Genomic DNA, 57,671 nt, shown 5'->3' with positions numbered 1-57,671 from the left:
AATAAACTTTTTGGAACAAATAAAGGGAAATAAGCATTTTGATGCCCTGTTTCTTTAAACATTCTATCTAATTCTGCTTGCATTTTTTCCCAAATCGCAAATCCATAAGGTTTTATAACCATACAACCTCTAACTGCAGAGTTTTCTGCAAGATCTGCTTTTACAACTAATTCGTTATACCATTTGGAATAATCTTCTCCTCGTTTTGTTAAATGTTTACTCATATTTCGAAGTTTGGCATAAATATTGTTATCTTTAAAGTGAAATTTTTGTTAAAAAAAACGTAGTATTTTCAAAAACGGTACAAAACTACTACAAAAAGGTTAGAACCTATGTAAGTTTAGCGTTTTTTGTTCAACAAATTTTCTAAAAATTAATGTTTACCATAAAATATATCAATATGAAATTATCTCACTATAAATCCAGCTTACACCGAGTTCTCTTATTTTTTCTATCTAGTATCTTACTGGTTTCCTGTGGTACTTATCAAAGTGTTTATTCTGATGATGGTATTTATGGAGACGAAACCCCTGTTAGAGAAAAGAAAGTAATTGTTGCTAATGAAAGAGAATACAACGATTATAACAATAATTATTTTACAAAAGAACTAGAAAGATTAGAAAGTTTAGATAATTCTGATTTTTTTACAGACATAGATACTTACAATTCTCCTGACACATTGTATTTAGAAGACAATTTAAACTACAACACAAATCCGTCTTGGGGTAACAACCCAAATAACGATGTTGTTGTAAATATAAACTTAATTAACGACCCATACTGGAATGATTTTTATGGAGTTGGCTGGGACACTTGGGGCTGGAATAATTGGGGTTATAACAACTGGGGCTGGAATAATTGGGGCTGGGGTTGGAATAACTGGAGATTTAGAAATAGATGGTATAATGGCTGGAATGCTTGGGGATATAACCCATATTGGCATCCTTACCACAACAACTTAGCTTGGGGTTGGTATGGAGGTTTTTACAACCCATATTTTGGTTATGGTTATGCAACACCTTATAGAAACAATCGTTTTTATAACCATAGAAATTATCGTTATCATAGAAACAGAACTTATGGTAGAAGAACTGCTTACAACAATACATACAGCAGAAGAAGAGGAAGCACAACAAACTCTTCTATAACATCTAGAAGAAGAACGTCTTCTCGAAACCCAAGTTCAACTATTTCAAGAAGAAGGTCTAGTACAATATCTCCAAATAGAAGATCTTCTACGATTAGAAGAAGCTCTACAAACACATCTTCGAGAAGAAGAAGTAGTACTAGTACAAGAAGAAGTTCTTCGAGTACAAGTTCTAGAAGAAGAGGTGGAAATAGCCCTACAGCAAGTAGATTTAATAGTTCTACAAGAAGAAATAGTAGTTCTACGATTAGACGATCTACCACATCTCCTATAAGAAGAAGCAACTCTTCTGCCGTTAGAAGATCTACAACTAGACGATCTACCACAGTTCCTACAAGAAGAAGTAGTTCTTCTACAGCTAGAAGATCGAGCGTTGCAAGAAGAACTTATACTCCACCTGCAAGAACAACAAGTTCAAGATCATCAAGAGCAACAAGTAGTAGAGCAACTTCAAGTTCATCTAGAAGTTCAAGAAGCTCTTCATCTAGAAGATCTTCTTCATCCAGAAGAAGAGGAAATTAAAAAAATCGCCTAATAAAAAAAACAATTAAAATGAAAAAAATAATAACACTTGCGACGTTGTTCGCAGTAACTTTAACGTCTTATGCTCAATCTTTAAATTATCAAGAATTAGCATTGCTTTTCTCGCAAGATGATGCTAACGGAACTGCACGTTTTACGTCTATGGGAGGTGCTTTTGGAGCATTAGGTGGCGATATTTCTTCTATAAATATCAATCCAGCAGGTTTGGCCGTTTTTAATAACAGTTCGTTTGCAGGTACATTAAATAGTAGAAATACAGAAATACAATCTACTTTTTACGGGAACACCGTAAACAATCAAGATCAGTTTTTTAACTTTTCTCAAGCGGGTGCAGTTTTGGTTTTTGAGAGTGCTTACAAATCTGATTGGAATAAATTTGCAATTGGTTTTAACTATAGACTTTCTAAAGATTTTAACGACAATTTTATTATTGAAGGGAATAGTGAAGTACCAACATTTAGAGATTTTCCTTTAGATAATAACAACCCTACAATAGATTATAATGTTTCAGACGAAAATCAAAGATTTATAAACAATTATAAAGGAGGATTGGATGAAATTAATTTGGCATTTTCATCTGTATATCAAAACAGATTGTACGTAGGTGCTGGATTTAATTTTTACAATCTTAATTTTAGTCAGCAATCTAATTTATTAGAGTTTAATAGCGATGGAAATGGAAACACATTAGACGCGAACTTCTATCAAGAAAACTTTACATCAGGTTCTGGAATTTCTTTAAACGCAGGTTTTATCTACAAGGCAAACCAAAATTTTAGATTCGGTTTGTCTTACCAAACGCCAACTTGGTTTACAGAAATTATAGAAGATACTAATATTGTAGATAATGATGGTTTTGAAGGGGATACAGAAATTACCGTTAGTAATGACCCAAATAATATTTACAACAACACTGCTGGAGATAATTTTCTAAACCAAAGTTTAATTTATAGATTAAAAACACCGAGTAAATTAACAGCAAGTGCTGCTGTGGTATTTGGTAAAAGTGGTTTGTTTAGTTTCGATTATATCAATAGAAATTATTCGAATATGAAATTATCAAATGGAGATTTTTCAGGAGAAAATACATTTTTCGAAAATGAATTAAAAAGCACCAATTCTTTTAACATGGGTGCAGAATGGCGATTTGATAAATTAAGTGTTAGAGGAGGTTATAGGTTCGAAGAAAACCCAAATAAAGCAGCATTAGATTCCGACAATATTAGTGGTTATTCTTTTGGAGCTGGTTATAATTTTGGGAACTTTAAAGTAGATTTTGCTTACAGTAACAATAACAGAACCTCTTTTTACGATGTTTACCCACAGTTTGTAGCGCAAATAAATACAGCAGATTTAAGTATAGACAATAGAATTTTTACAGCAACAGTTTCCCTAAGTCTGTAATTAAAAAACACAAATAAATTTCGGCTTCACTTTTAATAGCAAATAAAAAATGTTATTAGAAGTGAAGTCGAAAAAGTTTTATACCGTTAAAAACAATGCTATTTGTCTTTTTTGCCTTAATTTTGCAACTCAATTTTTAGACAATGTCAAACATCAAAATTACCATACAAGAAACAACTAACAATACCATTATAAAATATAACAGTAGCAGTATTTTAATAAATGGAGGCAGTTACGAATTTAACAATATAGACGAAGCTAAAAACTCGCCTTTAGCACAACAATTATTTTATTTACCATTCGTAAAAAAAGTATTTATTACAGCTAATTTTATTGCAATACAACGTTTCGATATTTTAGAGTGGAAAGACGTACAAGAAGAAGTAAAAGAGCAGATAGAAACTTTTTTAAATGCTGGAAACGCAGTGGTAAACGAAGAAAGAACTTCTAAAAAAGAGGCTGTTGAAGTATATGCAGAAGTAACTCCCAACCCATCTGTAATGAAATTTGGCACCAACAAAGCGTTAACACAAACAGATGTTGAGTTTAAAAATATAGACGAGGCAAGCGAATCGTCTCCATTGGCTTTGGCAATTTTTAATTTTCCCTTCGTAAAAGAAGTTTTTATCTCCGACAATTATGTTTCAATTACCAAATACGATATGGTAGAATGGAATGAGGTGTATGGTGAGGTAAGAACGTTTATACGCGAATATTTAGCAGACGGAAAAACAATTATTAAAGAATTACCAAGAGAAGAAATTGTTGCAGAAGGAACAAAAGAATTAATTCCGGAAGTAAAATTAGAAGGTGTTTCTGCCCAAATTGTAAATATTTTAGATGAATACATAAAACCAGCAGTTGCAGGAGATGGAGGTAATATTGCTTTTCGATCTTATGACGAAGAGAATAAAGTAGTAAGTGTAATTTTACAAGGCGCATGTAGTGGTTGCCCATCTTCTACAGCAACTTTAAAAAACGGAATCGAGAATTTACTAAAAGAAATGCTACCAAATCAAATTAACGAGGTTGTAGCTATAAATGGGTAAAAAAGTGCCTTTAATTCCCCCTAAAGGGGAATGTTATAACGGAATATTACATTGTTTCAATAGAAAATTAAAATAACAAAAACACAGTTTACACCCTGTAGTTACCTCTCTTTAGGAGGATTAAGGTGAGCTTATTTATGTCTGCAGAAAAAATAAATCCATATAAAAATTCTAAGTTAGGTAAAAAAGAACAAGTTACCCAAATGTTCGATAACATCTCTAAAAATTACGATGGCTTAAACCGTGTAATTTCTTTAGGGATTGATATAAAATGGCGTAAAAAAGTGGTAGAAATTGTGGGTAAAAACCATCCAAAACAAATTTTAGACATTGCCACAGGTACAGGAGATTTAGCGCTAATGATGGCCGATTTAAAGCCTGATAGAATTGTAGGTTTAGATATTTCTGCAGGAATGCTAGAAGTTGGCAAACAAAAAATAGCCAAAGCAAAACTTTCCAATAAAATAGAAATGATGGTGGGCGATTCCGAAGATATGCCTTTCGAAGATGCAACTTTCGATGCTATTACAGTTTCCTTTGGTGTTCGTAATTTTGCGAATTTAGCTAAAGGAATTAAAGAAATTGCCCGAGTTTTAAAACCAAATGGAGTTTTGGTGATTTTAGAAACGTCAAACCCTACTAAATTTCCTTTTAAACAAGGGTACAAGCTATATACAAACTTATTTTTACCTATCGTTGGAAAACTGTTTTCGAAAGACAAGGTTGCGTATTCTTATCTATCGGAATCTGCGAATTCTTTTCCTTTCGGAGCAGCGTTCAACAATATTTTGCAAAAAAATGGGTTTACACATACAGAAGATAATCCTGTAACCTTTGGTGTTGCAACAATTTACACAGCACGTAAGTAATTATGAGTAAAAGAAACCTACTTTTTTGTTTTTTTCTATTAGTTAGTATTTCGTTTTTTGCACAGAAAGAACGCGTAGAATATTTGCCTTCATTCGATAAACGACCTTTGCATTATGGTTTTTATCTAGGTGTAAATCAAAATGATTTTAAACTAAACTTAAGAGAAAGTACAATTGCGAATGCAAACATAACTGTAGAACCAACTGTAGGTTTTAATGTGGGTTTAATTGCAGATTTACGTTTGCATAAAAACTTAAATTTGCGCTTAGAGCCAGGTTTGGTTAGCAATTCTAAAAAGATTTATTTTAATCATTTACCAACAGAACAAGATAGTGTTAGAGAAGCCAGTTCTACCTATTTACATGTTCCTTTGGTTTTTAAATTTAGTACAGACAGGTATCATAATATTCGACCGTATTTATTAGGAGGCATTTCTTACGACTATAATTTTTCGAGTAACGAAAAAAATCAAGATGATAACTCTGCAGGGCAATTTCGTATGAAAACACATAACTTTATGTACGAAGTAGGTATTGGAGTGGACATTTACCTCTATTTCTTTAAGTTTTCTCCATCAATACGTGGTGTTTTTGCCATTAACAACGAAATTAAATATGATAACGATCCCGAAAGTAGGTGGACAGCACCAATAAACTTTATGGGAACTCGTGGTATTTTCTTAAATTTTGCTTTCGAGTAAATTTTCTCACAAAGGCTTCGAAAAAAAACAAAGCACTCAAATTCTATTAAAAAAATACCTAGTAACCTGAGTTCGATTAAAATTTAGGCATTTTTTTCTAGTAAAAAAGATAGATTTTCAGTAAATTAAAGTATTGAATTTCAATTTATTAATCTAAAAATCTATCTATGATAATCTACTCTAAAATTACTGAAATTTTCTGTCTTGTTGATGAATTTTGTAAAGAATATGACCAAATAGTCAGTAAACACCTTTTAGGCAATCCATCAAAACGTCCCAGTGTTATGTCAAATAGCGAGGTAATTACCATTACCATTTTGTTTCAGCTTAGTGGTTTTAGGACCTTTAAACACTTTTACGTGTATTACTTGCAAAAGCATATGCAAGATGATTTCCCAGCTACAGTTTCATACAATAGATTTACAGAACTCATGCAGCAAAACCTCATGCCAATGACTTTATTTTTAAAGACATGTTGTTTAGGTAATTCTACGGGTATTTCTTTTGTAGATTCTACACCTGTTAGAGTTTGCAGCCCCAAACGAATTAAGAATAATAAAGTATTTAAAGGCATTGCAACCACTGGAAAATCCACTATAGGATGGTTCCATGGCTTTAAATTGCATATCGTTATAAATGATAAAGGTGAAATCCTAAACTTCTGCATAACCCAAGCTAATGTTGATGATAGAACGCCATTAAAAAAGAAGTCTTTTTTAGATAAAATTTATGGTAATACCATTTAAACTTTGAATTCAATATAATATTTACTATCTTTCGGGATAAAATTTATTATCTTTCAATATGCCAAAAAAATTACCTTATCCATTAAAGAAGAATCTGTTGAATTGCGAAAACTATATGAGTCTACTACTACAGAATTACGAAGAGATCGTTTAAAAATGTTATACTACATAAAGTCCGGGAAATACATCTATCGTAATGCGATCGCAAAGAAGCTTGGCAGACGTCCAACCACCATAGGCAATTGGATTAAAGACTATGAAACAGGAGGCCTTTCAAATTTATTAGAAATACATAGCGGAGGTAATAATACCGTTCATATTTCTGATAGAGCAAAAGCCTATATCTCCAAGACATTATCCAATAGCGATACCACCATAACTTCCTATATAGAGTTACAAGCTCATATAGCCGAAGATTTATCAGAGATGATAAATTATGGTGCACTTTATGCACATTGTAGGCGAAAACATAAGTCTAAGCTAAAAGTATCAAGAAAGTCACACTATAAAAAAGACCCGAAAGCCGAAATGGTTTTTAAAAAACCTAGAAAACACTTTTAAATTATTTAGAACAAAACTAAATAAAAATAACTTTGAATCGGTCAATTTATTTTTTCAAGATGAATCTCGTTTTGGATTAATAATCAAACAAAAAAGAGTCATTACAGCTAAAGGCGTTAAACCTATAGCAAAATACAAACATAGTTATCAGAGTAAATGGCTATGGGGAAGTTTTTCACCCATTACCGGTGAGAGTTTCTGCATGCTAACAGATACTGTGTGTAAAGACTTTTTTATTGAGTATTTAACAGACTTAAGTGCCTGTAATCCTTTGGAACTAAAAATTGTAATTATTGACAATGCAGCTTTCCACGCTACTAAAGATGTAAAATTGCCTGATAATATTATTTTATTACCTATCCCTGCATATTGCCCTGAACTAAATCCAGCTGAAAAAGTTTGGCAATACCTTAAAAGTAAAATCGCAATGAAAATTTATGACACTTTAGAGATACTAGAATCCAAAATAGAGCACCTAGTTTATCAAATGGATAATAATACCATTAAGTCTATAACCGGATATGAATTTTATCTAAAATCTTTTTATAACGTTTTTAATGTTTAAATGGTATAAGTTATATGCGGACAAAGGTTATGTTGGAAAAGATTTAATGCAGTTACTTTTTGCTGATGGATTGCATTTAATTACTCATATTAAAAACAATATGAAGAATTCTTTAATGACAATGAGTGATAAAATTTTACTGCGTAAACGCTCTGTTATTGAAACCGTAAATGACGAACTCAAAAATATTTGTCAAATTGAACATTCTAGACATAGAAGTTTTACTAATTTCTTGTCAAACATAATCGCAGGTCTTATTGCATATAGCTTTTTACCAAAAAAACCTGCTATAAAATATCAGACTGTAAAGTCTAATCAGTTGACAATTTATTAATCGAACTCAGGTTAGTAGGTATTAAAAAAAGCTTGCAAATTAGGTTAGAATTTATCTTGGGTATCTATAATAACACAAAAGATAAACTTTGGCATTAATAAGGCTTGTTAAATACGATAAAAAAGTGAGATCCGTTTTTCTTTATCTTGATTTTAATTAGTCTTGAATACCTAACACTTCTAATAACATCAATTTTTGTAAATTCATATAACTGTCCAATTCCTCTTTTTTTTTACAAAAATCAGAAGATTATTTTAATTCACACACAACTTTTGGACTTGATCCCTTGATCCATCTTAACCTGTACTTTGACCTCTGTAAAAAACAAAAACCTTTACATTTCTGTAAAGGTTTTTGTTACTCTGCTCCTCTTCAAGGACTCGAACCTTGGACCCTCTGATTAACAGTCAGATGCTCTAACCAACTGAGCTAAAGAGGAGTTTGCTTCACATTTTGTGATTAGCGAGTGCAAATATATATCTTTTTAATATATCTCCAAATACTTTTTTAAAAAAATTAATTTTTTTTTCAGTTTTTTATATTTGAAATTAATTCTTGATTAATTTCAAATATTGTATTTTTGCTTTAGTAATAAGCTTATACATAAAGCATAAAATATTATATGGACAAATTTTCGTTCTTAAACGCAGCACATACAGGCTTTATAGCCGATTTATACGATCAATATCTAATAAACCCAGATTCTGTTGAACCAAGCTGGAGAAGCTTTTTTCAAGGATACGACTTGGCGAACGAAGATTATTCTTTAAAAGAAGGAGAATCTTCTTTAGAAATTCCTCAAGAAGTAAAGAAAGAGTTTTTGGTGGTGGACTTAATTAATGGATACAGAACACGTGGCCATCTTTTTACCAAAACAAATCCGGTTAGAGAAAGAAGGCAATACAAACCTACATTAGACATCGAAAACTTCGGTCTAACTGAAAACGATCTAGATAAAGAGTTTTCTGCAGGAGACGTCTTAGGACTAGGAAGAGTAAAACTTTCTGAAATAATTAGTCATCTAAAAACCATTTATTGCGATTCTATTGGTGTAGAGTATATGTATATGCGAAACCCAGAAAAACTAAAATGGTGGCAAAAACGTTTAAACGAGAACGACAACCACCCAAGTTATTCTGTAGAATCTAAAAAGTATATTTTAGGAAAACTAAACCAAGCAGTTACTTTCGAAAGTTTTTTGCAAACAAAATACGTAGGGCAAAAACGTTTTTCTCTAGAAGGTGGTGAAGCATTAATTCCAGGAATATCTGTTGCTTTACGAGAAGCTACAGAAACTTTTGGCGTAAAAGAATGTGTGTTAGGAATGGCGCACAGAGGTCGATTAAACACCTTAGTAAATATTTTTAAAAAACCCGTTAGAGATTTATTTAGTGAGTTCGAAGGAAAAGATTTCGAAGATGATGATATCGATGGAGATGTAAAATACCATTTAGGTTTAACATTAAGTAAAACCTATAGAAATGGAAACGAAATTAAAATGAATTTGGTACCAAACCCATCTCATTTAGAAACTGTAGCAGCAGTTGCAGAAGGAATTACAAGAGCAAAGATAGATAGAAAATACGATGGAGACTCAAGTAAAATTCTACCAATAGTTATTCATGGAGATGCCGCAATTGCAGGCCAAGGAATCGCTTACGAAGTCGTTCAAATGGCAAAATTAAATGGTTATAAAACAGGAGGCACCATTCATATTGTGGTAAATAACCAAATTGGTTTTACCACAAATTATTTAGATGCACGTTCAAGTACATATTGTACAGACGTTGCAAAAGTAACTTTATCGCCAGTTTTACACGTAAATGCAGATGATACAGAAGCAGTTTGTCATGCAATGCAAATGGCTTTAGAATTTAGAATGAAATTTAAAACCGATATTTTTATCGACCTTTTAGGCTATAGAAAGTACGGTCATAACGAAGGTGACGAACCTCGTTTTACACAACCAAAATTATACAAAGCAATCTCTAAACACAAGAATGTAAAAGATATTTACGCAGCCAAACTGTTGCAAGAAGGAAGTGTAGATAAAAATTACTTATCTGAAATTACTACAGAATTCAAAGAAATGCTCGAAAGAGAGTTCGACGAATCTAAAAAAGTAGAAACGTCTAAAGTAAAAGAATTTATGCAATCTACCTGGGAAGGTTTCGATCGTGAAGAATTACCTGCGATGCTACAACCTGTAGATACAACTTATAAGGCAGACAATTTAAGAAACATTGCAAAAGTAGTTTCCACAGTACCTGAAGGAGTAAAATTTGTTCGAAAAGCAGAACGCATTTTACAAGGAAGAGCAAAAATGGCCTTCGAAACCAATCAATTAGATTGGGGTATGGCAGAAAATTTAGCTTACGGTTCTTTAATGGAAGAAGGTTTTAATGTACGTATTTCTGGACAAGATGTAGAAAGAGGAACTTTTTCTCATAGACATGCCATTTTACGCGACGAGCTTACGGAAGAAAGAATTAATTTATTAAATAGGAACCCTAATAATAAAGGAAGAATGACGATTTACAATTCGTTATTATCTGAATATGGCGTTCTTGGTTTCGATTACGGGTACGCAATGGGAAACCCAAATACCTTAACCATTTGGGAAGCACAGTTTGGAGATTTTTCTAACGGAGCACAAATCATGTTCGACCAGTATATTTCTGCAGCTGAAGATAAATGGAAACTACAAAACGGAATTGTAGTTTTATTACCTCATGGATATGAAGGGCAAGGTTCCGAACATTCATCAGCAAGAATAGAACGTTATTTGCAATTGTGTGCAGAAGACAACATGACGTTGGCTAATTGTACAACACCTGCAAATTTCTACCACTTATTGCGTCGTCAAATGAAACGCGATTACAGAAAACCATTGGTTGTATTTACCCCAAAAAGTTTATTACGTCACGCTAAAGTAATTTCTTCTATTGAAGATTTAGCAACTGGCGAATTTCAAGAAGTAATAGACGATACCATAAACCCAGAAAAAGTAACAAAGTTGGTTTTTTGTATGGGTAAATTCTATTACGATTTACTAGAAGAAAGAGAAAATTTAGAAAGAGAAGACATTGCTTTGGTAAGAATTGAACAACTATTTCCATTGCATTTAGAAAAATTACAAAAAATAATAGATAAATATCCAAACGTAAAAAATTATATTTGGGCACAAGAAGAACCAAGAAATATGGGCGCTTGGAGTTTTATGTTAGAACGTTTCGATTTGGTAAAATTAAATGTGCGTTCACGTAAATACTACGCAGTTCCTGCAGCAGGTTCTAGCACAAGATTTAAAAAACGTCATAAAGCAGTTATTGATAGTGTTTTTAGTAACGAGTAATCGCGTTAAGGATTGAAACGGCATCCTTTTTATTTGTCTCTTCGAGCGCAGTCGAGAAGTTGTCATATAAAAAGATATAGTGGAAAGCCTGTTAAAACGCCCAAAAAACAAATAATAAAATAATTAAATGCTGAAATAATTTCGGCGCAAGTAAAATAAGAAACCATGAGTGTTTTAGAAATGAAAGTTCCTTCTCCAGGAGAATCAATTACAGAAGTAGAAATTGCAACTTGGTTAGTTGAAGATGGAGATTACGTAGAAAAAGATCAACCCATTGCAGAAGTAGATTCTGACAAAGCAACCTTAGAATTACCAGCCGAAGAAAGTGGAATTATTACTCTAAAAGCAGAAGAAGGTGATGCTGTTGCTGTAGGCGAAGTGGTTTGCTTAATAGACACAAGTGCAGCAAAACCAGATGGAGACGATTCTGAAAAAACAGATTCTACACCTACAAAAGAAGCGCCTACTAAAGAAAAAGCAGATGCTCCAAGTCAAGAAAAGAAAGAAACATATGCTTCAGGAACGGCTTCACCAGCCGCTAAAAAAGTTTTAGCAGAAAAAGGCATTGATGCAAAATCTGTAAACGGAACAGGAAAAGATGGTAGAATAACCAAAGACGATGCTGTAAAAGCAGTACCATCTATGGGAACACAACCTGCAAATGGAACTCGTGGAACAGAGCGTAAGAAAATGTCTATGTTACGTAGAAAAGTAGCAGAACGTTTGGTTGCTGTAAAAAGCGAAACTGCCATGTTAACCACATTTAACGAGGTGAATATGCAACCCATTTTCGATTTACGTAAAGAATATAAAGAAGACTTTAAAGCAAAACATGGAGTTGGTTTAGGTTTTATGTCTTTCTTTACTTTGGCGGTTGTAAGAGCGTTAAAAATGTATCCTGATGTAAATTCTATGATTGATGGAGATTATCAAATAAAACACGATTTTCAAGATATTTCTATTGCAGTTTCTGGTCCAAAAGGTTTAATGGTTCCTGTAATTAGAAATGCGGAAAACTTATCTTTTAGAGGTGTAGAAAGCGAAGTGAAACGTTTGGCTTTACGTGCTAGAGATGGACAAATTACCGTTGATGAAATGACAGGAGGAACTTTTACAATTACCAATGGTGGTGTTTTCGGTTCTATGTTATCTACACCAATAATCAATCCTCCACAAAGTGGAATTTTAGGAATGCACAATATTGTAAACAGACCAATTGCGGTGAATGGAGCAGTTACCATTGCACCAATTATGTATGTTGCATTGTCTTACGATCATAGAATTATTGATGGTCGTGAATCTGTAGGTTTTTTAGTAGCTGTTAAAGAAGCATTAGAAAATCCAGTTGAATTATTAATGGATAACAATCCTACAAAGGCATTAGAAATGTAGTAGTAATTATACATATAAAAATATAAAAATCTCAAGCTATAGCTTGGGGTTTTTTAGGATAAAATCAAAAATTATTACTTTATTAAATTTTTATAAAATGAAAACTATTAAAATATGTGTATTGCTTTTTTCTATATGTATTTTTAAATTAAATGCTCAAGAAAATACTGTAGAAAATAAAAGTCCTTTAAAATTAAAATTTTTATTAGGTGGTGCTTTGGAATTTGGAGGTGATAGCGTCGCAGAAATTTATTTCGAAGACGATAGCAACCAATCTGTAAATGCAGGTCAAGGAGGTACTATTTTTGCAGGAGGAGAATTATTTTTCTCTGAATCACAAAAATTCTCTTTAAGAGCAACAGTTGGTTTTAAATATGTAACCACAAAGGCAACAAACTATAATATTACTTTAACAAGAATTCCATTAGATTTATCTGCAAATTATATGATTGCAAAAGATTTTAGGTTAGGAGCAGGAATTGTTTCTCATCAAAATATTAAATTTAATGCAGATGGTTTAGAGGCTAATGAAACTTTTACAGGAGGCTTTGGACCTAAGTTCGAATTTGCTTGGAAATGGATTGGTATAAGTTACACTATAATGAATTATAAAGATTCACAAAATAATTCGTACAATGCAAATGCAATAGGAATTACTTTAAGTAGCAGCGATTTATTTTAAAAATAAACACAAGTAAACATTATAATCCTGAGCTTTTGCTTGGGATTTTTTGTTAAATATTATCTATAAAAAACCTTAAAAAACAACGAGGAAGTTTTTTAAATTTATATACATTAATAAATAGAAATACTTTTTGATTTTTTATCTTGCATCAAAAAGTAAAAATGCAAACAAACCCTGAATTAGAACTTGCCTTAAACTTTATCGAAAAAACCGATAGAAATCTGTTTATTACAGGAAAAGCAGGTACAGGAAAAACAACTTTTTTACATCAAATTAAAAACGAATCTTTAAAACGTTTGGTTATTGTTGCACCAACAGGAGTTGCAGCCATTAATGCAAAAGGCGTTACCATTCATTCTTTTTTTCAAATGCCTTTTGGTCCTATTTTACCAAATCAGGCTCCAAATAACCAACAACGCAGATTTTCAAAAACAAAAATCGATATTATAAAATCGTTAGACTTAGTAATTATCGATGAAATTTCTATGGTTCGTGCAGATTTATTAGACGGAATAGACCAAGTGATGCGTCGTTACAAAAACCGAAACAAAGTTTTTGGTGGCGCACAAATTTTAATGATTGGCGATTTGCAACAATTAGCGCCAGTAGTAAGACCAAACGAATGGAGTTTACTTCAAAATTACTATAAAACCATTTACTTTTTTAGCTCAAAAGCGTTTCAAGAAGCAAATGTGGTTTCTATTGAATTGAAACATATTTATCGACAAAAAAACGAAAATTTTATTACCATTTTAAATGAAATTCGAAACAATAATTTATCTTCAACATCGGCTAAAATTTTAAACGAACGCTATAATCCGTCTTTTTCTCCAGACGAGGAAGAAGGTTATATTACGTTAACCACCCATAATAACAGAGCAAATTTAATTAACAATTCAAAACTTCATCAAAACAAAAATAAGAGTCACTTTTTTCAAGCTGAGGTTTCTGGGAAATTCAGTGAAAATTCGTACCCTAATGCAGCAAGATTAGAGTTAAAAGTAGGTGCGCAAGTCATGTTTATTAAAAACGATTCATCGCAAGAAAAAAGATATTTCAACGGAAAAATAGGCATTATAACCAGCATTTCTAAAGATTCTGTAAATGTACAATGTTTAAATGAAGCTGATGAAATTGTTACAGGAAGAGAAAAATGGGACAATATTAATTATTCTATTAACGAAGAAACAAAAGAAATAAAAGAAGACGTTACTGGCTCTTTCGAACAGATTCCATTGCGTTTGGCTTGGGCAATTACCATTCATAAAAGCCAAGGGTTAACCTTCGAAAAAGCAATTATAGATGCAGAAGCCTCTTTTGCACACGGACAAACCTATGTGGCCTTAAGTAGATGTACTTCTTTAGAAGGTTTGGTTTTAAAAACGCCAATAACCAGCAACGCAATTATAAACGATACTACTGTAAGTGCTTTTAACCAAAGTGTAGAAGAAAATCACCCCGATGAAAGTATTTTAAACGAATCTGAAAAAGAATTTCAACTCAATTTAATTACAGAATTGTTCGATTATCAACCATTTTTATATCCAGTTTCTAGATTAATTGATATTTTCTATAAAAATCAAACCAGTATCAGAGGAGATGTTATCGAGCATTTACAAACCATAAAAGATCATGGTGTTGTTGCATTGATGAAAGTTTCAAACAAATTTAAAAACCAGTTAAAAACGCTTTCAAAAAACAATATTCTTCCAGAAAACAGTTCCACAATTCAAGAACGATTTACAAAAGCAGTTGCCTATTTTTTAAATCATACTAAGCATAACATCGAAAAACCTTTAGATGCCATTCATTTTTCCACAGATAATAAAGCTGTTAAAAAAGATTTTTCGAAACAATTTAATTCACTTCAAGAAAAGTTAGAAGAAAAATTATTTGCCTTACAAAAAATGACTGATGGTTTTAAAGTAAAAACCTATTTAGAAGTAAGAGCAAAAGCAGTTTTGCAAAAAATGGAACCCAAAAAGAAGAAAAAAGTAGCTTCGAAACGCGACCCTATTTTAGCTTTAAAATTACGAGAATTGCGAGACGAAATTCAAATGGCAGAAAACATTCCTGCCTATCAAATATTTACCCAAGAAGCTTTATATGCCATGTGCGACGAGTTGCCAAGAACCTCAAAAGAATTGTTAAAGGTAAAAGGAATGGGTAAAACTCGAGTGGCAAAATACGGAGAAGAAATTTTAGAAATTATTAATAATTACTGCACAGAAAACGGCATAAACCAATTTAACGAACAAAAAAAAGAAGACAAAAAATCTTCGAAACAAATTTCTTTTGAGTTGTTTAAATCGGGGTTATCTATTAAAGAAATTGCAAAAGAGCGCAGTTTAACAGCTGGCACTATCGAAAATCATTTGACAAATTACATTTCTTCAGGAGACATAGATGTGTTAGAATTAATCGATTTAAAACGCTATAAAAAAATCCGCAATCAAATTGAAGAAGCTGGCGAAATAAAAGGTTTATCTGACCTTAAAGAAAAAGTAGATACAGATATTACGTATATAGAATTGAAAATGGTTTTAATGTCTATAGAAGCTTAGAATTATTTTTTTTAGGAGCTATTTCCTGCTTTCGTTACTCGCTTTTTATCTCTTTTCCAAGAGATAAAAGAGCTCAAACAAGCCACTCAATCAGGGCTAAACTTGTTTGCCAACTTTTTGTTATTTCTTCAATGGAAGTATTTCTAACTAACTTCATTATAGATTTTTGTCTTCACAGGAATAACAAGATAAAAAATATTTTCATAACTTTAAAACCTCAATTAAAAACCAAAAAGTATGAAATTAGGAGCATTTTCAATCAGTTTAGCCGTAAAAGACATTCATAAATCACGCGCATTTTACGAAAAATTAGGTTTTACCGTTTTTGCAGGACAAATCGAAAAGAATTATTTAATTCTTAAAAACGGAAATTCTTTGGTCGGTTTATTTCAAGGAATGTTCGAAAATAACATACTAACCTTTAACCCTGGTTGGGATGAATCTGCCAACAAGTTAGATGAATTTGATGATGTAAGAACCATTCAACAACATTTAAAAAAGGAAGGTATAAAATTAGAAACAGAAGCAGATGAAACCTCTTCTGGCCCCGCAAGTTTTGTAGTTTTAGACCCAGATGGAAATGCTATTTTGATTGATCAGCATGTTTAGAGTTCGTTTGTCATTTCGACCTTGTATAGAAATCCAAAACATAAGTTAGAAAGAGATTTCTCGACTTCACTACGTTTCGCTCGAAATGACAAGATATTATACCCGTTATTGTTTGAAATTACTGAAAAAAAAATGGATGATTTTTTTCTTTATATAAACAAGAAAACGAAAGCAGCCTTAGCTACGGTTTTTTTTATTCTGAAATAGAAAGAAAAAAAGGCGATTTATTACAGGATTTTCAAATGGTAAATGGTAATTTAAAAAATACTGTTTATCAAATAGTCATGGTTTTTTTTTAAAACTGTCATTTCGACCTCATGGAGAAATCTTAGGCTAAAGATAAGATTTCTCAACTACACTGCGTTTCGTTCGAAATGACAAGATATTATACCCGTTATTGTTTGAGATTACTGGAAAAAAAATGGATGATTTTTTTCTTTATATAAACAAGAAAACGAAAGCATAGCCTTAGCTACGGTTTTTTTTATTCTGAAATAGAAAGAAAAAAAGGCGATTTATTACAGTATTTTCAAATGGTAAATGGTAATTTAAAAAATACTGTTTATCAAATAGTCATGGTTTTTTTTTAAAACTGTCATTTCGACCTCATGGAGAAATCTTAGGCTAAAGATAAGATTTCTCAACTACACTGCGTTTCGTTCGAAATGACAATATACTGGTTTTTAAATAGATATTATGTCGAACTCACGTTATTAGGAGTCGTTTTATTAATAAATTCGCGAATTTCTTCGGCTTTGTAAACAATCATATAATCTACCAAAACTTGCAAATCAATTAGAATAAGTTTATAGTTAAGAGTTAAATATTTAAAAACTCTTTTATCTGCTCCAAGACCACTTATTCCATAGATTTTCATAATTCTACTTCAAATCCTTCAATAACAATTGCACAGATTTATAGCCATTCCATTCGTTTTCATCTAAAGCATACACAATATCAAATTCGTCTTGTACAAATTTTATTTTATCACCTAAATTAAAACCAATGGCATTGTAGGTTTTCTGGTTATCTGCTTGAAAAACGTTTAGTTTTAAGTGGGTTTTGTCTGCGCCAACTTGTTTGCCATAACCATTGTCTCTAACACAAGTAGATTTAAAAATAGGCTTCATATTCATTGGACCAAAAGGTGCCATTTGCTTGATAATTCGAAAGAACTTATCTGTAATTTCCGGTAAATCGATTTCTGCATCAATCGAAATTTCTGGAGTTCGCAATTTTTTATCAATCGTATTTTTTACAACTTCTTCGAACTTATTTTTAAACTTCTCGTAATTTTTTGGCAACAACGTTAAGCCAGCAGCGTATTTATGACCGCCAAATTGTTCTATAAATTCGCTACATGCTTCCAAAGCATTATACACGTCGAAACCTTTTACAGAACGTGCAGAAGCTGCTAATTTATCGCCACTTTTGGTAAAAACCAATGTAGGCCTATAGTATTTTTCTATCAATCTAGAAGCTACAATTCCAATGACCCCTTTGTGCCAATTTTCTTTAAAAACAACAGAGGTAAAACGTTCTTCTTCATTATTATCAATAATTTGAATGATTGCTTCGTCAGTAATTTTTTGGTCTAAATCTTTACGATCTGCATTAAAAATTTCGATTGCTGCCGCAAATTCAATGGCAGAGTCTAAATCCATTTCTGTTAACAATTCCACAGCATAATTACCATGTTTCATTCTACCTGCAGCATTAATTCTTGGGGCAATGATAAAAACAACATCTGTAATTGTTAATTCTTTCTTTTTAATTTGATGAATAATGGCTTTAATTCCATTTCTTGGTTGCGAATTAATTACTTGCAATCCAAAATAAGTTAGGGTTCTATTTTCGCCAATCATAGGAACAATATCTGCAGCAATTGCAGTGGCAACCAAATCTAAATAAGGTACAAAGTGTTCTATTGTTTGGTTTCTGGAGACACCCAAAGCCTGAATTAATTTAAAACCAACTCCACAACCACAAAGCTCATCAAAAGGGTAATTACAATCTTCTTGTTTTGCATTTAAAACAGCCACCGCATTTGGAATTTCTTTACCAGGTTTGTGGTGGTCGCAAATAATAAAATCGATGTTTTTTTCTTTTGCATATGCTACTTTTTCGATGGCTTTTATACCACAATCTAAAGCAATAATTAAAGAAAAGTTGTTGTCTTCTGCAAAATCGATTCCTGCATAAGAAACCCCATAACCTTCTGCATACCTATCTGGAATGTAAGTAGCTACATTTGGGGTTATCGTTTTTAAATAAGAAGAAACCAAAGAAACAGCAGTGGTACCATCTACATCATAATCGCCATAAATTAAAATATTTTCGTTGTTAGAAATGGCTTTTTCAATCCTTTGTACAGCCAAATCCATATCTTTCATCAAAAAAGGATTATGAATATCTTTTAAACTTGGGCGAAAATATTTTTTTGCTTCCTCGAAAGTAGTTACATTTCTTTGACAAAGAATTGTGGCAATGGTTTTATCAACCTGTAAATCTTTAGCAAGTTTTATTACGTTTTCTTGGTTAGGTTTCGGTTTTAAACTCCATCTCATAGTTTTTATGCCGGTTTTTTCGGCATCTATTTAATTAATTTTCTATGTTATGTAAAAATATTTCGGTTTTTACCTCTGCAAACTGTCTAAACATTTCCATAACTCCACAGTATTTTGTAACAGATAAATTTACCGCTTTCTGTATTTTTTCTGGCTGTAATGCTGCATCTGTAAAATGATAATCTACTTTTACCTTGTTGTAAAATTTAGGATGTTCGTCTGTTAATTCTGCAGTAACTTCAATTTTAAAATCGGCAACTTCCGCGCGCATTTTTTCTAATAGAGAAACTACATCTAAACCAGAGCAACCTGCTAAAGAAGACAGCATTAACGCTTTGGGTGCAAAACCAACAGTGTCGCCATTGTCTTGAGATTTATCGAACATTGTTAATTTATAACCACTAGGATTGTCGGTTTCGAATTGCGATTTTTCTCTCCAAACAGTGGTAACTATATTTTTAACCATAAAATTATATTTTTTAAAATTGAAGTATTAAATTGGGCTGTCTTACAAAAATAGCAACATTGTTTACAAGTTAAGAGTTAAAATGGAGAAAATTTATCAATTGAAAAAGAATCTATTTCTTTTATATGCCTTATTACAATCCATTTTGTCTTACTCACAAACGGATAGTGCCCCAGTAATTACGGCAAATGGCAACCAAGCGTTTTGTATTGGAAAGGCTATAAATGTTGTCGAAGATTTTACCATTACAGATTCTGATGATGTTGGAATAGCGTTTTTTTTCATTCAAATTTCTTCTGGTTATCAAAATGGTTTCGATTTCTTAGATTTAGGAAGTCATCCAACAATTGCCCAAAATTGGAACTCAAATGAAGGAAAGTTAACTTTATCTTCTAAAGTTACTGGTTCAGAAATGTTATTTGCCGACTTAATTGAAGCTGTAAAACAAGTAGTTTTTACCACCACCGCAAATACAATTCCCGAAGAAAAAATATTTTCTTTAACTGTAGATGATAAAAACTACCTAAAAGAAACAGACCATTTTTACGAATTTATTCCAGCACAAGGCATTACTTGGAAGGATGCCAAAATTGAAGCTAAAAAAAATTTTATTACGGAAGGCAAGGTTACTTGGCAACTTTAACGAGCGAAAAAGAAGCAGATTTTGCTGGAAAACAAGCTTCTGGAGCAGGTTGGATTGGTGGTTCTGACGAAGAAACAGAAGGTGTTTGGAAATGGGTAACTGGCCCAGAAGCTGGCACTGTTTTTTGGAACGGACAAATTAGTAGCACCACTCCAAATTTTGCAAATTGGAATAATAACGAACCAAATGACTTTAGAGGAAATAATACAACTGGAGAAGATTATGCACATATTACAGATCCTTCCATAGGAATTAGAGGAGCTTGGAACGATTTACCAAACGTAGGAGGAACAGGTTTATACGTACCTAAAGGTTATATTGTAGAATATGGCATGCCAAACGATCCTCCATTAAATATTGTAGCAACTTCTCGTATTTATTTGCCACAAATAACTGCATTTACAGAAGCAAGTATTTGCGAATCTGGAACAGCAACAATTTCTGCAACCCAAAGCGAAGGGCAAGTTTTGTGGTACACTTCAAAAACTGGAGGCGCTTCAATTTTCACAGGAAACGATTTTACAACTACAGTTTCAGAAACCACCACATTTTACGCTTCAGTTTCTGTTGATGGTTGTACAACTTTGCCAAGAATACCAATAACAATTACTGCAAATCAAAGACCTGCTATAACAAATACCAAAAACGATTTTATTTGCTCTGGAACAGCATTGCTAACAGCAACAGCTTCAAAAGGTGAGGTAAATTGGTACGATTCTTTAACAAGTTTAACTCCTATATTTACAGGAAATACTTACAGAACTCCTTTGTTAACTGCAACAACATCTTATTTTGTAGAAGCAAATGATTCTAATTGTACATCCTTAAACAGAATAGAGGTAATTGCAGAAGTAGATGCTACAATACCTAGCTTTAATGTCGAAAATAAAAGCGTTGTACTGTGTAAAGATATTGGTTCTGTAACTTTAAAAGTTGTACCCAAACAAGATAATTATACCTTTGTTTGGAAAAAAGAAGGAAATCTAATTCCTGGAAATACTTCAGAAATTAATATTACAGATGTTGGAACTTACACTGTAAGAGCATTTTCTAAAGCGGGTTGCGAATCTTTAGAAGAAACAATTGTTGTTACAAATTCTGAAATTGCAAATGTTACCAAAGACGATATTTTAATTATAGACGATTCTGATAATAATTCTATTTCGGTTGAAGTTAAAAATATAGGATCTGGAAATTATGAATTTGCCTTAGATGATGAGTTTGGAATCTATAAAGATGAAGGTTTTTTCGAAGGAATAACAACAGGGTTGCATACATTATATATAAAAGACAAAGGAGGTTGTGGAATTGCAGAATATACTTTTTCGATATTAGAGTTCCCAAGGTTTTTTACTCCTAACAACGACCAAAAAAATGATTTTTGGCATTTAAAAGGATACAATAAAGACTTTTATACAATTTCAAATATTTATATTTACGACAGATATGGAGTGCTTTTAACTAAAATATCGCAAGAAAGTGAAGGATGGAATGGAACATATAAAGGAAAATTACTACCTTCTAACAGTTATTGGTTTCAAGCAATTTTAACCGATAAAAACGGTTTATCTATAGAAAAGAAAGGAAGTTTTAGTTTAATAAGAAAATAAATAATTTAATAAAAACATATGCCATTAGTAACGCCATTATCGTCGGAATACGATTTAGAAACGCAAAAACTTGCAGAATTTTTTAATGAAACCTTGGGTTTTTGTCCAAACTCTGTATTAACCATGCAAAGAAGACCCGCAATTTCTAAAGCATTTATTAATTTAAATAAAGCAGTTATGGCCAATGAAGGTAGAGTTACATCTGCTTTAAAAAGAATGATTGCTTGGGTTTCTAGCAACGCAACAGGTTGTAGGTATTGCCAAGCACATGCAATTAGAGCCGCAGAACGTTATGGAGCAGAACAAGAACAATTAGATAATATTTGGGAATACAAAACACATCCTGCTTTTTCTAACGCAGAAAGAGCTGCCTTAGATTTTTCTTTAGCAGCTTCTATGGTGCCAAATGCTGTAGATGCAAAAATTAAAGAACAGCTATACAAATATTGGGATGAAGGCGAAATTGTAGAAATGTTAGGTGTAATTTCTCTCTTTGGGTATTTAAATCGTTGGAACGATTCAATGGGAACTACTTTAGAAGAAGATGCCATTGATTCTGGAAATCAATATTTAGGAAAACACGGTTTTGAAGTGGGCAAACACGATGGATCTAAATATTAAAATTTTTTAATTAATATGTCATTCCGAATGACGAAGGAAGAGGTATCTCATGACCATATTGAAAGAGATTTCTCAATCGTTTATTCTTCTCTCATTTCGAAATGACCTACTAGTTTTTCAAAATTTCTAAAACTCTTTTTTGCAATTCAGGAACTACGTTTTTCTCGAACCATGGATTTTTTGTAAGCCAAAATCGGTTTCGTGGAGATGGATGAGGTAACACAAAATAGTCTGGTAAATATTCAGGATAATGATCTACAGTTTCAGTTAACGTTCTTTTTGCTTTGTCTTTTAAGTAATAATTTTGTGCGTACATACCAATTAAAACTACCAATTCTATATTAGGTAATTTGTTAAATATTTGTGTGTGCCATTGTGGAGCGCACTCTTTTCTGGGAGGTTTATCGCCACTTTTCCCTTTTCCTGGATAACAAAATCCCATAGGAATTATGGCAAATTTTTCGGTGTTGTAAAAAACTTCGTCAGAAACATTTAGCCATTTTCGCAATTGTTTTCCACTGGCATCGTTCCATGCAATTCCAGAAGCATGCACTTTAGTTCCTGGAGCCTGACCAACAATTACAATTTTAGATTTTTTATGCGCGGTAACTACAGGGTTCGCACCCAAATCTAAATAAGGTTCGCAAATGGTACATTTTTTTATTTCTGATAAAAGATTTTTCACAAATATTTACTTCAATTCTAAAGCTTTACGCTCAAAAAACAAGCCCTTAAAACCCGTTTTTATAAAATTTCTAATATTTTGATGTCCATCTCCGTCTTTATCTTCTAAAACATTTTTGTAATGTTCGCCAAAACAAAATAAGGTTTCTTCTTTCGTTAATTTTTGAAGTTTTGCAAATGCAAATAATTTGCAAGAACCCGTATTTTCTGTAGCTTTGTTTTTGAGTTCTCCATTTGTAAAAGCAGTTGGAGTGAAGTTATAAAACTCTTCAATTACTTGCATCGTTTCTGCAAAAGTAATTGCTGTTGGATTCGATTTTAATTTGGTTTTGAATTGTTGGATGTTCATTTTTAATATTTTTTATATGAAAGACCTCACAGGTTTTAAAAACCTGTGAGGTCTATAAACTATTATTTCTTCCCTTCAACAATAACAACAATCTCACCTTTTGGTGGTTTTGCTGTATAATGAGCCAACACTTCTTTGGCAGTTCCTCTTACAGTTTCTTCAAACATTTTTGTGAGTTCTCTGGAAACTGAAACTTTTCTTTCGGCCCCAAAATATTCGATAAAATGACCTAATGTTCTTACCAATTTGTGTGGCGATTCGTAAAAAATCATGGTCCTGGTTTCTTCTGCTAACAACAAAAAACGGGTTTGTCTTCCTTTTTTAACAGGTAAAAAACCTTCAAAAATAAACTTGTCATTGGGTAAGCCAGAATTTACCAAAGCAGGCACAAAAGCTGTTGCTCCTGGTAAACAATCAACCTCGATATTATTTTCTACGCAAGCTCTAGTCAATAAAAAACCAGGATCTGAAATGGCAGGAGTTCCTGCATCAGAAATTAAAGCGCAGGTTTCTCCATTTAAAATTCTCTGAACAACTCCTTTTACAGATTTGTGCTCATTATGCATATGATGACTGTGCATTGGAGTAGAAATTTCGAAATGTTTTAAGAGTTTTCCACTTGTTCTGGTATCTTCAGCCAAAATAAAATCGACTTCTTTTAAAACACGAATTGCTCTAAAAGTCATATCTTCTAAATTACCAATGGGTGTTGGAACTATATATAGTTTACTCATAATTTCTTAATATGTTCTCGATACAATTTCGATAAAAAAACCGAAATCACTCGAACCGACAGTTTGTTCTTACTGTTGTGGTTTAATTATAATTTATACTTTTTTACATAAAACATTCACGTACTGTTACTTCTAGTAAAATTCTTTTTTCAAGAATTTTGTATCGAGAAGTTTTCGTTACACTTTTAAATAGATTCATATTCTTCCACAGTAATATCTGCAATAACATCGCCAGTATGTTTGGTAGAAAGTGGTTCGAATAACAAAATATGAACTTCTTCTTTAGCAACAGGCTTATGCTCTACTCCTTTGGGTACAATATAAAATTCACCTTCGTTTAAGGTTATTGTTTTATCACGAAACTTGATATCTAAAGTTCCTTTAATAACCATAAATAACTCGTCTTCATTGTCGTGTTTATGAAAAACGAATTCACCTTTTATTTTGGCCAATAAAATCTGTTGTCCGTTTAATTCGCCTATTTTTTTTGGCGACCAATGGTCGGAAAATAAATTAAATTTCTCTTGAATATTAATTACGCTCATAAAGACAAATTTACGAAACAAATTTCGCGTTACCGATTTACACCGTTCGATTTTTTTTTAAAATCTTAACCTTTTTAATTGTCAGTTCGAGTAATTCTGCATTTTTGCAGAATTGTATCGAGAACAAAATTAAAAAGATACAGCGAAAAGCGGGGCATTTCTATTTCAGAAATGAACGCCCAAAACATTCATATTTAACGGAAAATGATTAATTTCGCAACTTAAATTATTGAAAGAAATGTATAGAAGTCATTCTTGTGGCGAGTTAAGAGATTCGCATATAAATACAGAAGTAACCTTGGCTGGTTGGGTGCAAAAATCGCGTGATAAAGGGTTTATGATTTGGGTAGATTTACGCGATCGTTATGGAATTACGCAATTAATGTTCGACGAAGAACGCACGCCAAAAGAAATGATGGAGAAAGCAAAATCTTTAGGAAGAGAGTTTGTAATTCAGGTAACTGGAAAGGTGATTGAACGTGAGTCGAAAAACAGTAAAATGCCAACAGGAAATGTAGAAGTTTTGGTGTCTAAATTAGAAATTTTAAACGAATCTATAACTCCGCCTTTTACAATTGAAGACAAAACTGATGGTGGAGATGATTTGAGAATGAAATACAGATACTTAGATATTAGAAGAAATCCGGTAAAAGACAGTTTAATTTTCCGTCATAAAGTTTCGATGGAAGTAAGAAAATACTTGTCGGATCAACATTTTATAGAAATTGAAACCCCTTATTTAATAAAATCTACACCAGAAGGTGCAAGAGATTTTGTGGTTCCAAGTAGAATGAATGAAGGGCAGTTTTACGCATTGCCACAATCTCCACAAACATTTAAACAACTATTAATGGTTGGTGGAATGGACAAATATTTTCAGATTGTAAAATGTTTTAGAGATGAAGATTTACGTGCAGATAGACAGCCAGAATTTACACAAATAGACTGTGAAATGGCGTTTGTAGAACAAGAAGATATTTTAAATATTTTCGAAGGATTAACGCGTCATTTATTAAAAGAAGTAAATAATGTCGAAGTAGAGAAATTTCCAAGAATGTTGTACGATGATGCCATGCGTTTGTATGGAAACGACAAACCAGACATTCGTTTTGGAATGGAGTTTGGCGAGTTAAATTCAGTTACACAACATAAAGATTTTGGCGTTTTTAATAATGCTGAATTGGTGGTTGGAATTGCGGTTCCTGGAGGAAATGCTTACACCAGAAAAGAAATTGATAAGTTAATTGATTGGGTTCGCAGACCACAAGTAGGTGCGTTAGGAATGGTATATTGTCGTGTAAACGAAGACGGAAGTTTTAAATCTTCGGTTGATAAATTTTACGACCAAGAAGATTTGGCAAAATGGGCAGAAAAAACCAGTGCAAAACCTGGTGATTTAATCTGTATTTTGTCTGGTGAAACCAATAAAGTAAGAGCACAATTATCTGCTTTACGTATGGAATTGGCAGAACGTTTAGGATTGAGAGATCCAAAAGTATTTGCGCCACTTTGGGTAATAGATTTCCCATTATTAGAGTTAGATGAAGAAACTGGGCATTATCATGCAATGCACCATCCATTCACATCACCAAAACCTGGGCAAATGGAATTGTTAGACACCAATCCTGGAGCTGTAAAAGCAAATGCTTATGACTTGGTATTGAACGGAAATGAAATTGGTGGAGGTTCTATTCGTATTCACGATAAGCAAACACAAGCTACCATGCTAAAACATTTGGGTTTTTCTGAAGAAGATGCCAAAGCACAATTTGGGTTCTTAATGGATGCTTTTGAATATGGTGCTCCACCTCATGGAGGTTTGGCTTTTGGTTTGGATAGATTGGTGGCTATTTTAGGCGGACAAGAAACCATTCGCGATTTTATTGCATTTCCAAAAAATAATTCTGGACGTGACGTAATGATTGATGCCCCTGCATTTATTGATGATGAACAATTGAAAGAATTGAACTTGAAGTTGGATATTCAGGAATAAATTAAAACCCTGCATTTATGTTTTTTTCTAGGTTAAAAAATGCTAATGCAAGTTTCTGATAGGATTTTCCTACGAGTTTTATTCCGTTAGGAAAAGTCAAAAAAAAGTCGTGTTTTTGTTTAGTTTTTTGTAATTTTAGGGGATTTAAATCCCTCATTTAAACAGCTTGTTTATAACTACTTAATTTAAAAATGAAAAAATCTATTATTGATAATTTAGATATCATTGATTTCGCTAAAAAAAGTGATTTTTTTGATATTGATATTTTTGATAATAAAAAATATGGATTTGTTGAAGTTTATGGAAATGAAAATCAACCAGCATTATTTTTAAAGGAAGTAAGCTCTTTTGATTCAAAAACCTTAAGATTAATCGCAGAAATACATCACGATTGTTGGAATTTTCAAAAAGTTTTATTTTTATATGTTTTTACGAAAACCGAAATTAGAATTTATAATTGTTCAAAAAAACCTTTTGGCTACAATAAAAATGACATAAATTTTAATTTTGATAAAGAACTTGAAAAGTTAGAGCTTATATCCTGTAAACAAACAGATGTAGATAAATTAAAAACATTAAATACGCTATTTTCAAGAATTGCAATTGATACTGGTTTTATATGGTCAGCAATTGAAGCTGAAGAAATTAGAAAGGAACTAAATCTGCAGCATAGAGTAGATAAATTTCTTGTAAAAAGTTTAATTAACGTTGCAGAAAAACTAGAAAAAGAAGGTTTAAAAGATAAAGATATTATTCATAAATTGATAATGCGTTCTTTATTCTTATTGTTTCTAGAGGACAAAGGAGCAACTGATAAAGAGTTTTATAATTATTTTTCTGAAAATGCAACAACGTATTTTGATATTCTTAAAGACCCAAAAGCAACTTATAATCTATTTAAAAGATTAGCAGATGATTTTAATGGAAGTTTATTCACAGTTAATGAAACTGAAAAAGAGATCGTAAAATCAAATCATTTAGAATTAATAGAAAAATGCTTTAAAAATGGTTATATAGATAATAATCAAACAGTCCTTTTTGAAGATTGGCGTTTGTTTGATTTTAAAATTATTAGAATAGAATTATTAAGTGAAATTTACGAGAATTTTTTATCTGAATTAGATAAAAAAGGAAAGAAGGATACTGGTACTTTTTATACTCCACCATCTTTGGTAGAGTTGATTTTAAATGAAAAATTATCTATTCAAAATAACAAAACAGATTATAATATTAAAACACTTGACCCAAGTTGTGGTTCTGGGATATTTTTAGTGCAAGCGTTTAAAAGGTTGGTAAAACGTTATGAAAAACATCATAATATTGATAAACTAACTGATTTTAAAATTTTAGTTAATATTCTTAAAAAGAATATTTTTGGTATTGAAATAGATGATAAATCAATAAAAGTTGCTGCTTTTAGTTTGTATTTGGCTTTGTTGGATAACCTTGACCCAAAAACAGATTGGTGGAATAAAAAAATACAATTCCCTTATTTGATTAATAATCCAAAAAATAAAGATGAAAAAACACAGGGATATAATCTTTTTATAAGAGATACCATTTCTGATTTTGAAATTAAAGAATTACAAAATTTTCAACTAGTTGTAGGCAACCCTCCATTTGGAAAACTATTATCTCCTGAAAAAGACATTAGTGGTAAACAGAAAAATATAAGGAAATATTGCACTAAAGAAAATTTTGCAAAAGAAATGGTTTTACCATTTATGCATAAAGCTACTTTTTTAGCTCCTAAAGGAAAAATTGCATTAATATTTAATACCAAAATTTTAACGAATACAAGAGGAACATACCAAAATTTTAGAAGTTGGCTTTTTTCAAAAAATTATGTTGAAAAAGTTTACAATTTTTCTATTTTAAGAAAAGCTCCTGAAGATTCTGGAGGTCAACTTTTTGGTTCGGCTGTTGGTCCAATAAGTATTATTTTTTATCAAAAAGACAAAAAAAAACCGAAAGATACAATTACTTATTATGCTCCTAAAACCTACATAAAGAATTCAGTTTTAGAAGGAATCGTTATTGATGCTACCGACATAAAACATCTACCAAGAGTAGAATGTGAAAAGAAAGATACTAAGATCTGGAAAATTGCAATGTGGGGTAATTATTTTGATTTTGAATTGATAAAAAAAATCGAAAATAAATACAGTAGTTTTAGTAAATACTTCAAAAATAATAGTATTTCTTATAAAACAGGTTTAAATGGAGATAAGGATAACCCTGATTTTATTCCAGCTTCAATTACCAAAACAAGCAGTATAGAAAGATATTATACACCTTTATCTGCTGTAAAACCAAATAATAAATACTTTAGAAAGATAGATGCTAATCTTTTTAAACCTCCTTACATTGCCATCAAAAAAGGTCAAAAAGATAAATTAATTACAGCTTCACTTATTCTACATAATGCATACTGTATGAGTGGGGCTTACATTATTAATGGCAATTTGTCTGATTTTGAGAAAAAAGCTATAGTTGTACTTATAAATTCTGAATTTACAACTTATTTTTTGTTTTTGGTATCTTCATCTTGGGGTATTGAAAGAGAGCAAGTGATGTCTAATGAATTTCTATACCTACCTTATATATTTGAGAATAAAAGAGCTTTAAATTTGTTAGTTTCAACTTTTGATAAAATTGTTGCTTTAAAACAATTAGAAGAGTCAGAAGGTTTTGAAAAAAATATTTTAAAATTACAGAAAGAAATAAATTTAATAATTACCAAACAACTTTTAAAATTATCAAAAGACGAACAAATAATAGTTAATGATACAATAAATTACAGTTTAGATTTATTTGAGAATCAAAAAAACTCTGATGCCATAAAACCCGTTTTAAAAATCAATCATTTTACAAATAGAATAACAAACTATTTAAACAATTGGTTAGATGATGTTAACCTAAAAGTATTTGCAACACATTATAAAATTGACAGAAATTGCCCTTTGTACTTGGTAAAAATATCATTTGGTAATGAGCAAAAGAAAACAATTACTTCTAATGAAGATGTTTCTAAAATTCTTAAAAGCTTAGACAAAAAATTATGGAAAGAAGAAGCTCAAAATTTATATTTCAGAAAAAATTTAAATTATTATGGTGGTAATGATGTGTACATCATAAAACCTAACCAAAGACGTTTTTGGAGTGAAACTGCTGCTATGGAAGATAGTAAGAAATTGCTAGTTGAAATTCTTAACATGAAAGAATAATGGCAGGAACCTTAGCTACTTCTGTTTTTCTTAATTTTCAAAGTAAATTTGAAAAAAGATGTATCAGTTTATTTATAGACGCTTTTCAAACTTCAATCAGTAATCAATCTATTGAATTGAGTTTTGATGAAAATGATATTACAGCAATTCTTCATAATTTTATTGATGAAAATCCTAAACGAAAAAAGTGGGAAATTTCTACAAATGTAGAAAACCATTTTTTTGATAAAACTACTACTCCTGAAAAAGGTTTTGCAGCAAAATTTTCGAGAATAGATATGAGATTGACCAGTATTTCTTGGCTAAAAAATGAATACATTTACTATATTGAAGCTAAAAATTTGAAATCAAAAGATTCAGATTCAAAAAGACGCTACATAAATACAGGTATAGATAATTTTTTAATAGGTGGAAAATATCATCAATGTAAAGGCTTATTAGTTGGTTATATTTTAGAAGGAACAATAAATCAATGTGTTGAACAAGGAGTTAATAAACTTCTAAAAAAAGATAAAAGAGAAACCGAAGTTATTTTCAATATCGAAAATATTATCTATCAATCCAATCATACAAATAGAAACCTAAAACACCTTTTTTTTGATTTTGTAAATTAAAATTTATGCATAAAACTGAAGCTAAAATGTTGGAAGCTATTCAAAAAAATAGACTAGATTTAACAAAGTTAGGAGAAAGGAGTTGGTATAATTATTTTATTAGGATAACAGAATTAGTATGGAGTAGAAATTTGTATGATGGATATCTAATTGAGGTTTATGACAGGCAAAAATATCATCTAGCTACAATTAAAATATAATTTTAAATCTCGTACTCACGAGGTTTTTTAAATTCTAACTATGAAAAAACTAATCACATTTACAATCTTTTTCACATCAATAATCTCATTTTCACAAGAAATTACGGGAGAACAATTATTAGAAAAAGCCATTGAATTTCACGATCCAAATGGAAATTGGGAAACCTTTAAAGGCGAATTTTTTGTAACTATGGAAATGCCTAAAAATTCTCCACGAAAAAGTAGAATCCGAATTAATTTACCAGAACAATATTTTTTAGTGAAAGCTGTAAAAGACACCATTGTTACAGAATATGCAATTCATAAAGGCGATTGCAGTATGGCCATTAACGGCAATACAAATCCGTCTGAAGAATTAAAAAAGAAATACAGTTTAAGTTGCAAACGTGCAAAATTGTATAAAAATTATTACACCTATTTATATGGTTTGCCAATGAAGTTGAAAGATAAAGGCACCATTATCCATAAAAAAGTAGAAAGAAAAATGTTTAAAGGAAAAGAGTATTTAGTCTTAAAAGCAACTTATAACAAAGAAGTAGGTAAAGATACTTGGTACTTTTATTTTAATCCAAAAACGTATGCGATGGAAGTATATCAGTTTTTTAAAGAAGCAAAAGATAGTGGAGAATATATTTTATTATCTGGTTTAGAAACCATTAACGGTATAAAAATGCCTAAAAACAGAGCTTGGTTTTATAATAAAGATAATGGTTATTTAGGAACGGATATATTATCAGCAAAAAATAATTAACAATCTAATGTCATTTCGAACGAAATGCAATGAAGTTGAGAAATCTCTAATAATATGAAAGATTTCTCCATAAAGTCGAAATGACAAAAATAAACAATGCCAACAAAATATAAAATACTTAAAAAGGTGTTAATTTGGAGATATAAATATATTTCTGAGCGACAATTTGTATATATTTTAAGCATTTTAGTAGGGTTTTTAGCAGGTTTAGGAACTTTTATTTTAAAAGATTTTACTTTTTTAATTGAAGAATTATTAGAAGGAAAATTTATTAAAGATTACCATTACTCACTCTATTTTATTTTTCCAATTATTGGTTTGTTCTTGGTGTATTCGATTAAGAAATTTGTTATTAAAAAAGAAATCGGGCATGGAATTTCTACCACCTTGCATTCCATTTCTAAAAGAAACGGAATTATTGAGCGTTACAAAATATTTGCTTCTTTAATTACTGCTCCATTAACTGTTGGTTTTGGAGGTTCTGCAGGTTTGCAAGGCCCAGCAGTAAGTACAGGAGCCGCTTTGGGTTCTAATGTAGCGCAATTGTTTCATATGAATGCAAAAACCCGAATGTTGTTAGTTGGTTGCGCAACTGCAGGTGCCATGTCTTCGATGTTTCAAGCCCCCATTGCAGCGATTATTTTTGCGGTAGAAATCTTTAGTTTAGACCTGGCTTTTGCTTCTTTAGTTCCGTTATTATTAGCATCGGTTTCTGCTGTAATTTCGTCTTATTTTTTTGTAGGAACAGACGTTTTATTTGGTTTTAAATTGCAAGATGTTTTTCAAGTTAAAGACATTCCTTTTTATATCATTTTAGCTTTTTTTACAGGAATTGCCTCTGTATATTTCTCTAAAATGTATTTTGCCATTACCCATTTTTTTGGGCGTTTCGAAAGTTCGTTTAAAAAACTAATTATTGGTGGAATTACTATTGGAATTATGCTGTATTTAATTCCGCCTTTGTATGGAGAAGGTTATGGACTAATTAACAATTTATTAAACGGAGATACTGCAAAAGCGCTCAAAGATATTCCTTATAATATCGATTTACAAAACGCATATATGGTGGTTTTTATGTTGTTAATTATCGCTATTTTTAAAGCAATTGCCATGACAACTACGTTTGCTGCTGGTGGAGTTGGAGGTATTTTTATTCCAACCATTTTTATGGGCTCTGCCTTAGGAAATGCAATTGCCAAAATTATAAATCAGTTGGGGTTTTCGGTTTCCGAATCGAATTTTACCTTAATTGGTATCACAGGTTTAATGGCAGGAGTTTTACATGCACCACTAACTGCAATTTTCTTAATTGCCGAAATTACTGGAGGTTACGAACTTTTTGTTCCTTTAATGTTAGTAGCTGCCATTAGTTTTGCCTTTACAAAATACTTTATTTCAAACTCCATTTACACAGTAGAATTGGCAAAAAGAGGCGAATTAATAACACACAATAAAGACAAAAATGTGTTAATGATGATGCGAATTGACAAGTTAATCGAAACCAATTTTAAACCCATTACTCCAGAAATGACCTTTGGAGAAATGCTAAAAAAGTCAGTCGCAAAATCAAAAAGAAATATTTTTCCTGTTTTAGATCAAGAAAAACGCTTTTTAGGTATTGTTTTGTTAGATGATATTCGACCAATGATGTTCGACCAAACCCAGTATAAAGTTGCTACTGTTGCCGATTTTATGAAATCGGCCCCAGAAATTATTTTTTATAATGATACTGTGGAAAAAGTAATGCAAAAATTTAAAGACAGTAATGCATGGAATTTGCCAGTGGTTAAAAATGAAAAGTATGTTGGTTTTATCTCTAAATCGAAATTATTAACTGCCTACAGAAATAAACTAATTGAAGTAACTTCTTAGTTATTTAAATTCACAAAGTTTACTACCAAATCTGGAAAATCTGTAAAAGCGCCATCGACATTGGCATTTATTAATAAGGTTTGCATCATTTCTTTAAACGTAGAAAACTCGTCTAATTGATCTGCCCTAAACGTATATGGATGCACTTTTAAACCTAATTGATGTGCATTTTTCACAAGTGACGTTGTTACCCATTTTCCATTTACTTTTTTGTCTAAAATTTGTTTGTACCAAGGCCCAATACCGTCTGCGTACGTTGCAAAATGCTTTAATTGTTTTGTTTCTTCTGGGAATTCCATTAACTGCACTAAAAATAAGTTAGACTTTAATTCTTTGCGAATTCTCTCTAATTCTTTGGCATCGAAACATTGTAAAATACAATGGTCTTTTTTGGTTTTGTAACCATAATCTGCCAGTATTTTTAATACGATTTCAGTTAAATTTTTACCTTCTTTTTTATGAAATTCGGGCTCTTTAATTTCAGGATAAATTCCAATATTTTTCCCAGTAGCTTTGTTTAAACCTTGTATCATTTCTATTTCTTGTTGAAAAGAATGCAGTTTAAAATTTCCTTTTCCTTTTGGAAATCTGTTTTTATAAAATTGTTCGCCAGTTTTAGGATTAAAACGTTCGGAAACTGTTAAAGTTTGTAATTCTTCAAACGTAAAATCAATTACATAATAGCGGTTGTCTTCTCTTTTTCTATCAGGAAATTTTTCGGCAACATTGGTAACATCATCTAAATAAATATCGTGAATTACCATAGGAACATCATCTTTACTCAACACCAAATCTTGTTCGATAAAATCTGGATTCATAGCATAGGCCATGGCTTTTGCTTCCATAGTATGTTCGGGTAAATAGCCAGAAGCACCTCTGTGAGCGATTACTATTTTTTTGTTCATTACAGATTGTTTTTTAGTTTCTTTACAAGAAATGAATAGCAAACCTATTAAAAATAATAAAATTGATTTCATTTATAAGATTTTTTATTTCCCCGAGCGCAGTCGAGAGGTTTATAATTTTGAAAATAATTAGGTTTTGACTTTAGTTTTTTTTTGAACATAAATGAAAGGCTCAACCAGATATAATTACTAATTATCAAAAAATAAAGATAGACTTTTTGTAGTTTTGCAGTATGAAAATTCTATTAAAAATACTTTTTATCGTTTTTTTAGTTTGGGTATCTATTGGTGCTTATTTAATAAACACAGAACATGAAAAAGCTAAAATTGTAATGGGTTTATGCGTTTTGTATTTGTCGTTTATATGTATGCCCATTTTTATTTACCATAGATACAAAGATGGTAAATACAAAAAATATGTTATAAATGATGATAAATTAAGAAACGCTTTTAAGCAACAAGGAAAAGGTTAAACCGAATTCTCATGCTAGCTAATTTCTCTAAGTAAACTTGCCATTCTTATAAAAATAGGCATCGTACGAACTCTATTATCCTCTTTTAAAAGCCCATAAATTCTTCATTCAAAAAAAATGTTTTTTATCAGTTTTACTTTTAATCTTCCTTTTTTAAAAAAGCATACACAGGAAAATGATCCGAAAAACCACCTTGATACCAAGGACCAATATAGGTTCTAAACGGACTTCCTTTTAATTTTCCTTTAAATACTTTTAGCCATTTTTTATTAAAAACTTCGGCATGTTTAAAATACAATTTACCTTTTTTCTTTTCTAAAAAGTTTTTAGAGAAAAGTATTTGGTCGAATAAGTTCCACTTTTTATTATAAGTGGTGCTTCCTGTTTTTTTAGGATTTAATAAATTTTTCATCGGATTTAAAAAATCGTTAGAAGCCAAAGTTTGTAAGCTAATACTGGTTGGGTCGTCGTTAAAATCGCCCATAATTATAATTTTAGCGTCAAAACTTTGTTCTCTAATGCTAGCAATAATGCTTCTATTAAGTTCGGCTGCTTTTATTCTTTTATATTCGGTAATTTCTGCACCATCTCTTCTAGAAGGCCAATGATTTACTAAAATATAAACCAATTCGCCATGCAAATTTCCAGTAACTTTTAAAACATCTCTTGTGTAATCTCTAACACCAGGTTCGTTTTCTATTTCTAAAACAAAGGTTTCGGAACCCAAAAGCTCAAAAGCATGTTTGTTGTATAAAAGCGCAACATCGATACCACGTTCGTCTGGAGATTCGTGATGTACAAAACCATAATGATGTTTTTCTAAGTTGGTAGAATTTACCAAATCATTTACCACTTTTGCATTTTCTACCTCTACCAAACCAACAATTGCTGGGGGAAATTTAGAGCGATTTAGCCCTAATTGAGAAATTACAGAGCCTAATTTTTTTATTTTTATTCTGTAGCGTTTATTGGTCCATTTGTATTTTCCATTTGTTGTGTAATCGTCGTCTAAAGTATTGGGGTTATCTATCGTATCGAACAAATTTTCGACATTATAAAATGCGATGGTAGTAATTTTTTTGCTTTGTTTTTTAGATAAAATAGATAGAAACATATAAAAGGTTTGCTCGTAAAAGTAACAAAAATATCGATGGAATTAGCGATAATTTAACACAGTGTTTTGTCGATTTTAAAATCAATTGAATGTTTTGTTCGTGTTTTTTTATGAAATTTTTACTAATAACAAAAAGTCGATATCTTTTACAAGTTAATGGTACACTTTTATCAATTTAAGATAAATGTAAAGTTTTTAAAAATATGCTTTAAGATAACCAAAACTATATTTTTTAATAACATTAAAAATCGTTTTTAAAATTAGTTTGGCTGTAAATTTACATCGCTAGCTAGCACTAAATAAAAATTTTAAAAAACAAAAAGAAACTAAAATTAAAAAAAATGAAAAAGCTAACAATTGTATTTTTAGTAATGGTTATGACTACTTTATCTGCATTTTCTAACAATGATAATAATGATAATAATGATAAAAAAGCAAAAAAAGAAAATGTTGAATTAAGAACAAAAGTGGTAACGCTTTTGGGTAAATATCAAAACACTTTAAACGAGCCTGTAGAAGCTTCTATTAAATTTATTGTAAACTCAAAAGGAGAAATTGTGGTACTTTCTGTAGAGACAGAACAAGAAAGTATTGTAAATTTTGTAAAATCGAAATTAAATTACCAAAAGGTTTCTTTAAAAAATTTGTATAAAATGAAAACTTTTATTTTGCCTGTAAAATTCGTTTCGAAATAAATAATTTATTAACATTAACAACAAGATTTCTTAATAAGAAATCTTGTTTTAAATATACTGTAAGGTATTAATTTTGTCTCGAAGTAAAAATTTAAAAATTTTTAAGACTGTATTTTAAATTTGAATTAATTATTAAAACCTTGGCTTTTGCTAAGGTTTTTTTATGCTGTTTACAATCTAAAACTTTGTATTTTTGTACTCATATGATAGACGCAAAAGAAGCCATTTCCGAAAAAGCCGTATTAATTGGTGTAATTACGCAACTTCAAGACGAAGAAAAATCGGAAGAATATTTAGACGAATTACAATTTTTAACAGAAACCGCAGGCGGAGTTCCTGTAAAACGTTTTGTACAAAAAATGGAAAAACCAAATCCTAAAACTTTCTTAGGAACAGGTAAATTAGATGAAGTAAAAGCATATATAGATGCCCATAATATTGGAACAGCCATTTTCGATGACGAACTATCGCCAGCGCAATTAAGAAATATCGAAAAAATTCTAGATTGTAAAATTTTAGACAGAACCAATTTAATCTTAGATATTTTCGCACAAAGAGCACAAACAAGTTCCGCGAAAACTCAGGTAGAATTGGCGCAACATCAATATTTATTACCACGTTTAACCAGACTTTGGACGCACCTAGATAAACAAAAAGGAGGAATTGGAATGCGTGGTCCTGGAGAAACAGAAATAGAAACCGATAGACGTATTATTAACGATAGAATTGCACTCTTAAAAAAGAAATTAAAAACGATTGATAAGCAAATGGCTGTGCAACGTAAAAACCGTGGAAAAATGGTACGTGTTGCATTGGTTGGCTACACAAACGTTGGAAAATCTACCTTAATGAACGTAATTAGTAAAAGCGATGTTTTTGCAGAAAACAAACTGTTTGCAACCTTAGACACCACCGTTCGTAAAGTAGTTATTAAAAACATCCCTTTTTTAATGACAGACACAGTAGGTTTTATTCGAAAACTACCCACACAATTGGTAGAATCTTTTAAATCTACCTTAGATGAAGTTCGCGAAGCAGATTTATTATTGCATGTCGTAGATATTTCTCATCCTAATTTTGAAGATCATATTGCTTCTGTAAATACCATTTTAAACGATATTAAATGTGGAGACAAACCCACTTTAATGGTTTTTAATAAGATTGATGCTTATGAACACGAAACCATCGAAAACGACGATTTGGTTACAGAAAAAACCAAAGAACACTACACTTTACAAGATTGGAAAAAAACATGGATGAACGATAAAGAAGTGGAATCTATTTTTATTTCTGCCTTAAACAAAGAAAATTTAGAAGATTTTAAAGAAAAAACGTACCAAGAAGTAAAGAAAATTCACATTCAGCGTTTTCCTTATAACGATTTTTTGTATTACGAATATAAAGAGGAAGAGTAGAGATTGTTAAAATATAGTAGGAGTTGTGCTTCATTATAAAAGTGAAAAAATATTAATACTAAAGGAAATGGTTTTGTTTTTTAAGATGAAAAAATATAGGTTTGAATGAATCACAACAATAATAAAAAGAAGGTAAAAGAAAACAATACTTAAAACTACCACTCATAATTTTTATGCGCATCTAGCCTAATAAAGATAAATAACAGAATTGTAAAGCCCCAAAGAGAAGAACCTCCGTAACTAAAAAATGGTAGTGGAATGCCTATTGTTGGTAAGAGCCCAATAACCATTCCTATGTTAACAACTACATGAAAAAAAAGTATAGACGCCAATCCATAGCCGTAAATTCTTCCGAATTTGTTATTGTGTGTTTCTGCTAAATAGATTATTCGATACAACATTAACATAAAGAGAAGAATTACTGTTGTGGTTCCTAAAAAGCCCCATTCTTCTCCAATAACACTAAAAATATAATCTGTGTCTTGTTCTGGCACAAAATCTCCTTTTGTTAAATCTCCTTTTAAAAATCCTTTTCCGCTAAAACCTCCAGAGCTTATGGTTAGTTCCGATTGATAAGAGTTATACCCAATTCCTTTATAATCTGTTTTTTTACCCAACAAAATATCGAATCTATCTTTTTGATGCGAAGGCAAAACATTTTTATACCCATAATCTGTTCCAGAAATAAACACCCCTAATATAAGATATACTGCTAATAATTTATACCAGTTGAAACGAAAAAAACGTTTTCCTTCTCTGTAAAATAAATAAAATGCAATGATGGTAATTAATGCAAACGACCCTATTAACATCGATTTGGCTCCGAAGAAAATTGTTAAAAGAAATAATACGATAAATGCGGCACCAAGTAATATATAATTTAATGTTAACCCTTCTCTATTTAAAACAAAAAAGAACGACAAATAAATAAGTGCAGAACCAGCATCTGGTTGTAAAAAAATTAAAATAGCTGGAAAAAATACGATTATAAAGGCTTTTATTTGGTTTTTAATTAACTTAAAATTGTATTGGCGATCACTTAATAATTTTGCAACTGCCAATGCTGTAAATGCCTTTACAAATTCTGATGGTTGCAAACCAATTACCCCAAAGTTATACCAAGAAGTTGCTCCGTTAATTTTTTTTCCAAAAAGAAATAAACCTACAAGCGATAGTAATGATATTATATAGAGTATGCTTGCAAATTTTTCGTAAAACTTAGAATTAAAAAAAAGAACTATAATTATTAACGGAATTGTTAAACAAATAAAAATAAGTTGTTTGCTATATCTTGTAGAAAAACTTAACAATTCTACAGCTTTTTCTGTATTTGAAGCTGCGTAGATATTTAACCAGCCAAAACCCACCAAAATTATGTACAGGAAAATTAAAATCCAATCGATACCTGCAAAAATATTATTTCGTTCCTGACGCAATTTCTTCTAATGGTTTTTCAATTTGTTTATTATAAATATCTTGCAAACTTAAATTTAGCATATTTTTTTCTCTGTATTTATTTGCTTTCGATATTTTTCCATTTATATATTTTTCAATTAATAAACTTGTAATTGGAGCTGCAATTGTAGAGCCATATCCTCCATTTTCAACAAAAATAGCCAATGCTATTTTAGGGTTATCTTTAGGTGCAAATGCGACTAAAATAGAGTGATCTTCTAATTGAATTCTTTTACCATTAACAATTGCATGATTTTCTGAAGTTCCTGTTTTACCACAAATTTCTATTCCTTCTACTTGGCTCCATCTTCCTGTTCCTGTTTTAAAAACCTCGTGCATTGCCTCTATAACAGGCTTAAAATGTTCTTTATTTATGGTTGTTATTTTTTTCTTTGTAAAATCTGGGTTATCAATAGAAATATTATCTACTTTTTTTAATATGTGTGGTGTGTAAAAAAAACCTCGATTTGCAATTGCTGCTGTAAAATTTGCCAATTGAATTGGTGTGGTTAAAACTTCTCCTTGCCCAATTGCATTAGAAATTGTAGAAGAACCATTCCATCTATAATTTAATCTTGCATCATAATAATTACCATCTGGAATTAAACCAGGGCTTCCTGCAGGTAAATCGTATCCTAAATAGTTTCCTAAACCAAAACTTTCTACGTGTTTGTTCCAGTTATTTAAACCTTCTGTTGGTTTATTATTTTTTTCTACAATTCTTTTGTATGTATTTGAAAAATAACTGTTGCAAGATTTTGCAATCGCTGTTTTTAAGTGAACAGCTCTTCCATAAATACCACAATGGCAACCCATAAACTCTCCTTTTCTTCCACCATATCTATAGCCACCATTACAATAAAATGGTGTTTCTTCTGTAATTACATTTTCTTGTAAACCTATGAGTGCATTCATCATTTTAAAAGGAGATCCTGGAGGATAAGCCCCCATTAACCCTCTATCGTAAGTTGGCCTTTCTGGGTTCTCTGGATCCATTAAAATAGACGAATTTTTAGAACGTTTTCTACCCACCAACATATTAGGATCGTAAGAAGGTGCAGTTACCAAAGCTAAAATTTCTCCTGTAGAAGGTTCTATTGCTACAATACCTCCTCTTTTGCCTTTCATTAACTCTTGTGCATAGGCTTGTAATTCGATATCTAAAGTAAGTGTTAAGTCTTTTCCGTTTTCGGGAAGTGTATCGTATTCTCCGTTTTTGTAGGAGCCTGTAACTTTATTAAATCGATTTCTATGGTAATATTTCTTTCCTTTTTTTCCTCTTAATAAATCTTCGTATTGTTTTTCTATACCGTCTTTTCCAATCAATTCTCCTTGCTGGTAATAATCGCTTTTTCTAGCCAAATTCTCGTTTACTTCTCCAATATAGCCTAATACATTGGCTGCGACTTTTACGGGGTAGTTTCTAATAATTCTTTTTTGGATAAAAAATCCTTTGTATTTATGTAATTTTTCTTGTAAAAAAGCAAAATCTTCTTTTGCCAGTTGTTTTAGAAATACAGAAGGCAAATAAGGCGCATAGTTTTCTGCCTTTTTAAAACGTTTTAAAAAATCTTCTTTGGTAATTTTTATGAGTTTGCAAAACTCAACAGTATCTAAGGGTTTTACTTGATTTGGCTGAACCATTACATCATAAGAAAGCTGGTTTGCTACTAACAAAACACCATTTCTATCGTACACATATCCTCTTTCTGGATAATCATATTCAATTTTTACAGCTGCGTTGTGTATTGGATCGTAACTTTCTCCTCTAATTATTTGAAGCTGAAACAAACGCCCTATAAAAACGAAACCTACTAACGTGATTAAAAAATATATTAAAAAGCTTTTTTGCATTATTGTTTTTTAGAGAAAATATAGTTTCCTAAGAAATATAATACTAACGTAAAAACACCTGAAAATAGTGTATTTAATATTATATGAGATATATTATTAAAACTAAAGTTAGCAAAAGAAAACAGTATAAAGTGATGTATAAATGTTAAAGTTACTACAAAGTTAAAAACTTTACCAAAAGACTCGGATTGTATATTAAAAAATGGATAATCTGCAGGATATTTTCTAAAATAAATTCTTACAAAAAACAACCTTACATAAGCAATTGTTAAGATAGAAAAAGCGTGAATTCCGCCAGAATCCGAGAAAAAATCGACCCCCAAACCCAGCGTAAAGCTTGCAAATAAAAACGGAAAACGGTTTACTTTTAATGGGTATAAAAAAACAAAAGCGATGTACAAATACGGATTTACATATCCTAAAAATAAAATATTATTTAGCACAAAAACTTGCAAAAAAAGCAAGAATACAAATAGCAATGCAAAATATATTGTTTTATTCAATGTCTTGGCTTTCTAAAAATTTAATTTCTTCTTTATCTAAATTTTTTATGACATATACAGGTCCAATATTACTCATGTCGTTAAATAATTTAACATCAATAATATTATCTACGGAGTTATTTTTATCTACATTTATAACAGTTCCTATTAAAATTCCTGCCGGAAAAATGGTCGATCTTCCTCCAGTTTCTATAGTATCTCCAACTTTTACGGGAGCTTGTCTTGGTACATCTGTTAGTTGAACAACATTATAATCTTTACCATCCCACTTTAAACTTCCAAAGAAATATTGATTTCTTAGTTTCGCATTAATGTTGCTATTTTTATTTAAAATAGATTGTACTCTTGTGTATTTTGATGAAGAAAAATCTGTTATTCCAACAATACCTCTACCATTTACAACGGCCATTTCTTTATCTAAACCTTCATTTTTACCTTTGTTAATTGTTAGATAATTAAAAGCTTTCGAGTAATTATTATTAATTATTTTGGCATTGGTAAATGTATATTTCTGGTTGTATTTTATAGAATCTACCACTGTAGAGTCGATATTAAAAACAACCGAATTGTTTTTTTCTAATTGATTTCTTAAAAGTGTGTTTTCTTCTAAAAGCTGTTGATTTACAGATTTTAAGTGAATGTATTCTAAAATACTAGAAGCCTGGTTATACATACCGCCAGTAATTGCGTTTGCAGAACTTACATATTTACTTTTATGAAAATTAAGATTATTAAAAGTTAAAGCAACTGCGATTAACTGCAACATTAAAAAGAATAAAAGATACTTAAACTTCTGAAAAAAGTAAATAAGTTGTTGCATAGTTAAAACTGCTCAAAAATTATTTCATTAATACATTTTTGTATTTATCTAATTCTTTTAAAGCAATTCCTGTTCCTCGTACAACCGCTCTTAATGGATCTTCGGCTACGTAAACTGGCAAATCTGTTTTTCTGGACAATCTTTTATCTAAACCTCTTAACATAGAACCACCACCTGCTAAATAAATACCTGTATTGTAAATATCTGCTGCTAATTCTGGAGGTGTTTTAGACAATGTTTCCATTACAGCATCTTCTATTCTTAAAATAGATTTGTCTAATGCTTTTGCAATTTCTCTAAAGGAAACTTGTACTTGTTTGGGTTTACCACTTAGTAAATCTCTACCTTGAACCAACATGTCTTCTGGCGGAGTTTCTAAATCTTCTGTAGCTGCACCAATGGTTATTTTTATTTTTTCTGCAGTGGTTTCTCCAACATGTAAGTTATGTTGGGTACGCATATAATACATAATATCGTTGGTAAATAAATCTCCTGCAACTTTTACAGATTGGTCGCAAACAATACCTGCCAAAGCAATTACAGCGATTTCTGTTGTACCACCACCAATATCAATAATCATGTTTCCTTTTGGCTCCATAATATCTATTCCTACCCCAATTGCAGCTGCCATTGGTTCGTAAATTAAATAAATTTCTTTGGCATTCATGTGTTTTGCAGAATCGCGAACTGCTCGTTTTTCTACCTCTGTAATTCCTGAAGGAATGCAAATAACCATTCTTAATGCTGGTGGAAATAATTTCTTTTTAATAGAAGGAATTTGCTTTACAAACTCTTTAATCATCTCTTCAGATGCTTGAAAATCTGCAATAACACCATCTTTTAACGGACGAATTGTTTTGATATTTTCATGGGTTTTTCCTTGCATTAAATTGGCTTCTTTACCAATTGCAATGATTTTTCCGGTAATTCTATTTCTGGCAACAATTGAAGGACTATCGATAACCACTTTTCCATTGTGAATAATCAATGTATTTGCGGTCCCTAAATCAATCGCAATATCTTCCGTCATAAAATCAAAAAAACCCATAAAATATCTTTGTTGTATTATTTTTATTGTATGGTTACAAATCTACTAAAATTCTGATTGTAAATAACCTATAAAATCTTAATGTTTAAAATGTCTTGTTCCTGTCATTACCATAGATAAACCGTTGTTATTACAGTAATCTATACTTAATTGATCTTTTATAGATCCTCCTGGCTGAATTACACTTTTTACGCCAGCTTTGTGTGCAATTTCTACACAATCTGGAAATGGAAAAAATGCATCACTTGCCATTACACAACCTTTTAAATCGAAATTAAAAGAAGTGGCTTTTTCTATAGCTTGGTTTAAAGCATCTACCCTACTTGTTTGCCCTGTTCCTCCAGCCAATAATTGCTTGTTTTTTACTAAAATAATGGTGTTCGATTTTGTATTCTTACACAATTTAGATGCAAACAATAAATCTTCTAACTCGCTTTCTGTTGGTTTATTGTTGGTAACGTATTTTAAATCTTCTAATTTATCTGTAACATGGTCTTTATCTTGCACTAAATTGCCATTTAAACAAGTTCTAATTGTTGTTTTTGGCAATTCAATTTCTTTTTGTACTAAAATAATTCTGTTCTTTTTTCCTTTTAGAATTTTTAAAGCTTCATCTGAATAACTTGGAGCAATAACCACTTCACAAAAAAGTGTGTGAATTTTCTCTGCAGTTGCTGCATCTATTTGTGTATTTGCAATTAAAATTCCGCCGAAAGCAGAAACTGGATCTCCAGCCAAAGCATCTGAATATGCCTCGCTAATGGTTTCTCTTTGTGCAAAACCACACGCATTGTTATGCTTTAAAATGGCAAAAGTGGGTGCTTCTCCTTTAAATTCTTCCATTAAATTTACGGCAGCATCTACATCTAATAAGTTATTGTAACTTAATTCTTTGCCATGTAATTTGTCGAACATTTCTTCTAAATCGCCAAAGAAATATCCTTTTTGGTGCGGGTTTTCTCCATAACGTAAAACTTGTGCATTTGTTTCGCTTATTTTTAATGCAGGTTCTTCGTTATTATTAAAATAATTAAAAATTGCAGTATCGTAATGCGAAGACACATTAAAAGATTTTGCGGCATATTTTTTTCTTTGTTCTATAGAAGTCTCTCCTTTATTTTCTGATAAAATAGACAAGAAATCTTCATATTGATCCATAGAAGAAACAATAAAAGTATCTTTACAATTTTTCGCTGCAGCTCTAATTAATGAAATACCACCAATATCTATTTTCTCTACAATATCTTGTTCAGAAGCGCCTGAAGCAACCGTTTTTTCGAACGGATATAAATCTACAATTACCAAATCTATTTGTGGAATGTTGTACTCTTTTAATTCTGCAATATCACCTTCGTGATCTTGCCTGTTTAAAATTCCTCCAAAAACTTTTGGATGCAACGTTTTAACTCGTCCGCCTAAAATAGAAGGATAAGAAGTAACATCTTCTACAGGAATTACGTTTATACCCAGTTCTTTGATAAATTTTTCTGTTCCTCCGGTTGAATAAATAGTTACATTTAATTCATCTAATTTTCTTACAATTGGCTCTAAACCATCTTTGTGAAATACCGAAATTAATGCGGATTTAATTGTTTTTAAAGTGCTCATTTAGTGTTGTATTGTTAAGCACACAAATGTAGGAAAAGCAACCTCGTAAGACAATAAAAAATAATAACAAAAACCAGAAGTAATTAACAACTAGTTTACCTGAACTTTTGTTTTAAAATTTTCTACTAAGGTTGTGTAATTTCTTGGCGCTTTTTTGGCTTGGTTTCTCTTAGAAAAAAGAAATATCTTGCTAAGAAAACTTTGTTGGTTTTTTTTCATCTTAGGGGCATTGTTAGGGGTAAAAGTTATTCTGCTTTTTCTAAAAAATCATGAAACCATTGGACAAGACTATCCATCCATGACTGTTTTTTTTCAACAAAATTTGGCTGATTGTCGTAACGACCTGCAACAGATGCAGTAAATTGTTCTTTTCTCATTATTTTAGGGATTTAATGATGTTAGAATATTAAAAATTAAATATTGTGTGCAACAAACATAAGCAAAAAAATGTTGAAAGTCAACTTTTTATAAAATTGTAGCCACTTTTTTACAGATATACTCCAATAATTCTTCGTCTTTTTCTGTAAACGTATTTGCTGTATGAGAATCGATATCTATTTGCCCAACGTTTTCTCCTTCAACAAAAATAGGAATTACAATTTCCGACTTTACTTTCCAACCACAAGAAATGTAATTGTCTTGTTCAGATACATCTTGTACCACAAAATTTTTATTGCTAACTGCTACTTGCCCACAAATTCCTTTTCCGAAAGGAATAATGGTGTGTTCTGTTTCTTCTCCTGTATATTGTGCCAATTTTAGTTCTTCTTTGTTTCCATTTTTAAAGTAAAAACCTACCCAATCGTAATACGAAATTTGCTTTTCTAAGGTGTCGCAAATTTCTTGTAATTTACTTTCTAATGATTTTTCTGAAGAAATAATTGTATCTATTTCTTGTTGTATTTTATAAATATCCATTTTGTATCTTCGTATTAAAATAATATTCGCTAAATTAAATTAAAATCCGTTGTGAAAAAACATAAAAATGTTGTCCTTTTTTTAATTAAATTTTTTGCTACGTATTTTGTGTTGTTCGCAATTTATGCAACATACTTACAAAAATCTCAGCAAAAAGAAGGTGCTTTTGAAACGGCGTCTATTACTACAAAAGTAGCAGAACAAACGGTGTATGTTTTAGAGTTTTTTGGATTTCATGCAGATTATATGCAGCACAAAGAAGAACTTTCTGTTAAATTATTAATAGATAATATTTATACTGCCAGAGTAATAGAAGGTTGCAATTCGATAAGTATTATTATTTTATTTATTGCTTTTATTGTTGCTTTTGCAGGCTCTATTAAAGCAACAATTATATTCTCTATTTTAGGAAGTCTTTTTATTTACATTATAAATATTTTTAGAATCGCATTTTTAACAGTTATGGTTTTTAAATACCCAAAGCAACAAGAATTTTTACATAATTTAGTGTTTCCTGCAATTATTTACGGAACTGTATTTTTATTGTGGGTTCTTTGGGTAAATAAGTTTTCAAATTATAAAAAATGAACAAATACATTAAAATAGTTCTACTAGTAATATTGGTGTTTTTACTTTTTGTAATACGCGCTTTTTCTGCGGAATTATTTTACGATCCTTTAATCGAATATTTTAAAAACGATTATTTATACATTAAAATGCCACAAATAAATATTTGGCATTTAATGATAGATATGTTGTTTCGTTATATTTTAAATTCGTTAGTAACCTTGGCAATTATTTGGGTTTTATTTGAAAGAAAAGATTATTTAAAATTTACAGGTTTTTTCTTAATGACAGCTTTTATCGTTTTAATTGTTCCCTTTGTACTTTTATTAAGAGACCAATTCGAAAATGGTTATTTACTTCCTTTTTATATTCGACGCTTTATAATTCATCCTTTATTCTTGTTATTATTGTTGCCAGCATTCTATTTTCAAAAATTAAGCAATCGATAATTTAGGCGTTTTTATTGTAACTTTGTAGCAGAAATGAAACCGTTTTTTTCTAAAATAACATCTACAACTTTAGCACTTTTAGTGTTGCTTTCTACGTTTTCTTTTACCGTAGAAAAACATTACTGTGGTGGCTTTTTAATGGATGTTTCTTTTGTAGGAAATGCAGGAGGTTGTCGCATGGAAATGACTAAAACCGCTGTTTTTAAAATAAAAAACTGCTGCAAAAGCGAAATTCATAAAATTAAAGGTCAAGATGAATTGCAACCGAGTTCAAAATTAAAATTCGACTTTCAAAAACAACCATTATTCGCTACTTTTTTAATTTCTTATAAGAGTTTATTTGTAGATATTAATTCAAAAAAAATAGTTTCTAAAAACTTTTCTCCACCAGATATACCTATCGATTACCAGGTTTTACATCAATCTTTTTTAATTTGATTTTTATAATAATTCAACTAAAAAAAATCTTTCAATACAAAAGAAAAATAGTTACTTATTATACAATTAACACTTATGAAAAAACATGTTTTTAGTAGTTTTTTACTGCTGTTTCCTATCGTCTTTTTTGCGCAAAGCAATTTAAAAGGAAGAATTATGGACAAACAAAATCCTGAAAAAGAATTAGGAATTTCTGGCGCAACTGTCAATTGGTTAAACACTACAATTGGAGCTGTAACTGATGATAAAGGTTGGTTTACAATTCCTTATAAACCTGAATATAAAAAACTAGTTATAAGTTACCTTGGTTACAAAACAGATACAATTACCATTCGAAGTTTAAAAACGATTCGTTATTTTATAACTCCAGAAAGCGAACTCGAAGAAATTACCATAAAAAGTAAACGAGATGCAATTCAAAAATCATTATTTGCTACTGCAAATATGTTTACCGTAAATAACGACGAATTATTAAAAGCAGCCTGCTGTAATTTGGCAGAAAGTTTTGAAACAAATCCTAGTATAGATGTTAGTTTTTCTGATGCTTTAACAGGTACAAGACAAATACAAATGCTGGGTTTAAAAAGTCCGTATTTATTAATCACGCAAGAAAACGTGCCATCAGTTAGAGGTGCTGCACAAGCATTTGGTTTAACTTTTACACCAGGAACTTGGGTAGAAAGTATTCAAATTACAAAAGGCGCAGGAAGTGTTGTAAATGGTTTTGAAAGTATTTCTGGACAAATAAATGCAGAATTGGTAAAACCTTTTTCCGACAATAAATTCTTTTTAAATGCATACAGTTCTTTAAACGGACGCTTAGAATTGAACACGCATTTCAACGAAAAAATTTCTAATAAATGGCAATCAGGTTTATACATTCATGGAAATTATAGAGGAGAAAAATTCGACAATAACAACGATAATTTTTTAGACGCACCTTTAGCCAAACAGATAAATGTAATGAACCGTTGGCAATATACAGATGCTCAAAATGGTTGGGTAAGTTTTATTAATTTTCGTTATTTAGCTGACGAAAAACAAACAGGAGAACTCAATTTTAATCCTGAAACAGATAGAGGAACAACAAATGCTTGGGGAAGTGAAATTGACACAAAACGTTTTGAAACTTCAGCAAAATTAGGCTATGTTTTTCCTGAACTTCCTTTTCAAAGTTTTGGCTTTCAGTTGGCTTATAGCAATCATCAACAAGATTCTTATTTTGGATTGAACATGTATGATATTCAGCATGAAAGCATATATTCTAACTTACTCTTCAACTCGATAATTGGCGATACTAGAAACAAGTTTAAAACAGGCATTAGCTTTACGTATGATAAGTATGATGAACTTGTTGAAGTAGGTACTTTTAATGAAAACTTCAAAAGAAAAGAACAATCTTTTGGTGCATTTTTCGAATATGCATTCGATAATTTAGACGACTTTAGTTTTACTGCAGGATTGCGAGTAGATTCACATAATTTATTAGGCAATTTTATAACTCCAAGATTGCACTTGAGATATGTTCCTTGGAAAAATGGAGTTTTTCGAGCTTCTGCAGGAAGAGGAAAAAGAAGTGCGAATATTTTTGCTGAAAATCAGCAATTTTTTGCAAGTTCCAGACAAATTAATATAGATAATGTGGGTGGAAATATTTACGGAATAAACCCTGAAATTGCTTGGAACTATGGAATTTCTTACATGCAAAAGTTTAAATTATTTGAGAAAAAAGGAGACCTTACGTTCGATTTTTATAGAACCGATTTTAGCAACCAAATTGTGGTAGATTGGGAAAATCCGCAAGAAATTTCATTTTACGATTTAGACGGAAAAAGTATTGCTAATAGTTTTCAAGTTGAATTGTATTATCAATTAAGTAAAGGATTTAATTTAAGAACAGCTTACAAGTATTTTAATGTAACTACAGATTATAATAGCGGAAATTTACAGAAACCCATTCAGCCTAAAAATAGGTTTTTCGCGAATCTTTCTTATGAAACAATAGCAAAAGAAAATGGTGCTCAATGGAAGTTCGACGCGACTTTTAATCGTATTGGAAAACAGCGTTTGCCAAATACAAGTTCTAATCCAAGTCAATATCAATTGGCAGCATTCTCTAATCCTTTTCAACTACTAAATAGTCAGGTTACAAGAGTGTTTTCAAATAAATTTGAAGTGTATTTAGGTGCCGAAAATTTAACAAATGTTCAGCAAAAAAACCCTATTTTAGCAAGTGACAATCCTTTTGGCGTAAATTTTGATACCACAATTGTGTATTCGCCAATTTTTGGACGTGCATTTTATGCCGGTTTACGATTTAAAATTAATTAGTATGTCTGGTCGAGCGCAGTCGAGACCTTAATTTAAAAACAATCATAAAAAATGAAAAAAATAGTATTCATATTCAGTTTATTCTTACTTGGGTTTTCTGCACAAGCACAAAAAGAAGTAAAAAAGAAAAGAAACGCCAAAGTAACTTTTAAAGTAGATGGCATTTGTGGTATGTGTAAAAAGCGAATTGAAACTGCAGCTTTAAAAACCAAAGGCGTAAAATTTGCCATTTGGGATGTAAAATCGCATCAAATGAACCTAATTATGGACGAAAGAAAAACGGATGTAACCACAGTTCAAAAAAACATTATGGCTGTTGGCCATGATATTTTATTAGACAACGACAAAAAATTAGTTGCAAAAGACGAAGCTTATAATTCTGTACATCCTTGTTGTAAATACAGAGATCATAAGATTGTAGAAGATCATAATGGAGAGTTAAAAAAACAGTAGTTCTTTAAAAGATAAAACGATAAAATCTACGCAAATTGTGTGGATTTTTTTGTTAGAAAACCCCGAAAGAACACTAGAAAAATTATACTTTTGCCAATTATGAAAAAGTATTTAAGCCTACTTATTTTTTGTTTCATATTTTGTTTTAAAATCAACTCGCAAATAACTTTAACCAATAATGTTGGTGATGATATTAAATTCAAGGGTATGTTTTCTTGTTCAGAAACTGAATTTTGGGCAAGAGAATTTGTATTAAGTGATTTTGGAATTACTGAAAATCAAGAGTTTATAATAAAAAAAGGAAGTTTTGGTGTAAACTACTCCTACAGCGGTGCGTCATATCAATTTAATATTTATGAAATTGATGAGAATTTTCCGAATTCATTTGATGAGAGCAAGTTAATTGGTAGCAGTGAAATAGGCCGTATTCCATCTGCCTCTCATACTTCAAGGTTTGTTAATGTAACTTTTAAAAAACCAATTGTTGTTTCTAAACTAGTAAAGAGAATTCTCGTAGAAGTAAAAAAAACTGTAACCCCTGGAAACCTAGCCATAGCAATAGCTACAATTGCAGGCACGGATAAAGACAGGGGGTTTTCTTGGTATAAAGGGTGCGTAAATATTGGAAATGGCACTGGATACCAAGCCACCACAAATTTTAGCGAAGCTCTAAAAAGACCAAATGCACGGTTCTACATCACAGTTAACGGAGAAACAAAAACAATTTTCCCATTTGAAATCACAAACGATAATAATTGTGATAACAAAATCAATAATTTTAGTTTAACAAATCAATCAGAAATAAAATCTGTTGTTTGGAATTTTGATGACCCTACTTCTGGAACAAATAACACCTCAACTTCTATACATGTAAATCATCAATTTACAAATGCCGGCATTTATAACGTTACAGCAGAAGTTGTTCATACAGATAATACAAGTTATACAATTTCCAAGGAAATAGAAATTTTTGAATCGCCAAACATCAATTCTTCAGTCTCTTTAAAACAATGTGACAATAGCGATATTGATGGTTTTAGTTTTTTTAATTTAAACGAAGTTAAAGAAAAAATTATATCAAATTCAGAAGATTTTACGATTACTTTTCACGAAGAAAAAGTTGATGCCGAAAATAAAGGAACAGCAATTACCAACATTACAAATTATAAAAACGAACAAGTAAGTATCGATAAAATTTGGGCAAGAGTAGAAAACAGTAGTGGTTGTTTTGAAGTTAGCGAAGTGAATTTATTTGTTTCTACAACCCAAATACCAGCTACTTTATTAAAATCATATTACGAATGTGATAATGGTACAAATACAACTGATGGAATATCGACTTTTAATTTTAGTGATGTAACTAATGATGTTATCAATATTTTTCCAGCAAACCAAAAGCTTGATATTACTTATTACAGAAATGAAGATGATGCTTTAGCTGAGTTAAATAAAATTACAGATATTTCTAATTATCAAAATACAAGTTCCCCAAATCAGCAAAATATTTATATAAGAGTAGATAGCAAAATTGACAATTCTTGTTTAGGTTTGGGTGCGCATATTTCTTTAAATGTAGAAAGAGTTCCAATTGCAAATCCTATTACAATTAATCCTGAATGTGATAATGATAGAGATGGATTTTATGCTTTCGATACTTCAACAATAAATAGTACAATTATTGGAACACAAACCAATGTTACTGTTAGTTATTTCGATGAAAATAATATTCAACTTTCGAGTCCATTACCAAACCCATTTGTAACTAAATCTCAAAAAATTACAGCAAAAATAACCAATATTAATTCTAAAGATAAAGATGGAAAATGTACTGATGAAACTATAATCGATTTTGTTGTAAATACAGTTCCTATTGCGAACGCAATTGCTCCACAAGTACAATGTGATGATGATTTCGATGGCATTATTGGCTTTGATACATCAACAATACAAAACACAATCATAGGAAGTCAAACTGGCTTGGTTGTTAAATATTTTGATGAGAATAATAACGCTTTACCAAGTCCACTTCCAAATCCTTTTGTTACAAGTACACAAACTATAAAAGTTAGATTAGAAAACCCTATTTATGATGTATGTTTTGAGGAAACTACTGTCGATTTTATTGTACATCAAAAACCAGATTTTACACTAATTTCTGATGATATTATCTGTATGAATAACAATCCAAAATTAGAAATAAAAGCAGAGAACCCCACAGGAAATTATTCCTATACTTGGAGAGATAATAGTGATAATATTATTGGAAACACTGCCACTATCGACATTTTTAAAGGTGGAATTTACAGAGTGATTGCTACTTCACAAGAAGGGTGTAATTCAGACGAAAAAAGTATTTTCATTAAAGAATCTGGAGCTTCTACAATTACTATAAACGATATTGAAGTTAAAGATGATTCAGATAACAATTTTATCAAAATAAATACAGCTAATTTAGGTTTGGGCGATTACGAATTTCGCCTTTTAGACAAAGATTCTAACATTATTTTCAACTATCAAAACGAAACCTTGTTTGATAATTTAGAAGGTGGTGTGTACATTTTAGAACTAAATGATAAAAATGGTTGTGGCTCAGTCCCTTTTGAAATTGCGCTTATAAGTTTTCCAGAATTCTTTACACCAAATGGCGATAATAAAAATGATTACTGGCAAATAAAAGGAATCGATAAAAGTTTCTACAAAAGCGGAATTATCTCTATTTTCAATAGATACGGAAACAAAATAACTGATTTTACGATAAATGATATGGGTTGGGATGGAACTTACAATGGAAAAATATTAGCATCTAGTGATTTTTGGTTTCGAGTAGTTTTGGTAAATCAAAATGATGAAGTAAAAACCAGAACTGGTAATTTTAGTTTACTTAGAAAATAATTTCTCCCCTCCAATCGTCAATAATTCATCCCATTGAGTTGTAAATCTCTGGCTTCTGTGTTCTTTAATTAACGCCCATTCTTTTTCGCGATTGCCAACAGTTGCGAGTTTTACTTTATTTTTACCAAACTTACTGTTTAATGCGTCAATAACTTCAGTCAGTTTTGGTGATTCACTTTTTTGAGGTTGATAAAATAAATTCGTCTGAATATCTGTATCTGGTATCAAACCAAACAAGTTCACACCTACTTTTTTGTAACGAAACCCTGGCTTAAAAATGGCTTTCAATCCTTTTAAAGCTTCTTGTGTTAATTTTATAGTACTATTTGTAGGAACCTCTAACGTGATGATAATTTTATTACGATATTGATTATCAATATTACTAAACGAATTTGTGGTTAAAAAAACCTCAATATACTTGGCTACTGAGTTTTGTTGACGCAATAAATCTGCAACTTCTGCAACATAAAAACTGGTTGCTTCAGAAATTAAACTGTAATCTGCTAATTTTTTTCCGAAAGATTTTGCAGTACCAATTCCCTTTTTTTTATCAACTTGTACCACCATTTCATGGCAAGGAAAATTATTTAGCTCTCTCCACAAACGCTCACCAACCACTGTCAATTCTTTACGAACCCAAGCCAAATTTGTGTTTGCGAAATCCAAAGCTGTTTTTGCGCCTGTATTTTCTACGCGAACTGTGTGCTTTCTTCCAATTCCCCAGATATCTTTTACCTTAAAATAATGCAACATTGCTATTCGCTTTGCTTCATTTTCTACAGTATAAACACCATTGTTCTCAGCTACTTTTTTAGCAAATTTATTTGCCATTTTAGACAATGATTTTGTTTTCGCAACCCCTACTCCAACAGGAATTCCCGTGTTTTTATGAACTCTTTCTTTAATTCTATGAGCGATTTCATCCAGTTCATCAATAGGATAATGAGATAAATCCACAAAACTTTCATCAATACTATATTCTTCTACAATTGGCGAAAATTCTCTTAAAGTGTCCATAACACGTTGAGACATATCTGCATACAAGGTGTAGTTTGATGAAAAACAGGTAACGTTATTGGCTTTTAAAATATTTTTTATTTTAAAAACAGGCTGAAACATAGGAATGTGAGCCAACGCTTTTGCTTCTTTATTGGCAGCAATTACACAACCATCGTTATTACTTAAAATTACAACAGGTTTTTCTTGTAAATCGGGTCTAAAAACTTGTTCGCAAGAAGCATAAAAGCTATTGCAATCTACTAAAGCTATCATGATTATTAATCAATAAAAGTTTTTTTAAACCCTTTACGCTCTTCTAGTTCTTTTATAGATTCCAATAAAATCTTCCCATTTTTCCCAAATAATAAATAAGCTGTTTCTTTTAAAGAATCATCTTCTTTTTTTTGAAAAAAAATTAACCAATTCTTAATCTTAATTTTTTTAAAAAACATGTTTCGTAACATCATAAAGTAGATTTTATAATATAGGTAACCACTCCCCAAAGTTGAAGCTCTTCTTTAGAGTTGGAATCTATTCTATTAATTTGAAAACAGCCTTCTTGCACAACCACTGCTAACTGATTGTTTTTGGGTGTGAGCGATTTATCTATAATTAAAACATCTTTCTCAAAAATTTCGAATTCGCTAAAACTATTGTCTGCAACTCGCACATAAAAAGTGGCTGACGGATTTTCGATTAAAGCATCGTTTAAATCGATTCTTGGCTCTGTATAATGTGTGGCAGGGCTAGCAAAACCCGTTTGATTTGGGCGTGCAACTCTGTAGCTTTTTTTTCGTTTTTTTCACTAATTTTACGTCTCCCTGTTTCACACCTTAAAATTACGAGAAAAAAAATACACTATTGCTAATTTTTGAAAACTAATTCACAATTTTTAATTTTCTAGTACCATGTAATTTAAAACGCCCCTTTTAAAATCTCTAAAAACCAATCTCTATCAATTTCTTTTGCTCCTAAACTTGCCAGATGATCGTTATAAATTTGGCAGTCTATTAATTGATAATTCTTTTGGGTCGCCAAATAAATAAACGCCAACTTAGAAGCATTGGAAACATGGCTAAACATACTTTCTCCACAAAAAACATTGTTGATTTCTACTCCGTACAAACCGCCTATTAATTTTCTGTAAGATGTTGTACTGTCGAAATCTTGCCAAACTTCAATAGATTTTGCAACCCCTTTTTTGTGTAAGTTGATGTATGCTTGCTCCATATCGTCGGTAATCCAGGTACCAAAACCATCTTTTCTTTCGATATTCTTACAATGGTAAATTACCGCTTTAAAAGCAGTATTTTCTGTGATTGTAAACTTACCTTTTTTTAAAATTTTTCGCATCGACTTAGAAATTTTTATTTCCTCTGGAAACAAAACCATTCTTTCATGCGGGCAATACCACACAATAGGTTCTCCTTCCGAAAACCAAGGAAAAATTCCGTTTTTGTACGCAAAAATTAATCTTTCTTCACTCAAATCTCCTCCCAAAGCAATAATACCTTCTTTGGAAGTGAGTTCGTAAGGCGGAAAAACTATTTTATCTGTGAGCCACATTAACATAAAACCCTTTAAATATTAGGCGAATTTAAAGAAATCTTAAAAAATAGTTAATGTAAAATTCTACTATCTTTTTATTTATAATTTGTTTCTATTTTTGTAGCTTCACAAAAACAAATGTTTCTTGGAAAAAAAGCAAAAAAAAAGAAAGAAAAAAACGGCATTTATAGGAAAAAGGCTCCATGTTTATTATGGTAGAACTGGTTTTTATCTATTCGTTTGGGAAAGTGTAAAAAAAGCATTTATCCCGATTGTTTTGGTGGTTTTAGGTTTGTTTTTATTCAACAAATATGTATATAATATTAACGAAGGGTTAGAAACCATTACAGAAACGTTTTCTAGACTAGGTATTTTAGTTACTTTCTTTATTTCTGAAACACTTTTAGGATTAATTCCGCCAGAAATTTTTATTGCTTGGACCAAAAAAACAAATGAACCTATTTTAAATTTATCGCTTCTAGCTTTACTTTCTTATTTTGGGGGGTTGATTTCTTATTTCTTAGGAAGACTAACGCTAAAAATACATTCGGTAAAAGTTTATTTAGAAGTTAAAATGGCTGCAAATTTAAAAAACACTCGAAAATGGGGTGGTTTTTTAATTTTAGTAGGTGCATTACTACCTCTACCTTTTTCTATTGCGTGTTTAGCTGCTGGTATGATTAAGTATTCTTTTAAAAATGTCGTATTTTTTGGGTTGTTTCGTCTTTTACGATTTGCGATTTATGGATGGGCAATTTTTAAAGTAGTTACATAAAAAGTATATTTGCAGTATGGGTTTAACAAATAATGATATTTTAAAAAAATTACGTGTCGCACATAAATTGCGTGATACAGATATTGTAGAAATTTGTGCTTTGGTAGATTTTAAAGTTTCTAAGGCAGAGTTAGGTGCGCTTTTTAGAAGCGAAGACCATGATAAATATGTAGAGTGTGGAGACCAAATTTTACGTAATTTTTTAAACGGTTTAATTATTCATTTACGCGGTCCAATGCCCAAAAAGGGAGAAAAGAAGTAGTTGGAAGTTGGATAATAAATTTTAAAAATATAATTGCATAAAAAAAGAGTGTAAATTAAATTTACACTCTTTTTTGTCTTAATTCTTAATTCTTAATTCTCGATTCTTGATTCTTGATTCTAAAAATCTTAATTCTTTTTTAAAACGGTAAATCGTCTGGTTCTGCATCAGAAACATTCGATGCTTGTTGAAATTGATCTACTGGAGGTAAATTTCCTTGGTTTGGTGCAGATTGAGATAAATTCTCGATTCTCCAACCTTGTATAGAATTAAAATACTTCGCTTCACCTTGTGGGTTAATCCACTCTCTACCTCTTAAATTAATAGAAACTTTTACATCTTGCCCAACAGCGTAATTGTTTAATAAATCGCACTTATCTTGTATAAATTCAATCATTATCATTTGCGGATATTGCTCGTCTGTAGTAACTACTAATTCTCTTTTTCTAAATCCGTTAGAACCAAATGTTTGTACATCTCCAATTAACTTAATTTTACCAATAACTTCCATAATATAAACCTTAACTATTTAATTAAAAGCACTTTCCAAGCACTTTCTACATCATTTTTTTCTAAAAACTCTTGCGCAAATGTATGTTTTTTTGTGGTTTCTAGCCCAATAAACTGCGGATGTTCTTTTGCAAAGTTATCAACATTTTTTTCATTGGGCAGTTCTTCTACATTCCCTAACATTCCTAAATTATTACCTGTTAAAATGGTGCTATTTCTTATTTCTACAGGAATTGCAT

54 protein-coding genes, 1 tRNA gene and 3 pseudogenes (2 of these 58 cut by a window edge) are annotated in these 57,671 nt (G+C 30.9%); 33 read left to right on the top strand and 25 right to left on the bottom strand.

All coding sequences use genetic code 11. The features are described 5' to 3' along the window. A protein-coding gene (gene proS / locus JL193_RS12005) for a proline--tRNA ligase (protein WP_207971025.1) crosses the window boundary here: on the bottom strand, window positions 1-224 show its 5' end (the start). The gene continues 1,255 nt to the left of window position 1, outside the view; 224 of the gene's 1,479 nt are visible here — the first part of the coding sequence; the start codon lies at window positions 222-224; the stop codon falls past the left edge of the window. A 176-nt stretch (window positions 225-400) separates the two neighbouring features. Here proS and JL193_RS12000 point away from each other — a divergent pair, with 176 nt between their 5' ends. The 9 genes and pseudogenes from JL193_RS12000 to JL193_RS11960 all read left to right on the top strand — a co-directional run. After that, window positions 401-1,669, top strand: coding sequence for a hypothetical protein (locus JL193_RS12000; protein WP_207971024.1), 1,269 nt, complete (start codon window positions 401-403; stop codon window positions 1,667-1,669). Between the two features lie 30 nt (window positions 1,670-1,699). Continuing rightward, the gene (locus JL193_RS11995; RefSeq protein WP_207971023.1) at window positions 1,700-3,094 is read left to right on the top strand and encodes an OmpP1/FadL family transporter; all 1,395 of its coding nucleotides are present in this window, start codon (window positions 1,700-1,702) and stop codon (window positions 3,092-3,094) included. Window positions 3,095-3,237: 143 nt separating this feature from the next. Then, the gene (locus tag JL193_RS11990) at window positions 3,238-4,143 is read left to right on the top strand and encodes a NifU family protein (RefSeq protein WP_207971022.1); all 906 of its coding nucleotides are present in this window, start codon (window positions 3,238-3,240) and stop codon (window positions 4,141-4,143) included. Between the two features lie 137 nt (window positions 4,144-4,280). Next, window positions 4,281-5,012 carry a bifunctional demethylmenaquinone methyltransferase/2-methoxy-6-polyprenyl-1,4-benzoquinol methylase UbiE gene (gene ubiE / locus JL193_RS11985; protein ID WP_207971021.1) on the top strand — a complete coding sequence of 244 codons (732 nt, stop codon included), beginning with the start codon at window positions 4,281-4,283 and terminating at the stop codon, window positions 5,010-5,012. A 2-nt stretch (window positions 5,013-5,014) separates the two neighbouring features. Continuing rightward, a complete protein-coding gene (gene porT, locus JL193_RS11980) occupies window positions 5,015-5,713 on the top strand; it encodes a type IX secretion/gliding motility protein PorT/SprT (protein ID WP_207971020.1) in 699 nt (232 codons plus the stop codon). Window positions 5,714-5,880: 167 nt separating this feature from the next. After that, window positions 5,881-6,447 (top strand): annotated as a pseudogene (locus JL193_RS11975) (IS982 family transposase); the annotation flags it as partial. A gap of 168 nt (window positions 6,448-6,615) precedes the next feature. Beyond that, window positions 6,616-7,020, top strand: a complete 405-nt coding sequence (locus JL193_RS11970) for a COG3415 family protein (protein WP_243456748.1) — start codon at window positions 6,616-6,618, stop codon at window positions 7,018-7,020. Next, window positions 6,965-7,585, top strand: a complete 621-nt coding sequence (locus tag JL193_RS11965) for an IS630 family transposase (RefSeq protein ID WP_207973467.1) — start codon at window positions 6,965-6,967, stop codon at window positions 7,583-7,585. Before JL193_RS11970 ends, JL193_RS11965 begins: the two co-directional genes overlap by 56 nt. A gap of 7 nt (window positions 7,586-7,592) precedes the next feature. Then, a pseudogene (locus JL193_RS11960) lies at window positions 7,593-7,919 on the top strand (transposase); the annotation flags it as partial. Between the two features lie 365 nt (window positions 7,920-8,284). Here the strand turns inward: JL193_RS11960 and JL193_RS11955 are convergent. Beyond that, window positions 8,285-8,358 (bottom strand) — tRNA-Asn (locus tag JL193_RS11955). Window positions 8,359-8,541: 183 nt separating this feature from the next. Between JL193_RS11955 and JL193_RS11950 the strand changes: the two genes are divergently transcribed. From JL193_RS11950 to JL193_RS11930, 5 genes are all read left to right on the top strand, one after another. Then, complete coding sequence (locus JL193_RS11950; protein WP_207971019.1) at window positions 8,542-11,274, top strand: 2-oxoglutarate dehydrogenase E1 component; 2,733 nt, start codon at window positions 8,542-8,544, stop codon at window positions 11,272-11,274. 165 nt (window positions 11,275-11,439) lie between these two features. After that, entirely contained in the window at window positions 11,440-12,666 is a 1,227-nt protein-coding gene (gene odhB / locus JL193_RS11945; protein ID WP_207971018.1) for a 2-oxoglutarate dehydrogenase complex dihydrolipoyllysine-residue succinyltransferase, read from the top strand. 97 nt (window positions 12,667-12,763) lie between these two features. Next, window positions 12,764-13,348 (top strand): outer membrane beta-barrel protein, encoded by a 585-nt coding sequence (locus JL193_RS11940; protein ID WP_207971017.1) that lies wholly within the window; start codon window positions 12,764-12,766, stop codon window positions 13,346-13,348. A gap of 164 nt (window positions 13,349-13,512) precedes the next feature. Beyond that, the gene (locus tag JL193_RS11935; RefSeq protein ID WP_207971016.1) at window positions 13,513-15,915 is read left to right on the top strand and encodes a helix-turn-helix domain-containing protein; all 2,403 of its coding nucleotides are present in this window, start codon (window positions 13,513-13,515) and stop codon (window positions 15,913-15,915) included. A gap of 237 nt (window positions 15,916-16,152) precedes the next feature. Further along, window positions 16,153-16,524 (top strand): VOC family protein, encoded by a 372-nt coding sequence (locus JL193_RS11930; protein ID WP_207971015.1) that lies wholly within the window; start codon window positions 16,153-16,155, stop codon window positions 16,522-16,524. A gap of 694 nt (window positions 16,525-17,218) precedes the next feature. On the opposite strand, the gene JL193_RS17265 is transcribed toward JL193_RS11930, so the two are convergent. The 3 genes from JL193_RS17265 to JL193_RS11915 are packed head-to-tail and all read right to left on the bottom strand — an operon-like array spanning window position 17,219 to window position 19,557. Next, a complete protein-coding gene (locus tag JL193_RS17265; RefSeq protein WP_243456747.1) occupies window positions 17,219-17,401 on the bottom strand; it encodes a hypothetical protein in 183 nt (60 codons plus the stop codon). 4 nt (window positions 17,402-17,405) lie between these two features. Then, window positions 17,406-19,091, bottom strand: a complete 1,686-nt coding sequence (gene recJ, locus JL193_RS11920; RefSeq protein WP_207971014.1) for a single-stranded-DNA-specific exonuclease RecJ — start codon at window positions 19,089-19,091, stop codon at window positions 17,406-17,408. Window positions 19,092-19,125: 34 nt separating this feature from the next. After that, on the bottom strand, window positions 19,126-19,557 hold the full coding sequence (locus JL193_RS11915; RefSeq protein WP_207971013.1) for an OsmC family protein: 432 nt from the start codon (window positions 19,555-19,557) through the stop codon (window positions 19,126-19,128). Window positions 19,558-19,657: 100 nt separating this feature from the next. Between JL193_RS11915 and JL193_RS17260 the strand changes: the two genes are divergently transcribed. The 3 genes from JL193_RS17260 to JL193_RS11905 are packed head-to-tail and all read left to right on the top strand — an operon-like array spanning window position 19,658 to window position 22,431. Further along, window positions 19,658-20,200 carry a hypothetical protein gene (locus tag JL193_RS17260; RefSeq protein WP_243456746.1) on the top strand — a complete coding sequence of 181 codons (543 nt, stop codon included), beginning with the start codon at window positions 19,658-19,660 and terminating at the stop codon, window positions 20,198-20,200. Beyond that, a complete protein-coding gene (locus tag JL193_RS11910) occupies window positions 20,188-21,810 on the top strand; it encodes an Ig-like domain-containing protein (RefSeq protein WP_243456745.1) in 1,623 nt (540 codons plus the stop codon). The genes JL193_RS17260 and JL193_RS11910 overlap by 13 nt, the downstream gene beginning before the upstream one ends. Before the next feature lie 18 nt (window positions 21,811-21,828). Beyond that, window positions 21,829-22,431, top strand: coding sequence for a carboxymuconolactone decarboxylase family protein (locus JL193_RS11905; protein ID WP_207971012.1), 603 nt, complete (start codon window positions 21,829-21,831; stop codon window positions 22,429-22,431). Window positions 22,432-22,540: 109 nt separating this feature from the next. Here the strand turns inward: JL193_RS11905 and JL193_RS11900 are convergent, their stop codons facing one another. From JL193_RS11900 to JL193_RS11885, 4 genes are all read right to left on the bottom strand, one after another. Beyond that, entirely contained in the window at window positions 22,541-23,116 is a 576-nt protein-coding gene (locus JL193_RS11900) for a uracil-DNA glycosylase family protein (protein ID WP_207971011.1), read from the bottom strand. A 6-nt stretch (window positions 23,117-23,122) separates the two neighbouring features. Then, entirely contained in the window at window positions 23,123-23,464 is a 342-nt protein-coding gene (locus tag JL193_RS11895) for a HopJ type III effector protein (RefSeq protein WP_207971010.1), read from the bottom strand. 62 nt (window positions 23,465-23,526) lie between these two features. Beyond that, the gene (gene rsmI / locus JL193_RS11890) at window positions 23,527-24,198 is read right to left on the bottom strand and encodes a 16S rRNA (cytidine(1402)-2'-O)-methyltransferase (RefSeq protein WP_207971009.1); all 672 of its coding nucleotides are present in this window, start codon (window positions 24,196-24,198) and stop codon (window positions 23,527-23,529) included. Window positions 24,199-24,383: 185 nt separating this feature from the next. After that, window positions 24,384-24,743: a cupin domain-containing protein gene (locus tag JL193_RS11885; RefSeq protein WP_207971008.1), complete on the bottom strand. Its 360-nt coding sequence runs from the start codon at window positions 24,741-24,743 to the stop codon at window positions 24,384-24,386. Between the two features lie 238 nt (window positions 24,744-24,981). On the opposite strand from JL193_RS11885, the gene aspS reads away from it, so the two are divergent. The 5 genes from aspS to JL193_RS11860 all read left to right on the top strand — a co-directional run bounded on the left by aspS (window position 24,982) and on the right by JL193_RS11860 (window position 33,400). Continuing rightward, window positions 24,982-26,736 (top strand): aspartate--tRNA ligase, encoded by a 1,755-nt coding sequence (aspS, locus tag JL193_RS11880; protein WP_207973466.1) that lies wholly within the window; start codon window positions 24,982-24,984, stop codon window positions 26,734-26,736. A gap of 191 nt (window positions 26,737-26,927) precedes the next feature. Further along, window positions 26,928-29,963 carry an HsdM family class I SAM-dependent methyltransferase gene (locus JL193_RS11875; RefSeq protein ID WP_207971007.1) on the top strand — a complete coding sequence of 1,012 codons (3,036 nt, stop codon included), beginning with the start codon at window positions 26,928-26,930 and terminating at the stop codon, window positions 29,961-29,963. Then, on the top strand, window positions 29,963-30,577 hold the full coding sequence (locus JL193_RS11870) for a hypothetical protein (protein WP_207971006.1): 615 nt from the start codon (window positions 29,963-29,965) through the stop codon (window positions 30,575-30,577). The genes JL193_RS11875 and JL193_RS11870 overlap by 1 nt, the downstream gene beginning before the upstream one ends. A 240-nt stretch (window positions 30,578-30,817) precedes the next feature. Continuing rightward, a complete protein-coding gene (locus tag JL193_RS11865) occupies window positions 30,818-31,528 on the top strand; it encodes a DUF6503 family protein (RefSeq protein ID WP_207971005.1) in 711 nt (236 codons plus the stop codon). Window positions 31,529-31,624: 96 nt separating this feature from the next. Then, a complete protein-coding gene (locus tag JL193_RS11860; RefSeq protein WP_207971004.1) occupies window positions 31,625-33,400 on the top strand; it encodes a chloride channel protein in 1,776 nt (591 codons plus the stop codon). Here the strand turns inward: JL193_RS11860 and glpQ are convergent. After that, window positions 33,397-34,377 carry a glycerophosphodiester phosphodiesterase gene (gene glpQ / locus JL193_RS11855; protein ID WP_207971003.1) on the bottom strand — a complete coding sequence of 327 codons (981 nt, stop codon included), beginning with the start codon at window positions 34,375-34,377 and terminating at the stop codon, window positions 33,397-33,399. The genes JL193_RS11860 and glpQ overlap by 4 nt on opposite strands. Window positions 34,378-34,538: 161 nt before the next feature. On the opposite strand from glpQ, the gene JL193_RS11850 reads away from it, so the two are divergent. Further along, complete coding sequence (locus JL193_RS11850) at window positions 34,539-34,778, top strand: hypothetical protein (RefSeq protein WP_207971002.1); 240 nt, start codon at window positions 34,539-34,541, stop codon at window positions 34,776-34,778. Window positions 34,779-34,917: 139 nt separating this feature from the next. Here the strand turns inward: JL193_RS11850 and JL193_RS11845 are convergent, their stop codons facing one another. After that, window positions 34,918-35,892, bottom strand: a complete 975-nt coding sequence (locus tag JL193_RS11845; protein ID WP_207971001.1) for an endonuclease/exonuclease/phosphatase family protein — start codon at window positions 35,890-35,892, stop codon at window positions 34,918-34,920. A 341-nt stretch (window positions 35,893-36,233) separates the two neighbouring features. On the opposite strand from JL193_RS11845, the gene JL193_RS11840 reads away from it, so the two are divergent. Together JL193_RS11840 and hflX are read left to right on the top strand one after the other, a co-directional pair. Next, window positions 36,234-36,587: a hypothetical protein gene (locus JL193_RS11840; RefSeq protein ID WP_207971000.1), complete on the top strand. Its 354-nt coding sequence runs from the start codon at window positions 36,234-36,236 to the stop codon at window positions 36,585-36,587. Between the two features lie 203 nt (window positions 36,588-36,790). After that, the gene (gene hflX, locus JL193_RS11835; RefSeq protein WP_207970999.1) at window positions 36,791-38,002 is read left to right on the top strand and encodes a GTPase HflX; all 1,212 of its coding nucleotides are present in this window, start codon (window positions 36,791-36,793) and stop codon (window positions 38,000-38,002) included. A 155-nt stretch (window positions 38,003-38,157) separates the two neighbouring features. Here hflX and rodA read toward each other — a convergent pair whose 3' ends face one another. From rodA to JL193_RS11800, 8 genes are all read right to left on the bottom strand, one after another. Continuing rightward, window positions 38,158-39,438, bottom strand: a complete 1,281-nt coding sequence (rodA, locus tag JL193_RS11830) for a rod shape-determining protein RodA (RefSeq protein WP_207970998.1) — start codon at window positions 39,436-39,438, stop codon at window positions 38,158-38,160. Then, window positions 39,419-41,311: a penicillin-binding protein 2 gene (gene mrdA / locus JL193_RS11825; RefSeq protein ID WP_207970997.1), complete on the bottom strand. Its 1,893-nt coding sequence runs from the start codon at window positions 41,309-41,311 to the stop codon at window positions 39,419-39,421. The genes rodA and mrdA overlap by 20 nt, the downstream gene beginning before the upstream one ends. Further along, window positions 41,311-41,814, bottom strand: coding sequence for a hypothetical protein (locus JL193_RS11820; RefSeq protein WP_207970996.1), 504 nt, complete (start codon window positions 41,812-41,814; stop codon window positions 41,311-41,313). The genes mrdA and JL193_RS11820 overlap by 1 nt, the downstream gene beginning before the upstream one ends. Then, window positions 41,807-42,634: a rod shape-determining protein MreC gene (gene mreC, locus JL193_RS11815; protein ID WP_207970995.1), complete on the bottom strand. Its 828-nt coding sequence runs from the start codon at window positions 42,632-42,634 to the stop codon at window positions 41,807-41,809. The genes JL193_RS11820 and mreC overlap by 8 nt, the downstream gene beginning before the upstream one ends. A gap of 19 nt (window positions 42,635-42,653) precedes the next feature. Continuing rightward, window positions 42,654-43,682 (bottom strand): rod shape-determining protein, encoded by a 1,029-nt coding sequence (locus JL193_RS11810; RefSeq protein ID WP_088354874.1) that lies wholly within the window; start codon window positions 43,680-43,682, stop codon window positions 42,654-42,656. A gap of 78 nt (window positions 43,683-43,760) precedes the next feature. After that, complete coding sequence (purH, locus tag JL193_RS11805; protein WP_207970994.1) at window positions 43,761-45,290, bottom strand: bifunctional phosphoribosylaminoimidazolecarboxamide formyltransferase/IMP cyclohydrolase; 1,530 nt, start codon at window positions 45,288-45,290, stop codon at window positions 43,761-43,763. 245 nt (window positions 45,291-45,535) lie between these two features. Beyond that, the gene (locus JL193_RS17395; RefSeq protein ID WP_302849912.1) at window positions 45,536-45,667 is read right to left on the bottom strand and encodes a hypothetical protein; all 132 of its coding nucleotides are present in this window, start codon (window positions 45,665-45,667) and stop codon (window positions 45,536-45,538) included. Window positions 45,668-45,755: 88 nt separating this feature from the next. Beyond that, window positions 45,756-46,208 (bottom strand): GAF domain-containing protein, encoded by a 453-nt coding sequence (locus JL193_RS11800; protein ID WP_207970993.1) that lies wholly within the window; start codon window positions 46,206-46,208, stop codon window positions 45,756-45,758. 51 nt (window positions 46,209-46,259) lie between these two features. Here JL193_RS11800 and xrtF point away from each other — a divergent pair, with 51 nt between their 5' ends. From xrtF to JL193_RS11770, 6 genes are all read left to right on the top strand, one after another. Next, window positions 46,260-46,796, top strand: coding sequence for an exosortase family protein XrtF (gene xrtF, locus JL193_RS11795; protein WP_207970992.1), 537 nt, complete (start codon window positions 46,260-46,262; stop codon window positions 46,794-46,796). Then, window positions 46,793-47,224: an exosortase F system-associated membrane protein gene (locus JL193_RS11790; protein WP_207970991.1), complete on the top strand. Its 432-nt coding sequence runs from the start codon at window positions 46,793-46,795 to the stop codon at window positions 47,222-47,224. Before xrtF ends, JL193_RS11790 begins: the two co-directional genes overlap by 4 nt. A gap of 33 nt (window positions 47,225-47,257) precedes the next feature. Continuing rightward, window positions 47,258-47,662: an HYC_CC_PP family protein gene (locus JL193_RS11785; RefSeq protein ID WP_207970990.1), complete on the top strand. Its 405-nt coding sequence runs from the start codon at window positions 47,258-47,260 to the stop codon at window positions 47,660-47,662. A gap of 75 nt (window positions 47,663-47,737) precedes the next feature. Beyond that, complete coding sequence (locus tag JL193_RS11780; RefSeq protein WP_207970989.1) at window positions 47,738-49,993, top strand: TonB-dependent receptor; 2,256 nt, start codon at window positions 47,738-47,740, stop codon at window positions 49,991-49,993. A 51-nt stretch (window positions 49,994-50,044) separates the two neighbouring features. Further along, entirely contained in the window at window positions 50,045-50,446 is a 402-nt protein-coding gene (locus JL193_RS11775; RefSeq protein ID WP_207970988.1) for a heavy-metal-associated domain-containing protein, read from the top strand. Between the two features lie 207 nt (window positions 50,447-50,653). Beyond that, window positions 50,654-53,338: an FIDD domain-containing protein gene (locus JL193_RS11770; RefSeq protein ID WP_207970987.1), complete on the top strand. Its 2,685-nt coding sequence runs from the start codon at window positions 50,654-50,656 to the stop codon at window positions 53,336-53,338. Here JL193_RS11770 and JL193_RS11765 read toward each other — a convergent pair. From JL193_RS11765 to aat, 4 genes and pseudogenes are all read right to left on the bottom strand, one after another. Further along, entirely contained in the window at window positions 53,324-54,610 is a 1,287-nt protein-coding gene (locus JL193_RS11765; RefSeq protein ID WP_207970986.1) for a Y-family DNA polymerase, read from the bottom strand. The two genes, JL193_RS11770 and JL193_RS11765, sit on opposite strands and share 15 nt — an antisense overlap. Window positions 54,611-54,615: 5 nt before the next feature. After that, a complete protein-coding gene (locus JL193_RS11760; RefSeq protein ID WP_207970985.1) occupies window positions 54,616-54,789 on the bottom strand; it encodes a type II toxin-antitoxin system Phd/YefM family antitoxin in 174 nt (57 codons plus the stop codon). Between the two features lie 11 nt (window positions 54,790-54,800). After that, window positions 54,801-55,088, bottom strand: a pseudogene (locus JL193_RS11755) (S24 family peptidase); the annotation flags it as partial. A gap of 164 nt (window positions 55,089-55,252) precedes the next feature. Further along, window positions 55,253-55,909 carry a leucyl/phenylalanyl-tRNA--protein transferase gene (aat, locus tag JL193_RS11750; RefSeq protein WP_207970983.1) on the bottom strand — a complete coding sequence of 219 codons (657 nt, stop codon included), beginning with the start codon at window positions 55,907-55,909 and terminating at the stop codon, window positions 55,253-55,255. A gap of 121 nt (window positions 55,910-56,030) precedes the next feature. Between aat and JL193_RS11745 the strand changes: the two genes are divergently transcribed. Then, window positions 56,031-56,660, top strand: coding sequence for a YqaA family protein (locus tag JL193_RS11745; protein ID WP_207970982.1), 630 nt, complete (start codon window positions 56,031-56,033; stop codon window positions 56,658-56,660). Window positions 56,661-56,676: 16 nt separating this feature from the next. Then, the gene (locus tag JL193_RS11740; protein ID WP_088353882.1) at window positions 56,677-56,922 is read left to right on the top strand and encodes a DUF1456 family protein; all 246 of its coding nucleotides are present in this window, start codon (window positions 56,677-56,679) and stop codon (window positions 56,920-56,922) included. A 139-nt stretch (window positions 56,923-57,061) separates the two neighbouring features. Here JL193_RS11740 and JL193_RS11735 read toward each other — a convergent pair whose 3' ends face one another. Next, window positions 57,062-57,433 (bottom strand): DUF3127 domain-containing protein, encoded by a 372-nt coding sequence (locus tag JL193_RS11735; protein WP_207970981.1) that lies wholly within the window; start codon window positions 57,431-57,433, stop codon window positions 57,062-57,064. Between the two features lie 14 nt (window positions 57,434-57,447). After that, on the bottom strand, window positions 57,448-57,671 hold the 3' portion of the coding sequence (locus tag JL193_RS11730) for a flavin reductase family protein (RefSeq protein ID WP_207970980.1). The gene runs 637 nt beyond the window's last position; only the last 224 of its 861 coding nucleotides appear in the window; its start codon lies beyond the right edge, outside the window; its stop codon occupies window positions 57,448-57,450.

Origin of the sequence: Polaribacter batillariae (assembly GCF_017498485.1) — a bacterium.
Taxonomy (GTDB): Bacteria; Bacteroidota; Bacteroidia; order Flavobacteriales; family Flavobacteriaceae; genus Polaribacter; species Polaribacter batillariae.
This window is presented reverse-complemented; position numbering and strand designations above follow the sequence as displayed.

Coding starts and splice junctions, on each gene's coding strand:
- aat (WP_207970983.1), bottom strand. CDS start 55,909: ATGTTAATGTGGCTCACAGATAAAATAGTTTTTCCGCCTTACGAACTC.
- JL193_RS11970 (WP_243456748.1), top strand. CDS start 6,616: ATGTTATACTACATAAAGTCCGGGAAATACATCTATCGTAATGCGATC.
- rsmI (WP_207971009.1), bottom strand. CDS start 24,198: ATGAGTAAACTATATATAGTTCCAACACCCATTGGTAATTTAGAAGAT.
- JL193_RS11905 (WP_207971012.1), top strand. CDS start 21,829: ATGCCATTAGTAACGCCATTATCGTCGGAATACGATTTAGAAACGCAA.
- JL193_RS11850 (WP_207971002.1), top strand. CDS start 34,539: ATGAAAATTCTATTAAAAATACTTTTTATCGTTTTTTTAGTTTGGGTA.
- recJ (WP_207971014.1), bottom strand. CDS start 19,091: ATGAGATGGAGTTTAAAACCGAAACCTAACCAAGAAAACGTAATAAAA.
- JL193_RS11870 (WP_207971006.1), top strand. CDS start 29,963: ATGGCAGGAACCTTAGCTACTTCTGTTTTTCTTAATTTTCAAAGTAAA.
- hflX (WP_207970999.1), top strand. CDS start 36,791: ATGATAGACGCAAAAGAAGCCATTTCCGAAAAAGCCGTATTAATTGGT.
- JL193_RS11845 (WP_207971001.1), bottom strand. CDS start 35,892: ATGTTTCTATCTATTTTATCTAAAAAACAAAGCAAAAAAATTACTACC.
- mreC (WP_207970995.1), bottom strand. CDS start 42,634: ATGCAACAACTTATTTACTTTTTTCAGAAGTTTAAGTATCTTTTATTC.
- purH (WP_207970994.1), bottom strand. CDS start 45,290: ATGAGCACTTTAAAAACAATTAAATCCGCATTAATTTCGGTATTTCAC.
- JL193_RS11770 (WP_207970987.1), top strand. CDS start 50,654: ATGTTTTCTTGTTCAGAAACTGAATTTTGGGCAAGAGAATTTGTATTA.
- JL193_RS11950 (WP_207971019.1), top strand. CDS start 8,542: ATGGACAAATTTTCGTTCTTAAACGCAGCACATACAGGCTTTATAGCC.
- JL193_RS11930 (WP_207971015.1), top strand. CDS start 16,153: ATGAAATTAGGAGCATTTTCAATCAGTTTAGCCGTAAAAGACATTCAT.
- JL193_RS11790 (WP_207970991.1), top strand. CDS start 46,793: ATGAACAAATACATTAAAATAGTTCTACTAGTAATATTGGTGTTTTTA.
- JL193_RS11860 (WP_207971004.1), top strand. CDS start 31,625: ATGCCAACAAAATATAAAATACTTAAAAAGGTGTTAATTTGGAGATAT.
- JL193_RS11760 (WP_207970985.1), bottom strand. CDS start 54,789: ATGTTTTTTAAAAAAATTAAGATTAAGAATTGGTTAATTTTTTTTCAA.
- JL193_RS11800 (WP_207970993.1), bottom strand. CDS start 46,208: ATGGATATTTATAAAATACAACAAGAAATAGATACAATTATTTCTTCA.
- JL193_RS11940 (WP_207971017.1), top strand. CDS start 12,764: ATGAAAACTATTAAAATATGTGTATTGCTTTTTTCTATATGTATTTTT.
- JL193_RS17265 (WP_243456747.1), bottom strand. CDS start 17,401: ATGAAAATCTATGGAATAAGTGGTCTTGGAGCAGATAAAAGAGTTTTT.
- aspS (WP_207973466.1), top strand. CDS start 24,982: ATGTATAGAAGTCATTCTTGTGGCGAGTTAAGAGATTCGCATATAAAT.
- JL193_RS11780 (WP_207970989.1), top strand. CDS start 47,738: ATGAAAAAACATGTTTTTAGTAGTTTTTTACTGCTGTTTCCTATCGTC.
- JL193_RS11785 (WP_207970990.1), top strand. CDS start 47,258: ATGAAACCGTTTTTTTCTAAAATAACATCTACAACTTTAGCACTTTTA.
- JL193_RS11885 (WP_207971008.1), bottom strand. CDS start 24,743: ATGAGCGTAATTAATATTCAAGAGAAATTTAATTTATTTTCCGACCAT.
- JL193_RS11810 (WP_088354874.1), bottom strand. CDS start 43,682: ATGGGTTTTTTTGATTTTATGACGGAAGATATTGCGATTGATTTAGGG.
- JL193_RS12000 (WP_207971024.1), top strand. CDS start 401: ATGAAATTATCTCACTATAAATCCAGCTTACACCGAGTTCTCTTATTT.
- ubiE (WP_207971021.1), top strand. CDS start 4,281: ATGTCTGCAGAAAAAATAAATCCATATAAAAATTCTAAGTTAGGTAAA.
- JL193_RS11935 (WP_207971016.1), top strand. CDS start 13,513: ATGCAAACAAACCCTGAATTAGAACTTGCCTTAAACTTTATCGAAAAA.
- JL193_RS11895 (WP_207971010.1), bottom strand. CDS start 23,464: ATGAACATCCAACAATTCAAAACCAAATTAAAATCGAATCCAACAGCA.
- mrdA (WP_207970997.1), bottom strand. CDS start 41,311: ATGCAAAAAAGCTTTTTAATATATTTTTTAATCACGTTAGTAGGTTTC.
- JL193_RS11740 (WP_088353882.1), top strand. CDS start 56,677: ATGGGTTTAACAAATAATGATATTTTAAAAAAATTACGTGTCGCACAT.
- JL193_RS11865 (WP_207971005.1), top strand. CDS start 30,818: ATGAAAAAACTAATCACATTTACAATCTTTTTCACATCAATAATCTCA.
- JL193_RS11765 (WP_207970986.1), bottom strand. CDS start 54,610: ATGATAGCTTTAGTAGATTGCAATAGCTTTTATGCTTCTTGCGAACAA.
- JL193_RS11995 (WP_207971023.1), top strand. CDS start 1,700: ATGAAAAAAATAATAACACTTGCGACGTTGTTCGCAGTAACTTTAACG.
- JL193_RS11875 (WP_207971007.1), top strand. CDS start 26,928: ATGAAAAAATCTATTATTGATAATTTAGATATCATTGATTTCGCTAAA.
- JL193_RS11840 (WP_207971000.1), top strand. CDS start 36,234: ATGAAAAAGCTAACAATTGTATTTTTAGTAATGGTTATGACTACTTTA.
- JL193_RS11990 (WP_207971022.1), top strand. CDS start 3,238: ATGTCAAACATCAAAATTACCATACAAGAAACAACTAACAATACCATT.
- glpQ (WP_207971003.1), bottom strand. CDS start 34,377: ATGAAATCAATTTTATTATTTTTAATAGGTTTGCTATTCATTTCTTGT.
- JL193_RS11735 (WP_207970981.1), bottom strand. CDS start 57,433: ATGGAAGTTATTGGTAAAATTAAGTTAATTGGAGATGTACAAACATTT.
- porT (WP_207971020.1), top strand. CDS start 5,015: ATGAGTAAAAGAAACCTACTTTTTTGTTTTTTTCTATTAGTTAGTATT.
- JL193_RS11915 (WP_207971013.1), bottom strand. CDS start 19,557: ATGGTTAAAAATATAGTTACCACTGTTTGGAGAGAAAAATCGCAATTC.
- JL193_RS11775 (WP_207970988.1), top strand. CDS start 50,045: ATGAAAAAAATAGTATTCATATTCAGTTTATTCTTACTTGGGTTTTCT.
- odhB (WP_207971018.1), top strand. CDS start 11,440: ATGAGTGTTTTAGAAATGAAAGTTCCTTCTCCAGGAGAATCAATTACA.
- JL193_RS17395 (WP_302849912.1), bottom strand. CDS start 45,667: ATGAGAAAAGAACAATTTACTGCATCTGTTGCAGGTCGTTACGACAAT.